Origin of the sequence: Pseudomonas putida NBRC 14164 (genome assembly GCF_000412675.1) — a bacterium.
GTDB classification, from domain to species: Bacteria; Pseudomonadota; Gammaproteobacteria; order Pseudomonadales; family Pseudomonadaceae; genus Aquipseudomonas; species Aquipseudomonas putida.
In genome coordinates this window covers 1466352-1522567 of sequence record NC_021505.1, presented here as the reverse complement: position 1 = coordinate 1522567, position 56216 = coordinate 1466352, and the positions used below count along the sequence as shown (strand labels likewise).

At 62.4% G+C, this 56216-nt stretch carries 54 protein-coding genes (1 of these 54 only partly in view); 23 read left to right on the top strand and 31 right to left on the bottom strand.

The window, feature by feature from the left end:
* From PP4_RS06650 to PP4_RS06640, 3 genes are all read left to right on the top strand, one after another.
* Positions 1-570, top strand: the 3' portion of a protein-coding gene (locus PP4_RS06650; RefSeq protein WP_010955200.1) for a YecA/YgfB family protein. It extends 18 nt beyond the left edge of the window; only the last 570 of its 588 coding nucleotides appear in the window; its start codon lies beyond the left edge, outside the window; the stop codon is at positions 568-570.
* Positions 530-943: a YbaN family protein gene (locus tag PP4_RS06645; protein WP_218178463.1), complete on the top strand. Its 414-nt coding sequence runs from the start codon at positions 530-532 to the stop codon at positions 941-943. Before PP4_RS06650 ends, PP4_RS06645 begins: the two co-directional genes overlap by 41 nt.
* Before the next feature lie 311 nt (positions 944-1254).
* The gene (locus tag PP4_RS06640; RefSeq protein ID WP_016498456.1) at positions 1255-2613 is read left to right on the top strand and encodes a TolC family outer membrane protein; all 1359 of its coding nucleotides are present in this window, start codon (positions 1255-1257) and stop codon (positions 2611-2613) included.
* A 169-nt stretch (positions 2614-2782) separates the two neighbouring features.
* On the opposite strand, the gene PP4_RS06635 is transcribed toward PP4_RS06640, so the two are convergent.
* From PP4_RS06635 to PP4_RS06625, 3 genes are all read right to left on the bottom strand, one after another.
* Positions 2783-3382: a tRNA-uridine aminocarboxypropyltransferase gene (locus PP4_RS06635; protein ID WP_016498455.1), complete on the bottom strand. Its 600-nt coding sequence runs from the start codon at positions 3380-3382 to the stop codon at positions 2783-2785.
* Positions 3383-3532: 150 nt separating this feature from the next.
* Positions 3533-5098, bottom strand: a complete 1566-nt coding sequence (locus PP4_RS06630; protein WP_016498454.1) for a methyl-accepting chemotaxis protein — start codon at positions 5096-5098, stop codon at positions 3533-3535.
* Positions 5099-5234: 136 nt separating this feature from the next.
* Positions 5235-6128 (bottom strand): LysR family transcriptional regulator, encoded by an 894-nt coding sequence (locus PP4_RS06625; protein ID WP_016498453.1) that lies wholly within the window; start codon positions 6126-6128, stop codon positions 5235-5237.
* Between the two features lie 225 nt (positions 6129-6353).
* On the opposite strand from PP4_RS06625, the gene speB reads away from it, so the two are divergent.
* Together speB and PP4_RS06615 are read left to right on the top strand one after the other, a co-directional pair.
* On the top strand, positions 6354-7304 hold the full coding sequence (gene speB, locus PP4_RS06620) for an agmatinase (RefSeq protein WP_016498452.1): 951 nt from the start codon (positions 6354-6356) through the stop codon (positions 7302-7304).
* 132 nt (positions 7305-7436) lie between these two features.
* Positions 7437-8816, top strand: a complete 1380-nt coding sequence (locus tag PP4_RS06615; protein ID WP_016498451.1) for a sodium:solute symporter — start codon at positions 7437-7439, stop codon at positions 8814-8816.
* A 185-nt stretch (positions 8817-9001) separates the two neighbouring features.
* Here PP4_RS06615 and PP4_RS29670 read toward each other — a convergent pair whose 3' ends face one another.
* Together PP4_RS29670 and ptrR are read right to left on the bottom strand one after the other, a co-directional pair.
* Positions 9002-9130, bottom strand: coding sequence for a PA1414 family protein (locus PP4_RS29670; RefSeq protein WP_009683677.1), 129 nt, complete (start codon positions 9128-9130; stop codon positions 9002-9004).
* A 124-nt stretch (positions 9131-9254) separates the two neighbouring features.
* Positions 9255-10148, bottom strand: a complete 894-nt coding sequence (gene ptrR, locus PP4_RS06610) for a putrescine utilization regulator PtrR (RefSeq protein ID WP_016498450.1) — start codon at positions 10146-10148, stop codon at positions 9255-9257.
* 106 nt (positions 10149-10254) lie between these two features.
* Between ptrR and PP4_RS06605 the strand changes: the two genes are divergently transcribed.
* Positions 10255-11424, top strand: coding sequence for an MFS transporter (locus PP4_RS06605; protein ID WP_016498449.1), 1170 nt, complete (start codon positions 10255-10257; stop codon positions 11422-11424).
* Between the two features lie 129 nt (positions 11425-11553).
* Here PP4_RS06605 and PP4_RS06600 read toward each other — a convergent pair whose 3' ends face one another.
* The gene (locus tag PP4_RS06600; protein WP_016498448.1) at positions 11554-12480 is read right to left on the bottom strand and encodes a DMT family transporter; all 927 of its coding nucleotides are present in this window, start codon (positions 12478-12480) and stop codon (positions 11554-11556) included.
* Positions 12481-12586: 106 nt separating this feature from the next.
* Positions 12587-12982, bottom strand: coding sequence for a hypothetical protein (locus PP4_RS06595; RefSeq protein WP_016498447.1), 396 nt, complete (start codon positions 12980-12982; stop codon positions 12587-12589).
* Positions 12983-13157: 175 nt separating this feature from the next.
* On the opposite strand from PP4_RS06595, the gene PP4_RS06590 reads away from it, so the two are divergent.
* The 3 genes from PP4_RS06590 (at position 13158) to PP4_RS06580 (ending at position 14108) form a co-directional block, all read left to right on the top strand.
* The gene (locus tag PP4_RS06590; RefSeq protein WP_016488542.1) at positions 13158-13460 is read left to right on the top strand and encodes a type II toxin-antitoxin system RelE/ParE family toxin; all 303 of its coding nucleotides are present in this window, start codon (positions 13158-13160) and stop codon (positions 13458-13460) included.
* Positions 13453-13749, top strand: a complete 297-nt coding sequence (locus PP4_RS06585; RefSeq protein ID WP_016498445.1) for an addiction module antidote protein — start codon at positions 13453-13455, stop codon at positions 13747-13749. Before PP4_RS06590 ends, PP4_RS06585 begins: the two co-directional genes overlap by 8 nt.
* Positions 13750-13835: 86 nt before the next feature.
* Complete coding sequence (locus PP4_RS06580; protein ID WP_016498444.1) at positions 13836-14108, top strand: hypothetical protein; 273 nt, start codon at positions 13836-13838, stop codon at positions 14106-14108.
* Positions 14109-14225: 117 nt separating this feature from the next.
* Here the strand turns inward: PP4_RS06580 and PP4_RS06575 are convergent, their stop codons facing one another.
* Entirely contained in the window at positions 14226-15587 is a 1362-nt protein-coding gene (locus tag PP4_RS06575; protein WP_016498443.1) for a DEAD/DEAH box helicase, read from the bottom strand.
* A gap of 103 nt (positions 15588-15690) precedes the next feature.
* Between PP4_RS06575 and PP4_RS06570 the strand changes: the two genes are divergently transcribed.
* A complete protein-coding gene (locus PP4_RS06570) occupies positions 15691-16992 on the top strand; it encodes a mechanosensitive ion channel family protein (RefSeq protein WP_016498442.1) in 1302 nt (433 codons plus the stop codon).
* Between the two features lie 116 nt (positions 16993-17108).
* On the opposite strand, the gene PP4_RS06565 is transcribed toward PP4_RS06570, so the two are convergent.
* The 4 genes from PP4_RS06565 to PP4_RS06550 form a co-directional block, all read right to left on the bottom strand.
* Entirely contained in the window at positions 17109-18044 is a 936-nt protein-coding gene (locus PP4_RS06565; RefSeq protein WP_016498441.1) for an AEC family transporter, read from the bottom strand.
* 1 nt (position 18045) lies between these two features.
* On the bottom strand, positions 18046-18921 hold the full coding sequence (locus PP4_RS06560) for a carboxylate/amino acid/amine transporter (RefSeq protein ID WP_016498440.1): 876 nt from the start codon (positions 18919-18921) through the stop codon (positions 18046-18048).
* Positions 18922-19204: 283 nt separating this feature from the next.
* Complete coding sequence (locus PP4_RS06555; RefSeq protein WP_016498439.1) at positions 19205-19804, bottom strand: FMN-dependent NADH-azoreductase; 600 nt, start codon at positions 19802-19804, stop codon at positions 19205-19207.
* Between the two features lie 109 nt (positions 19805-19913).
* Positions 19914-20228 (bottom strand): hypothetical protein, encoded by a 315-nt coding sequence (locus tag PP4_RS06550; RefSeq protein ID WP_012051530.1) that lies wholly within the window; start codon positions 20226-20228, stop codon positions 19914-19916.
* A gap of 48 nt (positions 20229-20276) precedes the next feature.
* Here PP4_RS06550 and PP4_RS06545 point away from each other — a divergent pair, with 48 nt between their 5' ends.
* The 4 genes from PP4_RS06545 to PP4_RS06530 all read left to right on the top strand — a co-directional run bounded on the left by PP4_RS06545 (position 20277) and on the right by PP4_RS06530 (position 24473).
* Entirely contained in the window at positions 20277-21200 is a 924-nt protein-coding gene (locus tag PP4_RS06545) for a LysR family transcriptional regulator (RefSeq protein WP_016498438.1), read from the top strand.
* A gap of 13 nt (positions 21201-21213) precedes the next feature.
* A complete protein-coding gene (locus PP4_RS06540) occupies positions 21214-22026 on the top strand; it encodes an alpha/beta fold hydrolase (RefSeq protein WP_016498437.1) in 813 nt (270 codons plus the stop codon).
* Positions 22020-22577: a peptidylprolyl isomerase A gene (locus PP4_RS06535; protein WP_016498436.1), complete on the top strand. Its 558-nt coding sequence runs from the start codon at positions 22020-22022 to the stop codon at positions 22575-22577. Before PP4_RS06540 ends, PP4_RS06535 begins: the two co-directional genes overlap by 7 nt.
* 63 nt (positions 22578-22640) lie before the next feature.
* Positions 22641-24473 (top strand): ABC transporter ATP-binding protein, encoded by a 1833-nt coding sequence (locus PP4_RS06530; RefSeq protein WP_016498435.1) that lies wholly within the window; start codon positions 22641-22643, stop codon positions 24471-24473.
* A gap of 125 nt (positions 24474-24598) precedes the next feature.
* On the opposite strand, the gene PP4_RS06525 is transcribed toward PP4_RS06530, so the two are convergent.
* Positions 24599-25726: a GNAT family N-acetyltransferase gene (locus tag PP4_RS06525; RefSeq protein ID WP_041167970.1), complete on the bottom strand. Its 1128-nt coding sequence runs from the start codon at positions 25724-25726 to the stop codon at positions 24599-24601.
* 263 nt (positions 25727-25989) lie between these two features.
* On the opposite strand from PP4_RS06525, the gene PP4_RS06520 reads away from it, so the two are divergent.
* Positions 25990-27234 (top strand): putative porin, encoded by a 1245-nt coding sequence (locus PP4_RS06520; protein WP_016488555.1) that lies wholly within the window; start codon positions 25990-25992, stop codon positions 27232-27234.
* A 199-nt stretch (positions 27235-27433) separates the two neighbouring features.
* Here PP4_RS06520 and PP4_RS06515 read toward each other — a convergent pair whose 3' ends face one another.
* Both PP4_RS06515 and hrpA read right to left on the bottom strand, forming a co-directional pair.
* The gene (locus PP4_RS06515; RefSeq protein WP_016498433.1) at positions 27434-28555 is read right to left on the bottom strand and encodes a beta-ketoacyl-ACP synthase III; all 1122 of its coding nucleotides are present in this window, start codon (positions 28553-28555) and stop codon (positions 27434-27436) included.
* Positions 28556-28731: 176 nt separating this feature from the next.
* Positions 28732-32637 carry an ATP-dependent RNA helicase HrpA gene (gene hrpA / locus PP4_RS06510; RefSeq protein WP_016498432.1) on the bottom strand — a complete coding sequence of 1302 codons (3906 nt, stop codon included), beginning with the start codon at positions 32635-32637 and terminating at the stop codon, positions 28732-28734.
* A 570-nt stretch (positions 32638-33207) separates the two neighbouring features.
* Here hrpA and PP4_RS06500 point away from each other — a divergent pair.
* Positions 33208-34572, top strand: a complete 1365-nt coding sequence (locus tag PP4_RS06500) for a glutamine synthetase family protein (RefSeq protein WP_016498430.1) — start codon at positions 33208-33210, stop codon at positions 34570-34572.
* 24 nt (positions 34573-34596) lie between these two features.
* Complete coding sequence (locus tag PP4_RS06495) at positions 34597-35904, top strand: NAD(P)/FAD-dependent oxidoreductase (protein ID WP_016498429.1); 1308 nt, start codon at positions 34597-34599, stop codon at positions 35902-35904.
* Positions 35905-36062: 158 nt separating this feature from the next.
* On the opposite strand, the gene fadD1 is transcribed toward PP4_RS06495, so the two are convergent.
* Positions 36063-37760, bottom strand: a complete 1698-nt coding sequence (gene fadD1, locus PP4_RS06490; protein WP_016498428.1) for a long-chain-fatty-acid--CoA ligase FadD1 — start codon at positions 37758-37760, stop codon at positions 36063-36065.
* Positions 37761-38119: 359 nt separating this feature from the next.
* On the bottom strand, positions 38120-39808 hold the full coding sequence (gene fadD2, locus PP4_RS06485; RefSeq protein ID WP_016498427.1) for a long-chain-fatty-acid--CoA ligase FadD2: 1689 nt from the start codon (positions 39806-39808) through the stop codon (positions 38120-38122).
* Between the two features lie 218 nt (positions 39809-40026).
* Here fadD2 and PP4_RS06480 point away from each other — a divergent pair, with 218 nt between their 5' ends.
* Together PP4_RS06480 and PP4_RS06475 are read left to right on the top strand one after the other, a co-directional pair.
* On the top strand, positions 40027-40971 hold the full coding sequence (locus PP4_RS06480; RefSeq protein ID WP_016498426.1) for an alpha/beta hydrolase: 945 nt from the start codon (positions 40027-40029) through the stop codon (positions 40969-40971).
* Positions 40972-41005: 34 nt separating this feature from the next.
* Positions 41006-41476: a MaoC family dehydratase gene (locus PP4_RS06475; RefSeq protein ID WP_016488563.1), complete on the top strand. Its 471-nt coding sequence runs from the start codon at positions 41006-41008 to the stop codon at positions 41474-41476.
* Between the two features lie 126 nt (positions 41477-41602).
* Here PP4_RS06475 and PP4_RS06470 read toward each other — a convergent pair whose 3' ends face one another.
* The 7 genes from PP4_RS06470 to PP4_RS06445 all read right to left on the bottom strand — a co-directional run bounded on the left by PP4_RS06470 (position 41603) and on the right by PP4_RS06445 (position 45295).
* On the bottom strand, positions 41603-42841 hold the full coding sequence (locus tag PP4_RS06470; RefSeq protein ID WP_016498425.1) for an RNA polymerase sigma factor: 1239 nt from the start codon (positions 42839-42841) through the stop codon (positions 41603-41605).
* Positions 42841-43326 (bottom strand): SRPBCC family protein, encoded by a 486-nt coding sequence (locus tag PP4_RS06465; RefSeq protein WP_016498424.1) that lies wholly within the window; start codon positions 43324-43326, stop codon positions 42841-42843. The genes PP4_RS06470 and PP4_RS06465 overlap by 1 nt, the downstream gene beginning before the upstream one ends.
* Before the next feature lie 21 nt (positions 43327-43347).
* Positions 43348-43692, bottom strand: coding sequence for a YciI family protein (locus tag PP4_RS06460; RefSeq protein ID WP_016498423.1), 345 nt, complete (start codon positions 43690-43692; stop codon positions 43348-43350).
* Positions 43693-43736: 44 nt separating this feature from the next.
* Positions 43737-44162, bottom strand: a complete 426-nt coding sequence (locus tag PP4_RS06455; RefSeq protein WP_016498422.1) for a YybH family protein — start codon at positions 44160-44162, stop codon at positions 43737-43739.
* Between the two features lie 155 nt (positions 44163-44317).
* Entirely contained in the window at positions 44318-44650 is a 333-nt protein-coding gene (locus PP4_RS06450) for a type II toxin-antitoxin system HicB family antitoxin (protein ID WP_016498421.1), read from the bottom strand.
* Positions 44647-44901 (bottom strand): type II toxin-antitoxin system HicA family toxin, encoded by a 255-nt coding sequence (locus PP4_RS27775; protein WP_080642764.1) that lies wholly within the window; start codon positions 44899-44901, stop codon positions 44647-44649. Before PP4_RS27775 ends, PP4_RS06450 begins: the two co-directional genes overlap by 4 nt.
* Before the next feature lie 136 nt (positions 44902-45037).
* Positions 45038-45295, bottom strand: a complete 258-nt coding sequence (locus PP4_RS06445; protein ID WP_041167635.1) for a DUF2790 domain-containing protein — start codon at positions 45293-45295, stop codon at positions 45038-45040.
* Between the two features lie 357 nt (positions 45296-45652).
* On the opposite strand from PP4_RS06445, the gene PP4_RS06440 reads away from it, so the two are divergent.
* Entirely contained in the window at positions 45653-46021 is a 369-nt protein-coding gene (locus PP4_RS06440; RefSeq protein WP_016498419.1) for a GNAT family N-acetyltransferase, read from the top strand.
* On the opposite strand, the gene def is transcribed toward PP4_RS06440, so the two are convergent.
* The 3 genes from def to PP4_RS06425 all read right to left on the bottom strand — a co-directional run bounded on the left by def (position 45976) and on the right by PP4_RS06425 (position 47841).
* Positions 45976-46512 (bottom strand): peptide deformylase, encoded by a 537-nt coding sequence (gene def / locus PP4_RS06435; protein WP_016498418.1) that lies wholly within the window; start codon positions 46510-46512, stop codon positions 45976-45978. The genes PP4_RS06440 and def overlap by 46 nt on opposite strands.
* A complete protein-coding gene (locus tag PP4_RS06430; protein WP_016498417.1) occupies positions 46509-47468 on the bottom strand; it encodes a YihY/virulence factor BrkB family protein in 960 nt (319 codons plus the stop codon). The genes def and PP4_RS06430 overlap by 4 nt, the downstream gene beginning before the upstream one ends.
* Before the next feature lie 193 nt (positions 47469-47661).
* Positions 47662-47841, bottom strand: a complete 180-nt coding sequence (locus tag PP4_RS06425) for a CsbD family protein (protein ID WP_016498416.1) — start codon at positions 47839-47841, stop codon at positions 47662-47664.
* 243 nt (positions 47842-48084) lie between these two features.
* Between PP4_RS06425 and PP4_RS06420 the strand changes: the two genes are divergently transcribed.
* Together PP4_RS06420 and PP4_RS06415 are read left to right on the top strand one after the other, a co-directional pair.
* Entirely contained in the window at positions 48085-49557 is a 1473-nt protein-coding gene (locus tag PP4_RS06420; protein WP_016498415.1) for a right-handed parallel beta-helix repeat-containing protein, read from the top strand.
* A gap of 190 nt (positions 49558-49747) precedes the next feature.
* Positions 49748-50128, top strand: coding sequence for a hypothetical protein (locus PP4_RS06415; RefSeq protein WP_016498414.1), 381 nt, complete (start codon positions 49748-49750; stop codon positions 50126-50128).
* 5 nt (positions 50129-50133) lie between these two features.
* Here PP4_RS06415 and PP4_RS06410 read toward each other — a convergent pair whose 3' ends face one another.
* The 4 genes from PP4_RS06410 to PP4_RS06395 all read right to left on the bottom strand — a co-directional run bounded on the left by PP4_RS06410 (position 50134) and on the right by PP4_RS06395 (position 55193).
* Positions 50134-50970, bottom strand: coding sequence for a CvfB family protein (locus PP4_RS06410; RefSeq protein ID WP_016498413.1), 837 nt, complete (start codon positions 50968-50970; stop codon positions 50134-50136).
* A 91-nt stretch (positions 50971-51061) separates the two neighbouring features.
* Positions 51062-53509 carry a TonB-dependent siderophore receptor gene (locus PP4_RS06405; protein ID WP_016498412.1) on the bottom strand — a complete coding sequence of 816 codons (2448 nt, stop codon included), beginning with the start codon at positions 53507-53509 and terminating at the stop codon, positions 51062-51064.
* A gap of 227 nt (positions 53510-53736) precedes the next feature.
* Positions 53737-54678 (bottom strand): FecR domain-containing protein, encoded by a 942-nt coding sequence (locus tag PP4_RS06400; RefSeq protein WP_016498411.1) that lies wholly within the window; start codon positions 54676-54678, stop codon positions 53737-53739.
* A complete protein-coding gene (locus PP4_RS06395; RefSeq protein WP_016498410.1) occupies positions 54675-55193 on the bottom strand; it encodes a sigma-70 family RNA polymerase sigma factor in 519 nt (172 codons plus the stop codon). Before PP4_RS06395 ends, PP4_RS06400 begins: the two co-directional genes overlap by 4 nt.
* 147 nt (positions 55194-55340) lie before the next feature.
* Here PP4_RS06395 and PP4_RS06390 point away from each other — a divergent pair, with 147 nt between their 5' ends.
* On the top strand, positions 55341-56201 hold the full coding sequence (locus tag PP4_RS06390) for a DUF6279 family lipoprotein (RefSeq protein WP_016498409.1): 861 nt from the start codon (positions 55341-55343) through the stop codon (positions 56199-56201).
* Positions 56202-56216: the final 15 nt, after the last annotated feature.

Here is a 56216-nt window from a genome sequence, read left to right as displayed (position 1 = left end):
CTGACCCGCCTGCAAGCCTTCCTCGACGCCGACGAGCTGCACGAAGAGGCGCTGGACTACGTCGCCGCCCACGGCTACCTCACCGCCCTGTCGATCAACGCCGAGGACGTGCCCGAGCGCGAATGGATCGATGCCCTGTTCGCCGAAGAGCCGCACTACGCCAGCGAGGCCCAGCGCACCGAAATCGAAGCCACCCTGGTGGCGTTGAAAGCGCACATTGCCCGCCAGCTGGCCAGCGACGAAGAATTCGACCTGCCATGCGACCTGGACCTGACCGACGAGCCGGACGATTCCGACCTGCGCGGCTGGTGCATCGGCTTCATGGAAGGCGTGTTCCTGCGTGAAGAGGCCTGGTTCGAGAACGCCGAAGAAGAAGTCAGCGAGATGCTGCTGCCGATCATGGTTGGCTCGGGCCTGTTCGACGAACAGCCAGAGTTCGCTGACATCGCCAGCAATGCCAACCTGCAGGACGACATGATCGTACAGATCCCCGAGGCGCTGAGCGCACTGTTCCTGCTGCTGCACGCTCCTGACGAAAAACCGGCGCTGCTCAAGCCACGCCACCACTAAGTCGGCTGTGCGCTACCTGCTGCTGGCCATCGGCTGGCTCAGCGTTGCGCTGGGGGTGTTGGGGATTTTCCTTCCGGTATTGCCCACCACCCCGTTCCTGCTATTGGCGGCGGCCTGCTTTGCCCGCAGCTCGCCGCGCTTTCACCACTGGCTGGTCCATCACCCGAAGCTCGGGCCGTGGATCCGCGACTACCTTAGTGGTGAAGGCATCCCCCTCAAGGGCAAGGTCTACGCCATCGGCCTGATGTGGGCCAGCATCGGCCTGTCGTGCTATCTGGTGCCCCTGTTCTGGGCGCGCGCCTTCATGTTGACCAGCGCCGTGCTGGTAAGCCTGTATATCGTCAGACAGAAAACCCTGCACACGCGAAAGTGACATTTTTTTGTCGCCAAATATCACTTTCGCCTAACTGACGTTTTCTTTATCCGAAATGGTTCTGGAACCGCCTAAAAGCCTTGTAAATACTGGGTTTAGCGGCTTATTGCTCGTTTGCCCTCGACATGTTTTGTCGTCATTGTTAGACAATATATGTCTTATATGGCAATTTGATATGAATAAATCTTCTTATCTATCGCGTTGAATGTACTTAGCTGTGTTGTTAAAAACCTGCAACACTATACGCGATAATTTTTCGTCATTTTTTTGGCGAGCAGCAGGATCAATTCCAGGATCAGGGAGATGTACCCATGCGCGTTTTGAACCCCATCACCAGTGCATTACTGTTGGCCCTGGCGAGTGCCAACGTACAGGCGATGTCGATCACCGAGGCCGTCCAGAGCGCCGTGGACTACCACCCGCAGGTCAGCTCCAATCGCAACAGCAAGCTGTCGGCCGATGAAGACGTCAAGTTTGCGCGTGGTGGCTACTACCCTTCCGTGGATTTGGTTGCTGGCTATGGCCGCCAGCGTTCGGACAACGCTACCACCCGTGCCGAGGGTAACCACAACAAGGAAACCCTCAACTACACCCAGTCCGAGCTGCGCCTGCGGCAGATGATTTTCGACGGTTTCAACACCGCGAACGAAGTGGGCCGCACCGAAGCGGTGTCCACCTCCCGCGCCTACTACACCCAGGCCGTTGCCCAGGATGTTGCCCTGCGTGCGACCGAGGTGTACCTGGAAGTGCTCAAGCGCCGCGAGCTGGTGACCCTGGCCAAGAACAACCTGCAAGCCCACCTGCGCGTCAACGACCAGATCGGCCTGCGTAACGAGCGCGGCGTCGGCAGCACCGCCGACCTTGACCAGTCCCGCGCACGTCGCGCCCTGGCGGAAAACAACCTGGACACCGCCGAAGTCGACCTGGCCGATGCCGAGGCCAACTTCTTCAGCGTGGTCGGCCGTGCCCCGGACGAGCTGGAAAGCCCGGCGACCATCAAGGGCGAGGTGCCTGAGACCCTCGACGGCGCGCGCGACAGCATGCGCCAGAACAACCCTTACATCAAATCCGCCCAGGCTGACGTCAACGCCGCCGAGCAGCAATACGAAGTCGGCAAGTCGACCTTCTACCCGCGCTTCGACGCCATTCTGGCAACCGGTGCCAATAACAACACCGGCGGCGAAAAAGGCCACAACAACAACGACTGGCAGGCCGGTGTAGAGATGAACTACAACCTGTTCCGCGGCGGCAGCGACAAGGCCCGCCTGCAGTCTGACGCGCACAAGATCAACCAGGCCCTGGACATCCGCAACAACGCCCTGCGTGAGCTGACCGAAAACCTGAGCCTGGCGTGGAACGCCATGAACAACGCCAGCAAGCAGCTGCCGACCGCGCGTGAATACGCCGAGACCACCAAGCGCGTGCGTGCCGCCTACCAGGACCAGTTCGGTCTGGGCCAGCGTACCCTGCTGGACGTACTGGACAGTGAGAACGAGCTGTACAACGCCGACCGTCGCTACACCGAAGTACGCTACACCGAGGAGTTCTCGCGCTACCGCGTGCTGGCGACCATGGGTGAGCTGCTGAGCAAACAGCGTATTTCGCTGCCGCCAGAGGCGCTGGCTACCACCGAGGTGCGTACCGAGGCGCGTTTGCCTGAGATGCGTTGATCGGCTTTAGATTTTGGGGCCGCTTTGCGGCCCTTTCGCCGGCAAGCCAGCTCCCACAGTTACTGCATAGGCTTCAAACTTTGTGCAGTTGCCTGTGGGAATAAAAGCATGAGCCTGACACTGTAACTGTGGGAGCTGGCTTGCCGGCGATAGGGCCCTCACGGCCACCTCAACCCTCACCATGGTTACGCTGGAACGTCTCCACCCCCATGGCCTTGATCTGCCCCTCGATCAACGCTTCGAACGGCGCCAGCAGTGCATCGAAGCAGGCCGGTTGCTCCAGCGCATTCAAAGCCCCCACCACCGCCTCGATAGTCGACAGCGCCCCCGCCTCCGGCGCCTTGCGCAGCCGATAACGCGAAGGTGCGACTGCCCCCAGCGTCACCCGTGGCAACCCCTCCAGTAGCGGGTTCATGTACAGCAGCTTGCGCGCCTTGCGCCAGGTGCCGTCGGGCACGATCAGCAGCAACGGTGTGTCATCGTTCTTGCCATAGACCGTCAGCACCTGAGCGTCATCGCCCGGGAACAGCAGGGCCGGCCGATAGCCAGGCATTGCCAGCCATTCAGCCAGGTCATCGAAAACCTCGCCTACCCGTAGCTCGGCATTGTTCAGCCCAAGGGCAGCAAGGCGCGCAGTGTTCAGGGCATGGGCGGTTTCACTGGGGTGCTGCAGCAGGATGACGCGGGTGCGGCTGTCGAGCGCGGGGATCAGTGGGCAGAGGCAATGGTCGAGCGGGCGCTGGCAGCGCTCGCAGCGGGGTCTGGGCATGGGGTTCTCCTTGGCGGGAACAGTTTGCCACAGAACCGCGGCCCGCTTTGCGGGCCATTCGCAGCACAAGGCTGCTCCTACAGGAGATCGCGCTGGCTTTGTAGGAGCAGCCTTGTGCTGCGAATGGGCCGCAAAGCGACCCCAGCGATCTCAGCGGTTGAAGCGCTCCGCCAAGCTATGCAGGTACTCGGCCATGCGCTCCAGGTCCTGGCTGATTTCTGCCCCCTGCCTGGCCTGCCCGGCACTCTGGTCACACAGCTGGGCAATCCTCACGATCTGCTGGTTGATGTCCTCGGCCACATGGCTCTGCTGCTCCGACGCCGTCGCCATCTGCTGGCTCATGCCGGTGATGCGGCTGACCGCCTGGGCAATCCCGCTCAAGGCCGCCTGCACCGCCTCGACGCTGTGCACGCTGTCCCGCGAGATCTGTTCACCCCGGTTGGCGGTGCTCACCGCCCGCTCTGCTCCTGCGCGCAACGAGGCAATGATGTGGTGAATCTCATCGGTGGATGCGCGGGTCCGCTGGGCCAGCGAACGCACTTCATCGGCCACCACGGCAAACCCCCGCCCCTGCTCACCTGCGCGTGCCGCCTCGATGGCAGCGTTGAGCGCCAGCAGGTTGGTCTGCTCGGCAATCGAGGTAATCACATCGACCACGCTGCCGATGGACTGGGTCTGCTCGGCCAGCGCATTGACCGCCTGATCGATGTCGTTGACGGCATCACTCATGCTGCCCATGGCTTTAAGGCTTCGCAGCGCCAGCTCGCTGCCCTGCTGCGCCAGCTGGTCGGCATCGCCGGCTGCATGCGCCGTGCTTTGCACGTTGTGGGTGACCTGCTGGATGGTCGCCGCCATCTGCGCAATGGCCGTGGCCGACTGGTCGGTCTCGCTGCGCTGGCGGTCGAGCATCTGCGCCTGGGCATCGGACAGATCGGACGACTGCGCGGCCCGCGACTTCACCCCGACCCCGGCGTCCACCAGGCGGGTCAGGGCCGTTTGCAGGCGCGCTTCCTCGCTGATGATGGCCAGGTCCAGCTGGCCCAGCAGGCCCGGGTTGTCGCTGTAGGTCAGCGCCACCAACGGGCTGGTGAAGGCTTTCGGGTGCTCGGCCAACGTGCGGCGGATAGCCTGGTTCTGCCGGTGCTCGACCAGGTACCAGGCCAGCAGCAGGCTCGCCATCAGGATCCCAAGCGCTGCATAGGGCGGCAGCCACAGGTAACCGGCCGCCGACAGCAGGCCCGCGCCGATCAGCGGCCAGCCATGGCCCAACCCATGCCCCAGCCGCGCGACCCACGGCACGGCTGCACGGTCGGCCCGCAGGCGCGCATACAGCGCCTCGGCGCGGCGGATCTGCTCGCGCGTGGGTACCGAGCGCACCGACTCGTAACCACTGATGCGGCCCTGCTCGTAGATTGCCGTGACGTAGGCGCTGACCCAGTAGTAGTCGCCGTTCTTCGCCCGGTTCTTGACCACCCCCATCCACGGTTTGCCCTGCTTGATCGTCTCCCACATATGCCCGAACACCGATGGCGGCATATCCGGGTGGCGCACCAGGTTGTGGGGTTGGCCGACCAGCTCGTCATAGGTAAACCCGCTGATCGCCACGAAGGCTTCGTTGCAGTAAGTGATGCGGCTGTTGAGGTCAGTCGTGGAAATCAGGCGTTGATCGCTGGAGAAGGTTCTTTCGTGCTCAGTGACGGGCAAATTCATGCGCATCTGGGCGATCCTTGCAGGATGAAATAAGGGAAAAATCATCAGCGCAAGTTGATATGTAGCAGAGCGCTATCAGGTTAGCGGTCAGCTTTTGCCGGAATTTAACACCGCCCGACGGAATGCATGAATGTGTCGCGCCTCAGCCCACGTTCAACTGGCTTTTGAGCAGGTCGCGGAAGGTCTGGATCAAGGGTTCACGGCTACGCCCACGGCGAATGATCAGCGAAAACGGGGCCTGGTAGCCGAAGGTCGACGGCGACAGCACGCGCAAGTCGCCCTTGTCGACCCAGGCCTGGGCGTAGTGCTCGGGCAGGTAGCCGATATAGGCCCCGGAAAGGATCAGGATCAACTGCGCTTCCATACTCTCCACCGTCGCCGCGCTGTGCTTGAAGCCATGCCGGGCCAGCTCGGCCTGGCTCCAGTAACCACGCCCGACCATGCGCTGCTGGGTCACCACCTGCTCGGGGATGCGACGCTCGTTATACAACGGGTGGCGGCTGCTGCAGTACAGCCAGTGCTGTTCACGGTACAACGGCTGGTAGAGCAGGCCGCTCATGCGCGAGGAGAACGCACCAATGGCCAGGTCCAGGCGGTTGTCCTGCACCCCCAGTTGCAGCTCGTAAGGGCTGGACACCGACAGGTGCAGGTGCACCGCCGGGTGCTCCTGGCTGTAGGCGCCGATGGCTTCGGCCAGCGGCAAGGCCCGGTCGCCGACCGTGGAGTCGATAACCCCGAGGTTGAGGGTGCCACGCAACTCGCCCTTGAGGGCAGCGGCATACTGCTCGAAGCCATCCAGTTCGGCCAGAAGCCGCAGGGTTTCCTGGTGGAACAGCTCGCCCTTGCTGGTCAGGCTGAAACCGCCACGGCCGCGGTGGCACAGCACGATGCCCAGCGCGCCTTCCAACTGGCTCATGTAGGTGCTGATGGCCGAGGTCGACAGGTTCAGCTCGCGCTGCGCGTTGGCGAAGCCCTGGTGGCGCGCCACGCTGATGAAGATGCGCAGCAGTTTCAGGTCGGGCAATGTCGAGGCCATGGTGCAACGGTTCCGCAAGGGTATTTGCGCGCAGTCTAACCGCTCTGCCGGCCTTTAGTTCAGAAATTCCTGAACTAAGTATTTGTCGGTAGCGATTCTTCCGCGGCACTACCTTGAGCAGACTTGGCCGAAATGTCCCTGCCCGCCGGCAAAACCACACTTGAAAGGCGCGCGGCGGCACAGGTTCGAACAAACAAAACAATCGACCGACTGATGAGGCCCACCGTGGACAAGACTCTCCACCAACCACTGGGCGGCAACGAAATGCCGCGTTTCGGCGGCATCGCCACCATGCTCCGTCTCCCCCACCTGCAAAGTGCCCAAGGCCTGGATGCTGCCTTCATCGGCGTGCCCCTGGACATCGGTACCTCGCTGCGCTCTGGCACCCGCTTCGGCCCACGGCAGATCCGCGCCGAATCGGTGATGATCCGCCCGTACAACATGGCCACCGGTGCCGCCCCGTTCGACTCGCTGTCGGTGGCCGACATCGGTGACGTGGCGATCAACACCTTCAACCTGCTGGACGCCGTGCGCATCATCGAAGAAGCGTATGACGAGATCGTCGAGCACAACGTCATCCCGATGACCCTGGGCGGTGACCACACCATCACCCTGCCGATCCTGCGTGCGCTGCACAAGAAGCACGGCAAGATCGGCCTGGTGCACATCGATGCCCACGCCGACGTCAACGACCACATGTTCGGCGAAAAGATCGCCCACGGCACCACCTTCCGCCGCGCCGTGGAAGAAGGCCTGCTTGATTGCGACCGCGTGGTACAGATCGGCCTGCGCGCCCAGGGCTACACCGCCGATGACTTCAACTGGAGCCGCCGCCAGGGCTTCCGCGTGGTTCAGGCCGAAGAGTGCTGGCACAAATCGCTGGAGCCACTGATGGCCGAAGTCCGGGAAAAGGTCGGCGGCGGCCCGGTTTACCTGTCGTTCGACATCGACGGCATCGACCCGGCCTGGGCGCCCGGTACCGGCACTCCGGAAATCGGCGGCTTGACCACCATCCAGGCGATGGAGATCATTCGCGGCTGCCACGGCCTGGACCTGATCGGCTGTGACCTCGTCGAAGTCTCCCCGCCTTACGACACCACCGGCAACACCTCGCTGCTCGGCGCCAACCTGCTGTTCGAGATGCTCTGCGTGCTACCAGGCGTCGTGCGTCGTTAATACCGCTACACCCCGGCAGGAGCCATGAGGGAGGGCCACAGAGGCCCGCCAACAACACGACAAGACCGCCGGGCGCCGCAAGCCGCCCGCGTGGTCGATCTCGCCATAATAAAGATAATCGGGAGACCCCCAATGGCCTTGGACATCATTGTTGTAATGATCTATACCGCCGGCATGCTCGGGCTTGGCTGGTATGGCATGCGGCGCGCAAAAACCCATGAAGACTACCTGGTAGCCGGGCGCAACCTGGGCCCTGTGCTGTACATGGGCACCATGGCCACCACCGTGCTCGGTGGCGCTTCCACCGTCGGCACCGTGCGCCTGGGCTACGTCCATGGCATTTCCGGCTTCTGGCTGTGCGCAGCCCTGGGCCTGGGCATCATTGCCATCAACCTGTTCCTGGCCAAACCGTTGCTGCGCCTGCGCATCTTCACCGTGACCCAGGTGCTTGAGCAACGCTACAACCCCACCGCACGCCAGGCCAGCGCCGTGATCATGCTGGCTTACGCACTGATGATCGGCGTCACCTCGACCCTGGCCATGGCCACCGTATTGCAGGTGCTGCTGGACTTGCCGTTCTGGGCTTCGCTGCTGCTCGGCGGCGGTGTGGTGGTGCTGTACTCCACCATTGGCGGCATGTGGTCGCTGACCCTGACCGACATCGTCCAGTTCGTGATCAAGACCGTCGGCCTGATGTTCATCCTGCTGCCGGTGTGCCTGTACAAGGCCGGTGGCTGGGACACCCTGGTGGCCAAACTGCCAGCGGCCAGCTTCCAGCTGACCACCATTGGCTGGGACACCATCATCACCTACTTCCTGATCTACTTCTTCGGCATCCTCATCGGCCAGGATATCTGGCAGCGGGTGTTCACCGCGCGTGACGAAAAGGTCTGCCAGCGTGCCGGTACCGTTGCCGGTGTGTACTGTGTGGTGTACGGCCTGGCCTGCGCCGCCATCGGCATGGCCGCGCATGTGCTGATGCCCGACCTGGCCAACCCGAACAACGCCTTTGCCGAGATGATCAAAAGCACCCTGCCCGATGGCATCCGTGGCCTGCTGATGGCCGCAGCCCTGGCAGCCATGATGTCCACCGCCAGTGCCGGCCTGCTGGCCGCCTCGACCACCGTGACCGAAGACCTGCTGCCCAAGCTGCGTGGCGGCAAGCAGTCGAGCCTGGGCATGAGCCGTCTGTTCACCCTGCTCACCGGCCTGGTGGTGCTGGGCATCGCGCTGATGGTGAACGATGTGATCAATGCACTGACCCTGGCCTACAACCTGTTGGTCGGTGGCATGCTGATCCCGCTGATCGGGGCGATCTTCTGGAAGCGTGCGACCACCGCCGGCGCGATTGCCAGCATGTCGCTGGGCTTTGCCACCGCGCTGCTGTTCATGTTCAAGGACGGGCTGGAAGCCAACACGCCGATCTACTACAGCCTGGCGATCGGCTTGGTGAGCTTCGTAGCGGTTAGCCTGATGTCGCGCAAACCAGTCGGTGCGGTGAATCTGGCCTGACCATTAGCCTGAAGCGGCTCTATCGCCGGCAAGCCAGCTCCCACAAAAAATGCACAGGGCCTGAGGCTTGCGCAGTAACTGTGGGAGCTGGCTTGCCGGCGATAGGGCCAGAAGAGATAACAGTAAACTCCAAGACACAAAAAAGGCCGCAGCACCCACCCAGGGGCTGCGGCCTTTGTCTTTTATCAGCGACGACGCGGTTGGCGTTTGCGCTGCTCTTCGTCAGTCGGGATCGGCACCGGCTGCAAGGGTGGTGGAATCAGCCCCAGGGCGACCGCCAGGTCGTGGAGCCAGTTGGACAGTGGTTTATTCATAATGCCCCCTTGACGGGTCAGCCTCACGGCGAATCAATCCTGGGATGTTTCATACAGATCATAGCCTGATGTCCTGTATTACGCATGCCTATGCTCTTACAGATAAGGGCCATTTTGACGCGGATCAAGCCGTAGCGGCGCATTCCGACGACTGGTTAATCGTTTCGCTTTGTTGCAGGTCGATCCACGCCTGCAAATTCGCCCCACGCATACCCTGACGCCACATCAGCCAGGTGACCGCCTGATCGAACGGCGCCTGCAGCGGGTGCACCCTTACCTGGGTGCGCCCAGGCAGGCTGTCGAGCATCGACTGGGCCATCATCGCCACGCCTGCACCGGCGATCACGCAGGCCAGCATGCTCTGATACGACTCGATCTCCATCACCCGGCCCATCGGCGTGTGGGCATGGGCATACCACGCTTCCAGGCGCATGCGGTACGAACAGCCCTGGCGGAAGGTGAACACCGCCTTGCCCGCCACATCCTTGGCAGTGTGCACCGCTGGGTGCTCGGGGCTGGTGATCAGCACCAGCTGCTCTTCGCACAGCGGCACGCCATCCAGCCCTGCCAGGCTCGGCGGGCCATCTACCAAGGCAGCGTCCAGTGTGTGGCCAAGCAGGCCTTCAAGCAACTCGCCGCTAGGCGCTGCGCGCACCTGCAGGTTCACCGTGGGGTAGGCCTGGTGATAACGCGCCAGCAACGCCGGCAGGTGAGTCGCCGCCGTGCTGTACATGGTCCCCAGTACGAAATCCCCGGCTGGCTGGCCGCCGCGCACAGCGGCCAGCGCCTCGTCGCGCAGCGCCGACAGGCGGTTGGCGTACTCCAACAGCACCTTGCCGGCCGGCGACAGCTGCAGGCGCTGGCGCTCACGCAGGAACAACTCGACACCCAGTTGCTCCTCAAGCTGGCGCAAACGCGTCGACAGGTTCGATGGCACACGGTGCAAGCGTCCGGCGGCACGGGTGACCGAGCCTTCCTCGGCCACAGCCTGGAAGATACGCAGCTGGCTGAATTCCACAGCATTCTCCAAAACAGAACAACTTGATCATCATTATTCAATTTTATTGAAAATGAAAGCGCCCTAACCTGCCAGTCATCGCTTACATCCGTGCAGGAGACCTGTCATGTCGCCCCTCATTCAACTGCTGGCCAGCGCCGTGGCGCTGATGATGGCCATGGGCATCGGCCGTTTTGCCCTCACCCCGCAACTGCCGCAACTGATCGCCGAAGGCCAGTTCGACCTGACGGTCGCCGGGCTGGTCGCGGCCGCCAACTACCTGGGCTATTTCATTGGCGCGGTGGACGCCATGTTCGCCCGCTCACCCGGCCAGGTGCGCCTGCGCCTGCATGGGGGGCTGTGGCTGTGCGTGCTGCTGACCCTGGCCTCATGGGCCGCCGACGGATTCTGGAGCCACCTGCTGCTGCGCTTTGGCACCGGCGTGGCCAGTGCCTGGGTGCTGGTGATGATCACCAGCCTCAGCCAACAGGTGGCCAACGCGCACAACCACCAACGGCTGGGTGCCCTGGTGTTTGCAGGGCCCGGCCTGGGCATCGCCGTGACCGGCCTGTTGGCACTGGTGGCGCACCTGGCTGGGCTGGGCTCGGCAGCACTGTGGCTGATATATGCCGTGGCCGCGCTGGTGATGCTGCTGGCCGTGCGGCCTTGGTTGCCACGCGTTATACAAGCTGCGCCAACCTCATCGCCCTCGCAGCCGGGCCCGACCCGCAGCGTCGGCATTGGCCGCCTGGCGCTGGTATACGCGCTGTACGGCGTGGGTTACATCCTGCCAGCCACCTTCCTCTCACAGATGGCCAACCAGCAGTTTCGCGGGCAGTGGATGGCCGATCTGTTCTGGCCGGCGTTTGGCCTGTCGGCAGCGCTGGGGGTGATGCTGGTGAGCCTGCGCCGTGGTGGCCGCACCTCGACCTGGCTCACCGCCACCTTGTGGTTGCAAGGGCTTGGCGTGCTGGCCTGCCTGATGGGCGGGGGTATCGGGTTGGCGCTGGGAGTGGTGCTGTGTGGCGGGCCGTTCCTGGCCTGCATGCAACTGGTGATGCAAGGCTCGCGGGAGCTGGCACCGCATGCCACACAGCGCAATGCCGGGCTGCTGACCGCGTGCTTTGCCCTGGGGCAGTTGAGCGGGCCGTTGTTGGCTGCGGTCAGTAGCCATTACAGCGGCGGCCTGCAGCCGGCGTTAATGCTGGCGGCGGTGGGGCTGGGGCTGGCGGGCGTGCTGGTCATGACCAGTGGGCAGAGCACTCAAGGTTGCCAGGCAGTAGCCCGTACAGCCTGAGCAGCTGATTTTGCCTGCACGGGCCCTATCGCCGGCAAGCCAGCTCCCACAGGTATACGTACCACTTCAAGGCCTGATGTACTCCTGTGGGAGCTGGCTTGGCGGCGATGGGGCCAGCACAGGCAACCTTCAACCCACCAGCTTGCGCAGTTGTTGCTTCACCCAAGGCTCGGCACTCACCAGAACCACGCCCAGCAACACCAACAGCGCGCCGATCACGAAATTGACGCTCAACGGCTCATCCAGCAGCAGCACCCCAAAGGTAACCCCGAACAGCGGGGTAATGAACGAAAACACCGCCAGGTTGGACGCCAGGTATTTGCGCAGCAACCAGAACCAGGTCAGGTAACTGATGAACGACACCACAACCCCCTGGAACAGCACACTGCCCATCGCCAAGGGTGTCAGCGATACAGCGCCGATCTGCCCGCTAAGCAAGGCAATCAGCAACAGGCCTGCAAAACCTACCGCCAGCTGATAGAACAAGGTCAAGGTAGCCGGTGCTTCCGACAGCCGCGAGCAGCGCACCACGACTGTAGTAGCGCCCCAGGCCAGCCCGGCGATCACGCCAAAGGCATCACCCAGCAGCATGCGCCCATCCATTTCCTCGAACGACATGCCGCCAGCAAACGCCATGGCTATGCCGCCAAATGCCAACAAAATCCCCAGCCACTGCAAAAACCGCAGCTGCTCGCTGGGTAGCCGGAAGTGCAGGCCCAACGCGGTGAACACCGGTGCGGTATAGAGAAACACCGACATGTGCGCCGCCGACGTCAGCTTCAGGCCTTCGGCGATGAACAGGAATTCCACACCGAACAGCCCGCCCGCGAGCAAACCCGCGCGCCATGTGCTGCCGACCTGATCCCAGCCACCGCGCCAGCACAGCATCAGCGCCACCAGCACAGCTGCGATGCCATTGCGCAGCGCGGCCTGCATCACCGGCGCGATGTCGACGGCGGCGGTCTTGATCAGCACCTGCTGGCAACCCCAGATCAGGCACAGCCCCAGCATCACCTGAAAGGCAAAGGCGTCAGGGTTCTTGCGGACCGCGCTCATAGGCGGGCCTGTGGGGTGATAGAAAGCATGGGCAAAGGCTCGGCAGTATTCAGAAGCTACCGATTATCGGGTTTCCCTACCCGCTCTTGCCAGCCTCAAAACGACCTCAAGCGATCTGCGCCTTCGAAGACACCTGTTCGAAGGTTGCCTCATCCAGCGCATCCGCCTGTTCGTCCAGCACCTGGCGCGGGTGTTCGAAGCCCGGGATGCTGCTGTCGATCAGGCTCAACAAGCGTAACCCGCGCTCGGTCAGCACGAAGTTTTCGCCATTGCCGCCCTCTTCTTCCGGGCGGCTTTCGATGAAGCCACGCTCGAACAGCAACTTTTCATACTCGCAAGCATGGGTTTTAAGGTGGTCCAGGTCCCCCACCGGCTCACCTTTGGCGGCCTGCGCCGCGGCGTGCTGTTCGGCATAGGGGCGTGGCGTAAAGCTGTGACCGGCGCCGTTCTGCACTTCGTGCAGCAGACGTTCGATCAGGTCCCAATCGTAGGCGATGCTCATGGCTACGGGCTCCTGCTGTGGACGGAAGGGGTACACAGGTTGGGACCTGCCGGCGCAAGCGGTGTTCCGAAAGATGAAGGCTGGATGGATGCTACAGTCTGAAGCCGCGTAGGCAGCAATAGACAGAAACCATTTGCTGCCTCGCCTGGTGTAGTTTATAAACTACATTCACTCGATGAAGAAAATCGAATCCAGCAGTTTCAGACATTGGGTGACCGGACTACGGGACTTAAGCGCCAGAGCCCGAATCATTTCTCGGATCAACCGGTTGATGGAGGGTCTGCCTGGCGACGTATCTCCGGTAGGCCATGGCGTGAGTGAGCTCAAAATTCACTATGGTCCTGGCTACCGGGTGTACTTCCATCAGACGGGCAGCACCTTCGTCATTCTGCTCTGTGGCGGCGACAAAAGCAGTCAAAAGCGAGACATCAAGGTTGCCCACCAGATTCTGCGTTCGTGGAGGATGCAAAATGACTGAAACCTTCTCTGAATTCGATCCTGCCGCGTACCTCACGACACCTGAAGCAATCGCGCAGTTCATGACCGATGCACTTGAAACCGGCGATGCCAGCTATGTCGCTAAAGCTGTCGGCGTGGTTGCACGCGCCAAGGGCATGAGCGAACTGGCGAAAGAGACTGGGCTGTCCCGAGAGCAGCTTTACAGGTCATTCAGCGAGCATGGCAATCCTACGCTGAAGTCGTTTCTGATCGTGATGAAGGCGTTGGAAATAGACATGACGGCGCGGCCTCACCTCGCCAGGGGATAACGCTTCTGCGCCATCGGTCGCCAAGGCTGAACTTGCTTGCCGCCGCAATGTTCCACCGCGCATAGCCACCGCTAGAGGTAAAAAGGATGAAACCGCTGCTGCCGATTACCTGCGTCATTGCCCTGTCCTGCGCCCTGCCCGTCTGGGCCTGCACGCCGGAAGAAGCCACGCAGAAACGTGAAGAGCTGGCCGGGTTGGTTACCCAGTTGACCGAGCAGAACCCGCAGAAGGCGAAGGAGATCAACGACGAGCTTCAAGGGATGGATCTAGGGACGGCGAGCAAGGACTTGCCCGACAAGTGCCAGCTGATAGACCAGCGGATCAAGGAACTGAAAACGGCGGAGAAGAAGGCTGATTGACCGGTTGCCTTCGATGGCTCCATCGCCGGCAAGCCAGCCCCACAAGTCCCGCTGAATTCAGCGTCTATGGTTTCCCTGTGGGAGCTGGCTTGCCGTCGATAGGGCCTTGATAGCTACTTATTCAGCAGAAGGCTTGCGCTTTTTCAGCGGCGCCAGGCCGTCAGCGCTGGCCAGAGGTGCATTGGCCCGCGGTTTGGCGGTTGGCTTGCGCTTGGCGGCAGCTTTCTTGTCGCCGGTTTTCTTGTCAACTTTCTTCTTCTTGGCGCCAACAGCCTTGCCCGAGGCCTTGACCTTCTTCGGCCCGCTGTAGGTGCCTTTCACTTCCTTGATCACACGGCGCTCGAACTGCTGCTTGAGGTAGCGTTCGATGCTCGACATCAGGTTCCAGTCGTTGTGGGTGATCAGCGAGATCGCCAGGCCTTCGCCACCGGCACGGCCGGTACGGCCCACGCGGTGTACGTACTCGTCACCGCTGCGAGGCATGTCGAAGTTGATCACCAGGTCCAGGCCGTCGATATCCAGGCCGCGAGCCGCCACGTCGGTAGCCACCAGCACCTTGGAGCTGCCCTGCTTGAAGCGCTCGATGGCCAGTTTGCGGTCTTTCTGGTCCTTCTCGCCGTGCAACACGAAAGCCTTCACGTCCTTGGCCACCAGGTGACCGTAGATGCGGTCGGCCATGGCGCGGGTGTTGGTGAAGATGATCGCCTTGTCGAAGGTTTCGTTGGCCAGCAGCCACTGCGCAATGTGCTCTTTGTGCTGGTCGTGGTCGGCGGTGATGATCTGCTGGCGGGTGCCTTCGGCCAGCTGCGAGACGCTGTTGAGCATCAGGTGCTCAGGGTCTTTCAGCACCTTGCCGATGATGTCGCGCAGGGCAGCGCCACCGGTGGTGGCGGAGAACAGCAGGGTCTGCTCGCGGTTCTCGCACTCCTTGCACAGGCGCTCCATGTCTTCGGCAAAGCCCATGTCCAGCATGCGGTCAGCTTCGTCGAGGATAAGTACCTGCACGTGGGACAGGTCGAGGTTGCCGGCGTTGAGCTGCTCAAGCAGGCGGCCCGGGGTGCCGATCAGCACGTCCGGCACCTTGCGTAGCATGGCGGCCTGCTCCTTGAAGTCTTCGCCGCCGGTCACCAGGCCCGCCTTGATATAGGTGAACTGCGAGAACAGCTCCACCTGCTTCAAGGTTTGCTGGGCCAGCTCGCGGGTCGGCAGCAGGATCAGCGCACGGATCTCGACGCGCCCACCTTTCAGGTCGACCAGGCGGTTGAGCAGCGGCAGTACGAAGGCCGCCGTCTTGCCACTGCCGGTCTGCGCAGTCACACGCAGGTCGCGCCCTTGCAGGGCCAGGGGGATGGCCGCGGCCTGCACCGGGGTCGGCTCGACAAATTTAAGCTCGGCCACGGCTTTAAGCAGGCGTTCATGCAGGGCGAATTGGGAGAACACGGAGGTAACCTCAGGCAAGTGCGGGAAATTCAGTTGCATAGGGTAACGTTTTCTGCCGCCTTAGCCGAATTTCTTTTGGCAACTTTGTCGCCATCCGCGCTCTAATGGCACCTCGTTTCACAACAAGACTGTACCCAAGCCCATGGATATACAACGAATCTGGCGTGACTCCCTCGACCTGTGGGGCACCCTCGACCAACATCCCATGCTGCACGCGGCCATCGGCCTGGCGGTGCTGCTGCTGATTTCCCTGGTGGTCGGCCGCCTGGCGCGCTTCCTGATGCTGCATGGCGCCCGTCTGCTGGCCCGCCAGCCTGCCCTGAAGTGGCTGGACGACCTGCGCCATAACAAGGTGTTCCACCGCCTGGCGCAAACCACGCCCTCGCTGGTGCTGCAGTTTGGCCTGAAGCTGGTGCCGGAGCTGTCCGACACTGCCCAGCACTTCCTGGGCAATGTCGCCCTGGCCTTTACCCTGCTGTTCATGACCATGGCGCTGTCGTGCCTGCTGGATGCCCTGCTCGACATCTACGCCCGCACCGAGCACGCCCGCACCCGCTCGATCAAGGGCTATGTGCAACTGGCCAAGATGATGCTGTGGATCTTCGCCTCGATCGTCATCGTCGCCACCCTGATCGACCGCTCACCGTTACTGCTGCTGTCGGGCCTGGGTGCCATGTCGGCGGTGCTGCTGTTGGTGTACAAGGACACCCTGCTGTCGTTCGTCGCCAGCGTGCAACTCACCAGCAACGACATGCTGCACGTGGGTGACTGGATCGAAATGCCGCAAGTAGGTGCTGATGGCGACGTGGTGGACATCACCCTGCACACGGTGAAGGTGCAGAACTTCGACAAGACGATTGTTTCCATCCCCACCTGGCGCCTGATGAGCGAGTCGTTCCGCAACTACCGCGGCATGCAGCAGTCCGGCGGCCGGCGGATCAAGCGCAGCCTGTTCATCGATGCGGCCGGGGTGCGTTTCCTCACCCGCGAAGAGGAGCAGCGCCTGAGCCAGGTACAGTTGCTGGGCGACTACCTGGCCGGCAAGCGCCAGGAGCTGCAGAACTGGAACGAAGCCCTGGGGCCTGTCGCCGAGCTGTCGGCCAACCGCCGCAAGCTGACCAACCTCGGCACCTTCCGCGCGTTTGCCCTGGCCTACCTGAAAAACCACCCCAACGTGCACCCGAACATGACCTGCATGGTGCGGCAGATGCAGACCACGGCCGAAGGCGTGCCGCTGGAGATCTACTGCTTCACCACTACCACGGTGTGGGCGGACTATGAGCGGATTCAGGGGGATATCTTCGACTATTTGCTGGCGGTGTTGCCGGAGTTTGGCTTGAGCCTGTATCAGCAGCCCAGTGGCAATGACATGCGGGTGGGGTTGGCCGGGCGTACGGCGGCGGAGCCGGTGCCGCGTCGCCTTGAGGAGATGAGCGAGGCTTGAGATAGCCGGGGCTGCCTTGCAGCCCATCGCCGGCAAGCCAGCTCCCACAGGAGCTCATAGCATTCAGCCGTGATGCCATCCTGTGGGAGCTGGCTTGCCGGCGATGGGGCCTGCTGCTACCCCGCATATCCCAGCAGGTACAACAGCCCGGTCAAGGTCACCAGCGATGCCACGGTCGACAACAGGATCGTCCGCGAAATCAGCCCCGCCTCGCGGTTGTAATACTCCGCCAGCATGAACGGCCCCGTACCGGTCGGCAGGGCCGCCAGCAGCACCGCCGAAGCCGCCCACATGCTCGGCAGGCTGAACACCTTGTACGCCAGCACCCAGGTCAACGCCGGCTGCCCCACCAGCTTCAAGCCTACCAATGGCCAAGGGCTGGCTTGCGCACCCGCGCGCTTTTCTGCCAGGAATGCACCCAGCGATATCAAGGCGCACGGCGTGGTGGCCAGCGCCAGCATGTCGAGAAAATGCATCACCGGCTCGGCCAGACCCAACCCGCTCATGGCCCACCCCGCCCCCACCAGCGGCGAAATCACCAGCGGGTTCTTCGCCAGCGCCTTGCCAACTACCACCACGGCGCGACCGATATGCCGCTCCTCCTGTAGCCCGACCTCGATCAGCGTCAGCGAAATGGCGAACACCAGGCACACCACGATCAACGACGAGATCAGCGCCGGCTGCAAGCCCGCCTGGTCGAACAGCAGCAGGCACAGCGGGATGCCGATGTAGCCGGTGTTGGCATACCCCGCACTGAGCCCGTCGATGCTCGCCGCCACCAGGCCATGGCCGCTGTACAGCCGCCACGCCAGCGTGATCACGAACATGGCCAGGGCGCCCGCGCCGAAGGCCACGATGAAGCCGGGGTGCCAGATCTCGCTCCAGGTGGCAGTTGCAGTCACCTTGAACAGCAACGCCGGCAGGCACAGCCAGACCACCATCTTGTTGATTTCGGCGGCAGCCTTGTCGCCCAGCTTGTTGGTCTTGCGGCACAGATAACCGACCAGGATCAGCGCGAAGATCGGCGCAACAATGACGAAGATGGTGTGCATGTCAGGCCTTGTTGGCCAGCGGTGCCTGCGCGCGTGCGCCCAACCGGCTCAGCCACACCGACGCCAGGATGATCCCGCCGCCAATGAACAGCCGCCCCAGCGGCTCGTGCTGGTTCCAGATCAGCAGGTTCAACAGCAACCCCACCGGCACATGCAGGTTGTTCATGACCGCCAGCGTGCCGCCAGAAACCATGCACGCGCCCTTGTTCCACCAGTAAAGGCCCAGCGCCGTCGGGCACAGGCCCAGGAACAGCAGCACCAGCCATTGCACATCGGTACTCGGCAGGTGCTGGGCATTGCCGAACAGCAGGAAGGCCGGCAGCACCACCAGCAAGGCGCCCAGGTAGAAGTAGCCAAAGCGGGTGTAGTGCGGCAGGTCACTGGGGTGGCGTGCCACCAGGTGGCGATACAGCACCTGGCCGGCGGCATAGGTGAAGTTGGCCAGTTGCAGCAGCAAAAAGCCGATGAAGAACTCGCCGCTGATGCTGTCGAAGCGGATCACCGCGGCACCGGCTACGGCCACCAGGGCAGCCAGCAGCGCCCACGGGTTGAAGCGCCGGTTCATGGCGTCTTCGATCAGCGTCACGTGCAACGGCGTGAGGATGGTGAACAGTAGCACCTCTGGCACCGTGAGTACGCGGAAGCTCAGGTACAGGCAGACGTAGGTAATGCCGTACTGCAGGGCGCCGATCAGCAGCATCGAGCGCATGAAGCGCGGTTCGACCTGGCGCCAGCGGGTCAGCGGCAAGAATACCAGGCCGGCCAGCAGCACCCTTGCGAGCACGGCAAAGTAGCTGTCGACGTGCCCGGCCAGGTACTCGCCGATCAGGCTGAAGGAAAACGCCTGGATCAGCGCGACGATTATCAGGTAGCCCATGGTTGCCTCTCATGTATCAAGGCCGCGACCTTAGCGGGTTGCGGCGAATGAGTTCAACCATGAGGAATGTAGGGGCTGTACCTGCCTCTTCGCGGGCACGCCCGCTCCCACAGGTACACCACAGGTCTCAGGTGCTGCGATATCCCTGTGGGAGCGGGCGTGTCCGCGAAGGGGCAGGCTCAGGTCCCCTCATGGCTCCATGCATAAAAAAGCCCGGCCATTGGCCGGGCAGGTACACCCAAAGGAGCAAAAACAGGTGTCAGGGTTGGGAATTCAGTAAACCTCAGGCCACCGCCGCCAGTTTGGCCTTGGCCTGGTTGACACCCTTCTCGTGGAACTCGCCGCTCATGTTCAGGCCTTCGGCATGGATGAAGTCGACATCGTGAATGCCGATGAAAGCCATCACCTGGCGCAGGTACGGTTCCTGATGGTCGCTGGTAGCGCCGGCATGGATACCGCCGCGGGCAGTCAGGACGATGGCGCGCTTGCCGGTCAGCAGGCCCTGCGGGCCAGTGGGGGTGTACTTGAAGGTGATGCCGGCACGCAGCACGTGGTCCAGCCAGGCCTTGAGGGTGCTGGGGATGGTGAAGTTGTACATGGGTGCTGCCATCACCAGCACGTCGGCAGCGAGCAATTCATCCGTCAATTGGTTGGAACGGGCCAGCGCATCCAGTTCGGCGGCGCTGCGCTGTTCTTCGGGCTTCATCCAGCCACCCAGCAGGTTGGCGTCCAGGTGCGGCACCGGGTCTACGGCCAGGTCACGCACAGTAATCTGATCAGCCGGGTGAGCGGCCTGCCATTGCTGGATGAAATCACGGGTCAGCTGACGGGAAACGGAATCCTGCTGGCGGGCGCTGCTTTCGATGATCAGTACGCGGGACATGGGGTGCCTCCATCGGCAAAAAGGGTGCGATTCGATGGAGGTGAGATTAAGGCTTGACCTATCGATAAAAAAGCGTAAAAAGTGGGTTCAATCAATCGATTAATCAGTTTTATTCCGCGCTGCAGTTCAAGGCGATCCGCAGTTTGATGATCTGCCGATTGAATTTGGCGGTGACATCGACGCTTTTGCCGGCCGGAACGTTCACCCGGCGTACCCGCGGTGCTTCCGGGCCGTTGCGGAAGGTGACCTTGCACGCCGCCGGTACTTGCCCATAGTTGTTCAGGGTAATCGCGCCAATGTCGTAGGCCGTGTCATAGGCGGTGTAGTCGAGCTTGACCCCGGTCAGTTCCTTCTCCACATCGATCGGATACGCCATGGCCCCGAGGGGCAGGCACATCAGTATTGCCGCACAACATTTCTTCATGGGCCGCTCTCCTTGAAAGAGCGCAGCTTAGGACAACAGGAGCGAAAGATGAAAGCGCCGCGCGTAACCCTTGACCAGTGGCGGACCCTGCAAGCAGTGGTCGATCACGGTGGGTTTGCCCAGGCCGCCGAGGCACTGCACCGTTCGCAGTCCTCGGTCAGCTACACGGTGGCCCGCATGCAGGAACAACTGGGCGTGCCATTGCTGCGCATCGACGGCCGCAAGGCGGTACTTACCGAGGCGGGCAACGTGCTGCTGCGCCGCTCACGCCACCTGGTCAAGCAGGCCAGCCAGCTCGAAGACCTTGCCCACCACATGGAACAAGGCTGGGAAGCCGAGGTGCGGCTGGTGGTCGATGCCGCCTACCCCAGTGCGCGGCTGGTACGTGCCCTGGCCGCGTTCATGCCGCAAAGCCGCGGCTGCCGGGTGCGCCTGCGTGAAGAAGTATTGTCGGGCGTAGAAGAAGTGATGCACGAAGGTATCGCCGACCTCGCCATCAGCAGCTACAGCATTGGCGGCTACCTGGGCGCCGAGCTGAGCGCGGTGGAGTTCGTCGCCGTCGCCCACCCCGAACACAGCCTGCACCGCCTGGGCCGGGAACTCACCTTCCAGGACCTGGAAAGCCAGCTGCAGGTAGTTATCCGCGACTCCGGCCGCGCACAACCACGCGACGTCGGCTGGCTGGGTGCCGAGCAGCGCTGGACCGTGGGCAGCCTGGGCACTGCCGCCACCTTTGTCAGCAGTGGCCTTGGCTTTGCCTGGCTGCCCCGGCACATGATCGAGCGCGAGCTGACTGAAGGCGTGCTCAAACCGCTGCAACTGGATCAGGGTGGCAGCCGTCACCCACTGTTCTACCTTTATTCGAGCAAAGAGAAGACCCTGGGCCCGGCCACGCAGATTCTCATCGACCTGCTGCGCAACTTCGACACCGCGCCACTGGACGTGCCCTTCGCAGCCCCCCCGCAAGCCTGAGAGGACCGCGCCCATGGCCTATTTCGAACACGAAGGATGCGCACTGCATTACGAGGAATATGGCCAGGGCGAACCCTTGGTGTTGCTGCACGGCCTGGGCTCCAGCTGCCAGGACTGGGAGTTGCAGGTGCCGGTGCTCAGCCGTCATTACCGGGTGATCCTCATGGACATCCGCGGCCACGGTCGCTCCGACAAGCCCCGCGACGGCTACCAGATCGCCACCTTCAGTGCCGACCTGCTGGCCCTGCTCGAACACCTGCACACAGGCCCGGTGCACTTCGTTGGCCTGTCCATGGGCGGCATGGTGGGTTTTCAGTTCGCTGTAGACCACCCTCAATGGTTGCGCAGCCTGTGCATCGTCAACAGCGCCCCCGAGGTCAAGCGCCGCACCCGTAGTGACTGGGCCTGGTGGCTCAAGCGCTGGGGCCTGGCGCGCCTGCTCAGTGTCGAAACCGTCGGCAAGGGCCTGGCCGAGCGCCTGTTCCCCAAGCCCCATCAAGCAGACCTGCGGCAGAAGATGGCCCAGCGTTGGGCGCGCAATGACAAACGGGCCTACCTCAAGAGCTTCGACGCCATCGTCGACTGGGGCGTGCAGGAACGCATCGGGCAGATCCACTGTCCTACCCTGGTGATCGCCGCCGACCACGATTACACCCCGATACAACTGAAAGAGCGTTACGTGGCCCTGATGCCGAACGCCAGGCTGGTCGTTGTCGACGATTCCCGGCACGCTACGCCCCTCGATCAACCCGAGGTCTTCAACCAGACCCTGCTGCAGTTCCTTGCAGCCGCTTCCACCTCTCAAGGATCTTTGAGCCCATGCTGAAAAAACTCCTGCTCACCGCCTGCTCGGTCGCCTTCGCCACCAGCGTCATGGCTTCCGACAAGACCCCGCACGTCATGCTCGACACCAGTTTCGGCCAGGTCGAAATCGAGCTGAACGCCGAGAAGGCGCCGATCAGTACCAAGAACTTCCTCGAGTACGTCGACAGCGGCTTCTACAACAACACCATTTTCCACCGCGTGATCCCCGGCTTCATGGTCCAGGGCGGCGGCTTTACTGACCAGATGGTACAGAAGAACACCAACGACCCGATCAAGAACGAGGCCAGCAATGGCCTGCTGAACACCCGCGGCACCCTGTCGATGGCGCGCACCTCCAACCCGAACTCCGCCACCAGCCAGTTCTTCATCAACGTAGCCGACAACGATTTCCTCAACCCGGGGCGCGACGCCGGGTACGCCGTGTTCGGCAAGGTGACCAAGGGTATGGACGTGGTCGACCAGATCGTCAACTCGCAAACCACCACCAAAAAAGGCATGCGTGATGTACCGGCCGACCCGGTCTACATCAAGTCGGCCAAACGCATCGACTGACCGCAGGCTGCACAGGGACGTGCAACCGCCTGAGGGCCGGATGGAACAGGAGTGTCGTTAACCATGCTGTACCGTCGTTTTGAACAGCTGATCGATATCTTTCGCGAAGCACCCAGTGAATCGCCCCCCACCACCGTGTGGCCGTTCTACCTGTATTACCTGCGCCAGGTCTGGCCCAGCTTCCTCGCCTTGCTGGTGGTCGGCCTGTTCGCCTCGCTGATCGAGGTGGCGATGTTCAGCTACCTCAGCCGCATCATCGACCTGGCCCAGGGCACGCCGAATGCCAGCTTCTTCAGCGAGCACAGCGGTGAACTGATCTGGATGCTGGTGGTGATCCTGCTGCTGCGGCCATTATTTTTTGGCCTGCACGACCTGCTGGTACACCAGACCATCAACCCCGGCATGACCAGCCTGATCCGCTGGCAAAACCACACCTATGTGCTCAAGCAGAGCCTGAATTTCTTCCAGAGCGACTTCGCCGGGCGCATTGCCCAGCGCATCATGCAGACCGGCAACTCGCTGCGTGATTCTGCCGTGCAGGCGGTGGACGCGTTGTGGCATGTGCTGATCTATGCGATCACCTCGCTGGTGCTGTTTGCAGAAGCCGACTGGCGCCTGATGCTGCCGCTGCTGGTCTGGATCGCCGGCTACATCGCCGCGCTGTTCTACTTCGTGCCACGGGTCAAGGAGCGCTCGGTGATCTCGTCCGACGCCCGCTCCAAGCTCATGGGGCGTATCGTCGACGGCTACACCAACATCGCGACGCTGAAGCTGTTCGCCCACACCGACTACGAGCAGCAGTACGCCCGTGAGGCGATCCGCGAGCAAACCGAGAAAACCCAGCTGGCCTCGCGGGTAATTACCAGCATGGACGTGGTCATCACCACCCTCAATGGCCTGCTGGTGGTCGCCACCACCGGCCTTGCCCTGTGGCTGTGGAGCCAATCGCTGATCACCGTGGGTGCCATCGCCCTGGCCACTGGCCTGGTGATCCGCATCGTCAACATGTCGGGCTGGATCATGTGGGTGGTCAACGGCATCTTCGAGAACATCGGCATGGTCCAGGACGGCCTGCAGACCATCGCCCAGCCGGTTACCGTCACCGACCCGCCCAACGCGCCGGCGCTCAAGGTCAGCCGCGGCGCGGTGCATTTCGATGATGTCGACTTCCACTATGGCAAGGGTGCCAACGTGATCGAAGGGCTCGACCTGAACATTCGCCCGGGCGAAAAAATCGGCCTGATCGGCCCGTCGGGCGCGGGCAAGTCGACGTTGGTCAACCTGCTGTTGCGCCTCTATGACGTGCAGGGCGGGCGCATCCTCATCGATGGCCAGAATATTGCCGAAGTCAGCCAGGCCAGCCTGCGCGCGCAGATCGGCATGATCACCCAGGACACCTCGTTGCTGCACCGCTCGATCCGCGACAACCTGCTGTATGGCCGCCCCGGCGCCAGCGAGGCGGAGTTGCACGAAGCGGTTCGCCGCGCCCGCGCCGACGAGTTCATCCCGCAACTGTCGGACGCCCAAGGGCGCACCGGCTTCGATGCACATGTGGGTGAGCGCGGGGTCAAGTTGTCGGGCGGCCAACGCCAGCGCATCGCCATTGCCCGGGTGCTGTTGAAGAACGCGCCGATCCTGATCATGGACGAAGCCACTTCAGCGCTGGATTCGGAGGTGGAGGCGGCCATCCAGGAAAGCCTGGAGACGCTCATGCAAGGCAAGACGGTGATCGCCATCGCCCACCGGCTGTCGACCATTGCCCGGATGGACCGCCTGGTGGTGCTGGACAAGGGCCGGATTGTCGAAAGTGGCAGCCATGCGCAGTTGCTGGAGCAACAAGGGTTGTATGCCCGGTTGTGGCACCACCAGACCGGGGGCTTTGTCGGGGTCGATTGAGTACCGCACCGGCCCTATCGCCGGCAAGCCAGCTCCCACAATTACTCCACATATTTCAAGGCCTGTGGTAGTCCTGTGGGAGCTGGCTTGCCGGCGATAGGGCCATTACAAGCAATACAAAACCCTCAGTCCCGGCGGTAGGGCAACATCCCCCTCGCCTCCTCGGCATACCCCTTGACCCCTTCCCGCTCTTGCAGCAGAAAATCCTCCACCGCCCGCCGCAACCCCGGGTGCAGCAGGTAATGCCAGGACCGCGTCAGCACAGGCTCAAACCCGCGTATCAGCTTGTGCTCGCCCTGCGCCCCGGCATCGAAACGCTGGTAACCCTCGGCAATGGCAAAATCCATGCCCTGGTAGAAACACGTTTCGAAATGCAGCCGGTCGAACTCATCCAGGCACCCCCAGTAGCGGCCAAACAGGCTGTCACCCCCCACCAGGCTCAAGGCCATCGCTACATCGCGCCCACCCTGACGGGCCATCACCACACGCAATGCCTCGGGCATGCGTTCGGCCAGCAGGCTGAAAAACTCGCGGGTCAGGTAAGGCGCGCGTCGGCGCACCGCATAGGTGTTGGCATAACACTGAAAGACGAAATCCCACTGTGCCTCGTCCAGTTCATCACCGCGATACCAACGGAATTCGATGCCCTGGCCCGCCACCTGCTCACGCTCCTTGCGCATCTGCTTGCGCTTGCGCGAGCTCAGGCTGTCGAGAAAATCCTGGAAGTCGCGGTAGCCCCGGTTTTGCCAGTGGAACTGACAGCCCAGGCGCTCCAACCATCCTGGCAGGCCCGCCAACTGCGCGTCCAGCGCCGGGTCGGTGAAGTTGATGTGCGCACTGGAAAGTCCGCCCTTGCCCAGATACTCCGGCAGGGCCTGCAGCATCAGCAAACCGTCAGCCGGGTCGGCCGTCAGCAGGCGTGGGCCGCTGACCGGGCTGAACGGCACAGCGCCGAGCAGCTTGGGGTAGTAGGCAATACCGGCCCGTTCACAAGCATCGGCCCAGCCGTGATCGAACACATACTCGCCAAACGAGTGCCACTTGCGGTACGCCGGCAGCAGCGCCCGTACCTGCCCGTCACGCTCCAGCACCAGGTGCTCGGCGGCCCAGCCGGTGTTGCGCTGCACACTGCCGCTGTCTTCCATCGCGCTGAGGAAGGCATGGCGCAGGAACGGTTGGCCCGCCGGCACCAGGGCATCCCAGGTGGCCGCCGGAAGATCACGCAAATGGGCAAGGCTATACAGGCTGGTCACGGTTTCGGCTCGCTGTCTGAAGGCGTTCAGTATCCCCAAGGAACGCTCCGCACTCAAATGACGAAAGCCGGGCTGATCCTTTTACTCTCAATTACTTAACAACAGTGCCACTAATTAGACATTAATCTGTCATTGGCCCCCGCAATACTTGCGCCTGTTTTCCGGAACCCCAGAACCTGTCTATTCAGGCCCTTTCCGAAGACATGCCAACGCAGGGGCAGGCGCTTGAGCCTCCCCCATTTTTTTTCAGTAGGGAGAACCTTATGCGTCTTGTTTCTACACTTACCGGAGTGAGCCTCACCGGCATGATGCTGGCTCTGAGCGCCCCGGCCAGTGCTGCTGTCGACGCCAAGCTGCTCGAAATGCTCCGCGCCAACGGCTCGATCAACCAGGCGCAGTACAACGAACTGCAGGGCGACCTGGCAAAAGAAACCAAGGAAAAGGCCGACCAGAAAGCTCAGTCCGAACGTATGAGCTCCTTTGAACAAAAAGTGGCATGGGCCGCCAAGACCCAGATCAAGGGTGACGTGCGCCTGCGTTACGAAGACGTCAACGTCGACAACCCGATCTCCCGCAGTGGCAACCAGGACCGTGAGCGCGTGCGTGCCCGTGTCGGTTTCTACAGCGAGATCAACCCACAGGTCGACGCCGGCGTGCGTGTGGCCACCGGCAGCAGCGCCGATGCCCGCTCGACCAACCAGAGCCTGGACAACTACTTCGAGAAGAAATCGCTGTGGGTCGACCTGGCCTACCTCGACTGGCACCCGACTGCCGTGCCAAACCTGCACCTCATCGGCGGCAAGATGATGCAGCCATGGGTGAGCATGGGCGACATCATCTGGGACAGCGACATCAACCCGGAAGGCGTAGCGGCCACCTACAAGACCAACCTCGGCCCGGCCGAAGTGTTCGGCAGCATCGGCCACTACAACCTGAAGGACAACGTAGACGGCGACGGCGTGCAGTACAAGCACGACGCACAGCTGTATGCGGCCCAGTTGGGCACCAAGTTCAACGCGGCTGACACCGTCAAGGTTACCGTGGGCGGCAGCATCTATGGCTACGACAACGACAAGGCCTCGGCTGCCCTGGCTTCGCTGGGCAACACCACCAACGAGTTCCAGCTGGTGGAAGGTTTCGGCCAGGTCGACTTCACCGGCTTCGCCATCCCACTGTCGGCTTACGGCCAGTTCGTCAAGAACACCGAAAGCACCGATGGCAAGGACAAGGCCTGGCTGGCTGGCCTGAAGAGCAAGATCGGCGCCTGGAGCCTGGACTACAACTACCGCGACGTGCAGCGTAACGGTGTAGTGAGCCTGTTCACCGACTCCGACTTCGGTAACGGCTTCACCGGTTCCCGTGGCCACAAGTTCAAAGTGGGTTACGAAATCGACAAGAACTTCGCCCTGGGCGCGGCCTACATGATGGCCAAGACCGACTACTCCAACCTGCCGAACAGCGATGCTGACGTAGACACCCTGCAGGTAGACCTGGAAGCCAAGTTCTAAGCGTCACCCTCTCTGCTTAAAGCTGAAGCGGGAAACGCCGACCCCATCCGGCGTTTCCCGCTTTTTTTGCCTGTGTGAAATGCGCCGGCCCCTTCGCGGGCTTGCCCGCTCCCACAGGATCACCACAGGCCTTGAGAACTGAGCTGTACCTGTGGGAGCGGGCAAGCCCGCGAAAGGGCCGTAACAAGCGCCTCACAAATCAGCGCTTGCGCAAGATCACACTACCAATCGAATACCCCGCACCAAACGAGCTCAACACGCCCAGCGAGCCCTTGGCCAGGTCATCCTGATAAAGGTGGAAGGCAATCACCGACCCCGCCGAACTGGTGTTGGCATAACGGTCGAGAATCACCGGTGCATCCTCCTCGGCCACTTCACGCCCCAGCAGCTTCTTGACGATCAGGTGGTTCATGCTGAGGTTCGCCTGGTGCAGCCAGAAGCGCTTCACATCGCTCGGTTGCAGGCCGTTTTCCTGCAGGTGCTCACCGATCAGCTCGGCCACTTTCGGGCACACCTCGCGGAACACCTTGCGGCCTTCCTGGATGAACAGTTTGTCTGCCGCACCCTCACCCTCTTCCGCCGCACGGTTGAGGAAGCCGAAGTTGTTGCGGATGTTGTTGGAAAACTCGGTCCACAACTTGCTGCTGACGATGTCGAACTGATGCGCCGAGGTGGCCTGGTCGGCACGCTCGATCAGCACCGCCGTGGCGGCATCACCGAAAATGAAGTGGCTGTCACGGTCACGGAAGTTCAGGTGGCCAGTGCACACCTCCGGGTTGACCATCAGTACCGCGCGCGCCTGGCCCAGGGCCACGCTGTTGGCGGCGGTCTGGATGCCGAAGGTGGCCGACGAGCAGGCCACGTTCATGTCGAAGGCAAAGCCCTGGATGCCCAGCGCCTGTTGTACTTCGATAGCAATGGCCGGGTATGGGCGCTGCAAGTTGGAGCAGGCGACGATCACCCCGTCGACATCGGCAGCCGTGCGGCCGGCGCGCTCCAGGGCCTGGCGAGCGGCGGCCACGGCCATTTCGCAGAGCACCGACGGTTCGTCGTTGGAACGCTCTGGCAGGCGTGGTTTCATGCGCTGCGGGTCGAGTATGCCGGCCTTGTCCATGACGAAGCGGCTCTTGATGCCCGAGGCCTTTTCGATGAATGCCGCGTCGGACACCGGCGCCGCTTCGACTTCACCGCGCTCGATGGCGGCGGCGTTGTCCTGGTTGAACTGCTGCGACCAGGCGTTGAAAGAGGCCACCAGTTCTTCGTTGGAAATGCTCTGGGCCGGGGTGTACAGGCCGGTGCCGCTGATCACGACGTTATGCACGGTCGTTCCTCTGGTCAAAGGCCATCGCCACGGGGCGCTGGCTGGAAATATGGCAGGTTAATGGCACTTTAGTGCCAATTTAGGGGCGTAGGCTTGTCTCCTGTGGGAGCGGGCGTGCCCGCGAAGGGCCGCAAAGCGGCCCCAAATTGCACCAATATTGCCACAACTGTAGAAGTTTAGCCTTCCACCTGACTCCACTGTTTGCTCAGTCGCTTGTCAGAAATCGGCACCTTGGTCCCCAACTGCTGGGCAAACAACGACACCCGATATTCCTCCAGCCACCAACGGTACAAAGCCAGTTGCTCATCACGCTTGCCCTCTTGGGCGTGCTTGTCGGCACGGGCCTTGTACTGCGCCCACAGGTTGGCCAGCTCGCCGGACCAGACCCGGTCCTTCTGCACTTGCGAACCCAGCTTTTCCAGGCGCAGTTCCACCGCCTTGAGGTAGCGTGGCAGCTCCTTGAACCACGCCGCGGGCGTTTCGCGCACAAAGCCCGGGTATACCAGGTTGCTTAGCTGCTGCTTGATGTCGTTCAGCGCCACCGCCTGGCTCAGGTCGATCTTGCCCTTGAAGCGCTTCTGCAGGCCATGCCAGAGCTTCAGCACCTCCAACGTCAGCCGCGCCAGGCGCTCGGCATGCTCGGCCCAGCTGCCGCGCTTGCGTTCAGCCAGCCCGGCCAGGGCCGCGCCATCACGAGGCAGTGGTTGTTCTCCCTCGAGAATGCAGCTGTCCAGGCTGGCCAGCAGAATGTCTTCGACCAGCGCCTCGACCCGGCCCATGTCACGGTACAGCAGGCCCAGTTCGGTCAGCCCCGGCAGCTTGCCGCGCAGGAACTTGGCCGGCTCGGCCAGTTGCTGCAGCAACAGCCGTTGCAACGCGCGACGGTGCTGGAACTCGGCTTCGGCCTGGGTCGAGAAGCGCCCTTCGCGCACGGTGCCGTTGTCTTCGACCAGCGCCGGGTACACGGTCATCGACAGGCCGGCAATCTTCTGCTGGGCGGTCTGTTTCACCTCGCTGAAGGCTTTGGCCTGTACCGGCTGTTCGCTTTTGGCATCACGCGGCACAGCCAGCGCTGCCTGGCTGGCAGCGGCAAAGCGTGCGGTCAGCTCGGCCAGGTCGCGGCCTTCGCCAAGGAACTTGCCTTGGCCATCGACCACTTCGATGTTCATCCGCAGGTGGCCTTCGACCAGTTTGACCGATTCTTCCCAGGCCTCATCGGACACCCGCGCACCGGTCATGCGTAACAGCTCCTGGCCCAGGGCCTGCGGCAGCGCCCCTTGGCCGAACGTCATGCGCGCCAGCGAGGCCTTGACGAAGTCCGGCACCGGCACGAAGTTCTTGCGCAGGGCCTTTGGCAAGTTGCGCACCAGCGCCACGCACTTGGCTTCAAGCAGGCCCGGCACCAGCCATTCCAGGCGTTCACCGGGCAGGCTTGGCAACAGCGGTGCCGGCACCCGCACAGTCACGCCGTCACGCGGGTGGCCGGGCTCGAAATGGTAGCTCAGCGGCAGGCGCAGCTCACCCACTTGCATGCTGTCGGGGTACTGCGCTGCGGTCACCTCGCTGGCCTCGCGGGCCAGCACGTCCTCCTCGCGCATGATCAGCAGGTTGGCGTCCTTCTGGCTGCCCATGCGGTACCAGCTGTCGAAGGTCGCGGTCTGGTGTATTTCCGCCGGCAGGCGCGCTTCGTAGAAGGCGTACAGCGTTTCTTCGTCGGCCAGGATGTCGCGCCGGCGGGCCTTGGCCTCCAGCTCGTCAAGCTCCTCAAGCAGGCGTTTGTTGGCAGTCAGGCACTTGGCTCGCGACTGGATTTCGCCCCCCACCAGGCCTTCCCGGATAAACAGCTCGCGTGAAGTAACCGGGTCGATCGGGCCGTAGTGCACCGGGCGGCGGCCAACCAGAATCAGCCCGTACAAGGTGATCTGCTCATAGGCCACCACCTGCCCGCGCTTTTTCTCCCAGTGCGGTTCGAAGTGGTTCTTCTTGACCAGGTGGCCGGCCAGCGGCTCGATCCAGTCCGGCTCGATCTTGGCCACCATGCGCGCATACAGCTTGGTGGTCTCGACCAGTTCGGCGGCCATTACCCACTGCGGGCGCTTGCGCCCCAGGCCCGACGACGGGTGTACCCAGAACCGCCGTTGGCGAGCACCCTGGTAGTCGCCCTCTTCGGTCTTCTGGCCGATCTGGCTCAGCAGGCCACTGAGGATGGCCTTGTGCATCTTCAGGTAGTCGGACGGTTCCTTGTTCACCGTCAACTGCAGCTCACGGCAGATCAGTGCCAGCTGGCGGTGGGCATCGCGCCATTCACGCAGGCGCAGGTAATTCAGGAAGTTCTTGCGGCACCAGTTGCGCAGCGGGTTGGCCGTCAGCGCCTGGCGCTGCTCTTCAAAACCACGCCACAGGTTGACCAGCGCGGCGAAGTCGGAGTCCACGTCCTTCCACTGTGCGTGGGCCTGGTCGGCGGCCTGCTGGCGCTCCGGCGGGCGTTCGCGCGGGTCCTGGACCGACAGCGCACTGGTGACGATCAGCACTTCCTGCAAGCTGCCCAGGCGTGCACCTTCTAGCAGCATGCGGCCCAGCCGTGGGTCCACCGGCAGGCGCGCCAGCTGGCGGCCGATCGGGGTCAGCTGGTTCTCGCGGTTGACCGCCGACAGCTCTTGCAGCAGGTTGAAGCCATCGCTGATGGCCTTGCCATCCGGCGGCTCGATGAACGGGAAGGCATCGATCGCGCCCAGGCGCAGGTGCAGCATCTGCAGGATCACCGCCGCCAGGTTGGTGCGCAGGATCTCAGGGTCGGTGAACGCGGGCCGGCTGTTGAAATCTTCTTCGCTGTACAGGCGTACGCAGATGCCGGGCTCGACCCGGCCGCAGCGGCCTTTACGCTGGTTGGCACTGGCTTGGGACACCGCCTCGATGGGCAGGCGCTGTACCTTGGCGCGGTAGCTGTAGCGGCTGATGCGCGCGGTACCGGTGTCGATCACGTAGCGGATGCCAGGCACGGTCAGCGAGGTTTCGGCAACGTTGGTGGCCAGCACCACGCGGCGCCCGGTGTGCGGTTGGAAGATGCGCTGCTGCTCGGCCGGCGACAGGCGCGCGTACAACGGCAAAATCTCGGTGTGGCGCAGCTGCGCCTTGCGCAGGATCTCGGCGGCATCGCGGATTTCCCGCTCGCCCGGCAAAAAGATCAGCACATCGCCCGGGCCCTTGCCCTCACTGCGCTCATGGTGCGCCAGCTCATCCAGGGTGGCGAGGATAGCCTGGTCGACGGTGAGGTCGTCTTCGATCTGGTTGCCTTCCTCGTCCTGCTCGCTGGTCAGCGGGCGGTACCAGGTTTCTACCGGGAAGGTGCGCCCGGACACCTCGATGATTGGCGCGTTATCGAAGTGCCTGGAGAAGCGCTCCAGGTCGATGGTCGCCGAGGTGATGATCAGCTTCAGGTCCGGCCGACGATGCAGCAGGGTCTTCAGGTAGCCGAGCAGGAAGTCGATGTTCAGGCTGCGCTCGTGGGCTTCGTCGACAATGATTGTGTCGTAGCGCTCCAGCAGGCGGTCGTGCTGGGTTTCGGCCAGCAGGATGCCGTCGGTCATCAGCTTGACCAGGGTGTTGGAATCGCTCTGGTCTTCGAACCGCACCTGGTAGCCGACCAGCCCGCCCAGAGGCGTGCCCAGCTCTTCGGCGACCCGCGCCGCCACGCTGCGCGCGGCGATCCGGCGCGGCTGGGTGTGGGCGATCAGGCCATGGCTGCCACGGCCCAGCTCCAGGCAGATTTTCGGCAGCTGGGTGGTCTTGCCCGACCCGGTTTCGCCGGCGATCACCAGCACCTGGTTTTCGGCCAGGGCCTTCTTGATTTCATCACGCTTGGCGGCGATCGGCAGGTTGTCGTCGTAGCGCACGGTCGGCACGCTCTGCTGGCGCGCGGTGACCTGGGCGCAAGACGCCTGGACCTTTTCCACCCACTGCGCCAGCTTCGCCTCGTCGGGGCGCTTGCGCAGTTCGTGCAGTTGCCGGCGCAGACGATGGCGGTCGGCGATCATGGCGTGGTCGAGGTTTTGCAGCAGTTTGTCGATGGCGTGGTCAGTCATGGGGCTTTTTAGTGATGCAGGTGAGCCTGCTTTTTCATGATCGGCATTCGAAGGATGCGCGATTGTCGCAGATTTGGGCCTACTTTGCTGTCCAGGCTGGCACGGTCCCTGTAGGAGCGGCCTTGTGCCGCGATGGGCTGCGGCAGCAGCCCCAGGATTTGCGCCCCAGCACACATTGCCGGGGCCGCTTTGCGGCCCATTCGCGGCACAAGGCCGCTCCTACAGGGATCGCGTAGCGGCTGAAAGTTTAGCAAGGGCATATGTAAAGGTTGCCATTCACTGCTTTAATCAACCTTACGCCGCATGTGAGTATCAAAGGCATGACTCCCGTCCAGCCCATCGCCCCACCGTCGTCCCGCCCTTCGCTACCGAAGGCCCGGAGCCGTGCCGGGGAAAATCCGCTGGTTCACATCATCCTCGCCTTCTGGGCTTTGTGGCACTGCCGCCACGCGCGCCCACCGGACACCTCGCTCACGCCATTGTGACCAAACCCGGCCTCCTTCTGGCCGTTTGACTCAACTGGGCCGCCTGCTTGTGCGGTGGCCCTGTGCGCCCGTGAGCGAATCAATCATGCACTTTGCACCTGTAGAGCAGGCTTCCCGTTTCCTGGCCGAAAACCCCGATATCGAGCTGTTCGAGCTCTTTATCCTCGACGCCAACGGCGTACCGCGCGGCAAGCTGTTGCACCGCGACGAACTGCTGGCCGTTTACCAGACCGGCCGGCCGCTGCCCAGCACCATCCTCGGCCTGACCCTGAACGGTGACGACGTAGAAAACTCGGGCCTGGTGTGGGATGTGGGCGACATCGACTGCCGCGCCTACCCGCTTGAAGGCAGCCTGGTGCGCTTGCCCTGGCGCCGGGTGCCAACCGCTGCCGTGCAGGTCAGCATGCACCCGCGCGAAGGCCTGCCGGCCAGCATCGCCGACCCGCGTCATGTGCTGCTGCGCACCATCGAAGCGCTGAAAGCCGACGGCTACCACCCGGTAATGGCCTGCGAGCTGGAATTCTTCCTGCTCGACCAGCACCGCGATGCCCAAGGCCGCCCGCAACCGGCGCTGGACAACGACGGTGGCCGCCCGCGCGCCACTCAGGTCTATGGCCTGCGTGAACTGGAGCAGATCGAACCGTTTCTCGCCGACCTGTACGCCGCCTGCAAGGCCCAAGGCATTCCGGCGCGTACCGCCATTTCGGAATACGCCCCAGGCCAGGTGGAAATCACCCTGGAGCACGGCGATGCGCTGCAGGCGATGGACCAGGCCGTGCGCTACAAGCGCCTGGTGAAAGGCGTGGCCCATGCCCACGGCATGCAGGCCTGCTTCATGGCCAAGCCGTTTGCCAACCTCGCCGGTACCGGCATGCACATGCACCTGAGCCTGGCCGACAGTGCGGGCAACAACCTGTTCGCCAGTGAAGACAAAGCCGGCACCCCGCTGCTGCGCCAGGCTGTGGCCGGCATGCTGCGCCACCTGCGCGACTCGCTGCTGCTGTTCTGCCCCAACGCCAACTCGTTCCGCCGCTTCCAGGCCAACAGCTATGCGCCGCTGGCGCCGACCTGGGGCGTGGACAACCGCACCGTGAGCCTGCGTGTGCCAGGCGGCCCGGCCAACAGCCGGCATGTGGAACACCGCATTTGCGGCGCCGATGCCAACCCCTACCTGGCCGCAGCGGCCATTCTCGCCGCCAGCCACCGGGGCATCCGCGAACAGCTGGACCCGGGCGCACCGGTGGAAGGCAACGGCTATGCCCAGGCCACCGAACACCTGCCCACCGACTGGCTGACTGCCCTCGATGCCCTGCAACATTCCCATTGGGCCCGCGAAGCATTGGGCGAAGACTTCCTTGGCGTGTACCTGAAGGTCAAACGCGCCGAGTACCGCCAGTTCATGGCCGAAGTCAGCGAGCAGGACTGGCGCTGGTACCTGCACCAGGCCTGAGCCCCTACTTAACAAGGAACACCCATGAACGCAGCATTGAACAAAGGCCCGGCGCAACGTGCGCCGTCCTACTACAGCGCCACCCTCAACGACCACACCGAGTACCCGCAACTCAAGGGCACGGTGCAGGTGGACGTGGCCATCATCGGTGGCGGCTTCACCGGCGTCGCCACGGCGGTGGAGCTGGCCGAGCGTGGTCTGAAGGTGGCCATCGTCGAAACCAACCGTATCGGCTGGGGCGCCAGCGGGCGCAATGGCGGCCAGGTCACCGGCAGCCTGTCGGGCGACGAGGCCATGCGCACGCAGATGCGTAGCCACCTTGGCGCCGAAGTCGACGATTTCATCTGGCACCTGCGCTGGCGCAGGCACCAGGTGATCGAACAGCGCGTGGCGCGCTATGGCATCGACTGCGACCTCAAGCACGGCCACCTGCATGCGGCGATGAAGCCCTCGCACATGAACGAGCTGCGCGCATTCGAGGCCGAGGCCCAGCGCCGGGGCATGGGCGAGCAGGTGCAATTGCTCGACCGCGCTGCAGTGGCCGAGCACCTGCAGAGCCCGCTGTACCTGGGCGCGTTGAAGAACCTGCGCAACCTGCACCTGCACCCGCTCAACCTGTGCCTGGGTGAGGCCCGCGCTGCCCACAGCCTGGGTGCATTGATCTTCGAGAACTCCGAGGTGCTGGACATCGTCCACGGCCCACGCCCGGCGGTGGTTACCGCCCATGGCCGGGTCGAGGCACGCCAGGTGATGCTGGCCGGCGATGTGTACCACAAACTGGAAAAGCGCCAGCTCAAGGGCAAGATATTCCCGGCCATGGGCGGCATCGTCACCACCGCGCCGCTGGGTGAGCTGGCCGAGCAGATCAACCCGCAGGACCTGGCGGTGTACGACTGCCGCTTCGTGCTCGACTATTACCGCCTGACCGCCGACAAGCGCCTGCTGTTCGGGGGCGGCGCCAACTACTCGGGGAAGGATTCACGCGACATCGAAGGCGAACTGCGCCCGTGCATCGAACGCACCTTCCCGGCCCTCAAAGGCGTGCCCATCGAGTTCCAGTGGAGCTGCGCCATGGGGATCGTGGTCAACCGGATCCCGCAGCTGGGCAAGCTGTCGGACAACGTATGGTACTGCCAGGGTTATTCGGGGCACGGCATTGCCACCAGCCACATCATGGGCGAGATCATGGCCGAAGCGTTGACCGGGACACTGGAGAAGTTCGACACCTTTGCCCAGTGCAAGCATGTGCGGGTGCCGATGGGGGATTTGCTGGGCAACCCGCTGCTGGCGGCGGGGATGTGGTACTACCAGATGCTGGAAAAACTGCGCTGAGCCCGAAAGCGGTGCAACCTCTGTAGGAGCGGCCTTGTGCCGCGAAAGGGCCGCAAAGCGGCCCCACGTTCTCAGCCGGAATGCTGAAATTGCTGGGGCCGCTTCGCGGCCCTTTCGCAGCACAAGGCTGCTCCTACAGGGACCGCGCTGGCGGGGCGTCAGGCGATCTTCTTCAAGCCTTGCTTCTTGAGCTCTTCATCGCGCAGCTCGCGGCGCAGGATCTTGCCCACGTTGGTGGTCGGCAGCGAATCGCGGAACTCGATCAGGCGCGGTACCTTGTAGCCGGTAACGTTGGCACGCATGTGCTCCATCACTTGCTCCTTGGTCACGGTCATGCCCGGCTTGACCACGATGAACACCTTGATCACTTCACCCGACTTCTCGTCGGGCACACCAATGGCTGCGCACTGCAGCACACCCGGCAAGGCCGCCAACACGTCTTCCAGCTCATTGGGGTACACGTTGAAGCCCGAGACCAGGATCATGTCCTTCTTGCGGTCTACGATGCGCATGTAACCATCGGCCTGGATCAGGGCGATATCGCCGGTCTTCAACCAGCCTTCGCTGTCGAGGATCTCGGCGGTGGCGTCTTCGCGCTGCCAGTAGCCCTTCATCACCTGCGGGCCCTTGACGCACAACTCGCCCACCTCGCCCAGCGGTAGCTCGTTGCCGGCGTCGTCGATGATCTTGCACAAGGTCGATGGCACCGGAATGCCAATGGTACCCACCTGGTTCGCTTCTGCCGGGTTCACCGCTGCCACCGGGCTGGTTTCGGTCATACCGTACCCTTCGCATATGGCGCAGCCGGTAACGGCCTTCCAGCGCTCGGCCACGCTCAATTGCAGGGCCATGCCGCCCGACAGGGTGATTTTCAACGACGAGAAGTCCAGCGCACGGAACGCCTCGTTGTTGCACAGGGCAACGAACAGGGTGTTGAGGCCGACAAAGCCGCTGAACTTCCACTTGCCCAGCTCCTTGACCATGGCCGGCAGGTCACGCGGGTTGCTGATAAGCACGTTGTGATTGCCGATCAGCATCATGGCCATGCAATGGAAGGTGAAGGCGTAGATGTGGTACAGCGGCAGCGGGGTGATGAGGATCTCGCAGCCTTCATGCAGGTTCGAGCCCATCAGTGCACGGCACTGCAGCATGTTGGCCACCAGGTTGCGGTGGGTCAGCATGGCGCCCTTGGCCACGCCGGTGGTGCCACCAGTGTACTGCAGCACGGCCACGTCGTTGGCCTGCGGGTTGGCCTCGGTCACCGGCTGGCCCTTGCCCAGGGCCAGGGCGTCGTTGAAGCGCACGGCCTGCGGCAGGCTGTAGGCCGGCACCATCTTCTTCACGTACTTGATCACGCTATTGATCAGCAGGCGTTTGAGCGGCGGCAGCAGGTCGGCCACTTCGGTGACGATGACGTGCCTGACCTGTGTCTTGGGTACCACCTTCTCGGCCAGGTGCGCCATGTTCGCCAGGCACACCAAGGCCTTGGCGCCGGAGTCGTTGAACTGGTGTTCCATCTCCCGCGCGGTATACAGCGGGTTGGTGTTCACCACGATCAACCCGGCACGCATGGCACCGAAGACCGCGACCGGGTATTGCATGACGTTGGGCAGTTGCACGGCAATGCGGTCACCGGGCTTGAGGTCGGTATGCTGCTGCAGCCAGGCGGCAAACGCCCCCGACAGCGCATACAGCTCGCCATAAGTGATAGTCTTGCCCAGGTTGCTAAAGGCCGGTTTGTCGGCAAAGCGTTGGCAGGATTGCTTGAGTACTGCCTGGATATTGGGGAATTCGTCAGGATTGATTTCCGCCGTAATCCCGGCTGGGTACTTATCCTTCCAAAAATTTTCGATCATGGAAGCCCACTCCTTCAGCAACAGCGAAGTTCGATTGGCGCGTCGATGCGCTTATTATTGATATGAGACGGCGGTTCGTTGCAAACCGGATCGTCTGAAAGCGGGCCGAGAGTAACAGCTTTGCCTGGGGTCGCCTAGAGGCCAAAACAGGCCTTGAAGTCACAAAAATGACTCAATGAACAATACAGGTCATTTTTAGAGTTTTTAACCAAAATGTCGCAGATCAGGCTGAAACAGGCCTGTTAGACCACCTTCAAGGCATTCGCGGGTGAACCCGCTGCCACAGGGGACCGCACAAAGCTTGGAGGCTGTGCAGTACCTGTGGGAGCGGGTTCACCCGCGAAACAGCCAACATAGACTCAAGCTATGTCCCGCAACTCCCGCCGCAGGATCTTGCCAACCGGCGTCATCGGCAACGAATCACGCAGCACGATGTGCTTGGGTACCTTGTAGCCGGTGAAGTTGGCTTTGCAGTAGGCCTTGAGCTCATCCACGCTCACCCCGCCCTCGCGCGGCACCACAAACAGCTTCACCGCCTCGCCTGAGCGCTCGTCCGGCACGCCGATGGCTGCACAGTTGGCAACCTTGGGGTGGCCCATCACCACGTCCTCGATCTCGTTGGGGTACACGTTGAAGCCCGAGACGATAATCATGTCCTTCTTGCGGTCGACGATGCGGGTGAAACCGTCCGGGTCGATCACCGCGATATCCCCGGTCTTGAACCAGCCGTCCGCATCCAGCGCTTGAGCAGTGGCCTCAGGCTGCTGCCAGTAACCCTTCATCACCTGCGGGCCCTTGATGCACAACTCGCCCCGCTCGCCCAGCGGCAATTCGTTGCCGTCATCGTCGATAACCTTGAACGCGGTACCCGCCACCGGGATGCCCACGGTGCCCAGGCGCGCCAGCTGGCCATAGGGGTTGGTGCTGGCCACCGGCGAGGTTTCTGTCAGGCCGTAGCCTTCGACAATGCGGCACCCGGTAAGGGCCTCCCAGCGTTCGGCAGTGGCCTTGACCAGCGCCGTGCCGCCGGAGTTGGTGACCTTCAGCGCCGAGAAATCCAGCTGGCGGAAACCGGGGTGGTCCATCAGCGCGACAAACAGGGTGTTCAGCCCCAACAGCGCCGAGAAACGCCACTTGCCCAGCTCCTTGATGAAGCCGGGGATGTCACGTGGGTTGGTGATCAGGACATTGTGGTTGCCGGTGACCATCATGCACATGCAGTTCGCGGTGAAGGCATAGATGTGGTACAGCGGCAGCGGCGCGATCATCACCTCCTGGCCGTCCTTGAGCAGCTTCTGCCCGTCGGGGCCGTGCTGCGAGAAGCAGGCGAGCACCTGCAACATATTGGCCACCAGGTTGCCGTGGGTGAGCATGGCACCCTTGGCCAGGCCAGTGGTGCCGCCGGTGTACTGCAGCACGGCAATGTCGTCCAGGCTCAACGGCACCGGTTTGGGCGACTGCTCGCGGCCCTGGCGCAGCACCTGTTTGAACGATATCGCCTGGGGCAACTGGTAGGCTGGCACCATCTTCTTCAGCTTGTCGACCACCGTGTTGATCAGCCAGCCCTTGGCGGCGGGCAACAGGTCGCCCATCTTCGCCTCGATCAGGTACTCGATGCCAGTATCGGGCAGCACCTCCTGCACACGCTTGCCAAACATGTTCAGGTACACCAGCGCACGTGCGCCACTGTCCTTGAACTGGTGGCGCATTTCGCGCTCGGTGTACAGCGGGTTGGTGTTGACCACGATCAAGCCGGCGCGCATGGCACCAAAGACGGCGATCGGGTATTGCAGCACGTTGGGCATCTGCACCGCGATGCGGTCGCCCGGCTTGAGGTCGGTGTGCTGCTGCAACCAGGCAGAAAAGGCTGCCGAATGTCGCTCCAGCTCTGCGTAGGTCAGGGTCACGCCCAGGTTGCTGAACGCCGGGCGGTCGGCAAAGCGCTTGCAGGAGCGCTCGAACACCTCGACGACCGAGGTGTAGGCATTGATGTCGATGGTGGAAGGCACGCCCGCCGGGCGCTTGTCATTCCAGAAGTCGGCTTGCATTTATTATTGTTCCTCTGCCTGGACCTGCACTGCGTCCTTTAGTCCTTTACCTGATCGCCTGCAGGCGAAAAGGCGTTGATCCGACGTTAGCAGGTAAGCCCAAGGCGGCATATACGCCAAGTGCCGCCATTAACATTGTGAATCTTATTTGTGCCCTTCCTGCAATCCGGCCGGTTGTGCATACACTGTTCTGGTACCCGCGCGCACAAGGACCCGCCATGCCCCACGACGCCTTCTGGCTACCCGCCAGCGAGCACTGCAGCCTGCACGTGCACCAATGGCTGCCGGCCACACCGGTAAAGGCCGTGGTGCTGCTGGCCCATGGCATGGCCGAGCATGCCGGGCGCTACCTGCGCCTGGGCCATGCCCTGAGCGAGGCGGGCTTTGCCCTGTTCGCTGCCGACCAACGCGGCCACGGGCGCACCGCCGAGCTGGGCAGCCTCGGCCTGTTCGCCCGCCATCATGGCTGGAATGCCGTAGTCAACGACCTTGGGCTGCTGGCCCAGCACATCGGCCAGCAGTACCCGGGCACACCGTTGTTTCTGTTCGGCCACAGCATGGGCAGCTACATCGCCCAGGCTTACCTGCTGCACCACAGCGCCAGCCTTCACGGGGCGATTCTCAGTGGCTCCAACTACCAACCGGCGGCGCTGTATCGCGTGGCGCGGCTGATTGCCAGGCTGGAGGCCTGGCGCCAGGGGCCGCAGGGCAAGAGTGCGCTGATCGAATGGTTGTCGTTCGGTTCGTTCAACAAAGCGTTCAAGCCCAACCGCACGGCGTTCGACTGGCTTAGCCGCGACCCAGCCGAGGTCGACCTGTACGTCAGCGACCCGTTGTGCGGCTTTCGCTGCAGCAACCAGCTGTGGCTCGACCTGCTGCAAGGCTTGGCGCAAATCAGCCAGCCGGGTAACCTCGCGCAGATCGATCCGAACCTGCCCATGCTGGTAATCGGTGGTGAATGTGATCCGGTCAGTGCCGGCAAGCGTCTCACCCATCTGGCCGACGCTCTGCGCGCGACCGGCAATCGACATGTACAGCTGCGCGTCTATCCTGAGGCGCGGCACGAAGTACTCAACGAAACCAACCGTGACGAGGTCACCGCCGATATTCTCGGCTGGCTTGAACAGGCGCTGGCCCTTGGCCGCCCTGTGCGCAGTGAATGATAGCCGCCCTCGCCCAACGCTTAAGGAAGCACCGATGTCCCAGGTCACCAACACGCCTTACGAAGCCCTCGAAGTTGGCCAGACGGCCGAGTACAAGAAGTCCGTTGAAGAACGCGACATCCAGCTGTTTGCTGCGATGTCCGGTGACCACAACCCGGTTCACCTGGATGCCGAGTTTGCCGCCAAGAGCATGTTCCGCGAGCGTATTGCCCATGGCATGTTCAGCGGCGCGCTGATCAGTGCTGCAGTGGCCTGCACCCTGCCTGGCCCTGGCACCATCTACCTGGGCCAGCAGATGAGCTTCCAGAAGCCGGTGAAAATTGGCGACACCCTGACCGTGCGCCTGGAGATTCTCGAGAAGCTGCCCAAGTTCAAGGTGCGCATCGCCACCAATGTGTACAACCAGAACGATGAGCTGGTGGTGCAGGGTGAGGCCGAGATCCTGGCGCCGCGCAAGCAGCAGACAGTCGAGCTGGTGTCGCCGCCGAATTTCGTGGCTAGCTGAAAACCGAATTAGCCAGTTCCGGCCCTGTCGCCGGCAAGCCAGCTCCCACAGGATCACCACAGGCCTGAACATTGTGGTGATCCTGTGGGAGCTGACTTGCCGGCGATAGGGCCGGTACCGCCACCCTCATTCAAGCGCCTGTAACCGCTGTTCGATATGCCGCCGCTCCGGCGCCTGCCGGGTCAGCGCCAGCGCCTGCCGCCACGCCGCACGCGCCTCCTCCACCTGCCCCAGCTGATAATGCAGCTCGGCCCGCGCCGCATGCGCCAGGTGATAGTCCAGCAGCTCACCGCGCGCCAGAATCCCTTCGACCTCCCGCAAGCCAGCCGCCGGCCCATCCCGCTTCGCCAGCGCCACCGCCCGGTTCAGCTCCACCACCGCTGAAGGCCAATGCCGCTGCAACACGTCATACAGCCCGACGATTTCCACCCAGTCCGTCTCTTCTGCCGTTGCCGCTTCAGCGTGTACCGCGGCAATCGCCGCCTGCACCGTATAGGCCCCGAATGCCCGGCTTTGCAGGGCCTGGCGCACCAGCTCGCAGCCCTCGTCAATGCGTTGCCGGTCCCACAGGCTGCGGTCCTGCTGTTCCAGCACCACCAGGTTGCCGTGGGCATCGGTTCGCGCCTGCTGCCGGGACGCCTGCAGCAGCATCAAGGCCAGCAGGCCGATCGCCTCCGCATCAGGCAACAATTGCACCAGCAGCCGCGCCAGGCGAATGGCTTCATCGCTCAGTTCCTGCTGCAGCAGTGACTCGCCCGAGGACGCCGAATAGCCTTCGTTGAATACCAGGTAGATCACCCGCAACACGCTCTCCAGGCGCTCGGGCAGCTCGTTCAGCTCCGGCACCTGATACGGGATGCCAGCGTCGCGGATCTTGGCTTTGGCGCGGACGATGCGCTGGGCGATGGTGGCCGGGCTTTGCAGGAAGGCGCGGGCAATCTGCTCGGTGGTCAGGTCGCAGACTTCGCGCAGGGTCAGCGGCACCTGGGCATCGGCTGACAGCGCCGGGTGGCAGCAGGTGAAGATCAGCCGCAATCGGTCATCCGCCAACAACTCTTCTTCACTGGGGTCGTGTGCCTGGCCGTCGAGCAGCATGCTCAGGTCTGCCTGAGAGCGGTCGAAACGGGCCCGTCGGCGCAGCGCATCGATGGCCTTGAAACGCCCGGTGGAAACCAGCCAGGCCCGTGGGCTATCGGGGATACCATCGCGCTGCCAGCGCTCGACGGCGATGAAGAAGGCATCATGCATGGCCTCCTCTGCCAGGTCGAAATCACCCAGCAGGCGGATCAACGTCGCCAGGATGCGTCGCGAATCCCGCCGGTACACGGCCTCGACTTCGGCACGCACCTGCGCCAGTGCCGTCATCAGTCGGGCATCCGCTGGGTCACCACCTCCACCAGGCGGTCCAGGCTTTCTCCCCAGCCCTGGTAGAAGCCCATTTCCTCATGGGCCCGGCAGTCAGCGGCATTCCAGTGCCAGGCGCGGGCGGTATAGCGGGTTTTGCCCTGCTCCTCGTCAAAGCTGATGACGGCGGTCATGAAGGCCTTGTCCGACGGCACCCAACCGGGGCCAAAGGCATCGGTGAACACCAGCCGGCGCGGCGCGGCAATTTCCAAGAAAACGCCCTGGGTCGGGTATTCACTACCATCCGGCGCCCGCATCAGGGTGCGGAATCCCCCCCCAACCCACAACTGCATCTCGCACTCCGGGGTGGTCATGCCGTGCGGCCCCCACCACTGCATCAGCCACTGGGGTTCGGTCCAGGCGCGAAACACTTTGGCCGGTGGTGCGTCGATCAGCCGGCTGATGGACAACTCGTGGCGTGCTTGCGCGGGGTGTGCAAGGCTCATGCTGATGGTTCTCCGTAGCTGTCAGGGTTGCAGTTCGCGCACCGGTCGCACCTCGACACTGCCGACCCGTGCGGCCGGGATGCCCTTGGCGATGTTCAGCGCTTCGTTCAGGTCGCGGGCTTCCACCAGATAGAAGCCCGCGAGTTGCTCCTTGGTTTCGGCAAACGGGCCGTCGGTCAGGCTCATGTGCCCGTTACGCACCCGCACCGTGGTGGCGGTTTGCACAGGCTTGAGCGCCTCGGCCGCCAGCATTCGCCCCGAGCCATGCACGGCTTCGGCGTAGGCCATGCATTCGGCGTCTTCCGGGCTGTCGGGCAGGCTGTGCAACAGCCCCTCGTCACAATAGACCAGGCACAGGTATTTCATGGTCGCCTCCAGGGCATCGGCAAAGTGCGTTTGGCGATAACGGCTCAGGGCTTGAGATCGAACAGGGCTTTTTGCGTTTCCATGTCGAAAGGCGCCGACCAGTGTTCGTGGATGACCTGCCACTGGTCACCTTTCCGACGATAGCCCACGGTGGCGCGCATGAAGCCGCACTGGCTTTCGTCGTCGCCCGGGCCGCAGCGGTTCAGCCAGTGGGCCAGGGCCAGGTCGCCCGCGGCATGTACGGTGAGTTCGGCCAGTTCGAAGACCATGGGGCCGGTGCACATGCCCATGCACATTTCCCAGTGCGCCGTGTAGGCGGCTTTGCCTTTGAATTGCAGGGCCTGGATGGCATCGAAGGCAACGATGTCATCGGCATAGGGGGCGGTGATATTGGGGATGTCACGATCGCGCACGGCCTGCATCCAGCGTTCGATCAGTTGGCGGATCTCGGTTTCGGCTGCGGTGCTCATCGGGGTGTCTCCGACAGTACGTAGGGTTTTGACACGCAGTGCGGCGTGCCTTCACCTATGGTCGAACGGAGAGCGGAGGAATCGACAGGCCTTGGTAACAATTCTGTTCAGTGACGGCAGGATATTACCTATGCGCTGCGTTAGAGCAGCGTGGCTCAGGCCATCGCGGCTTGTTCAAATACCTCATCAGCCCACTGATTCAGGCTTTTACCGGCAGCACGGGCAGCGACACTCGCCGCAGCATGAACCTCAGGCCGAATTCTCAGCATGACCTTACCCGAAGCAGGCTTCTCCGGAGTAATGCCCTGCTCTGCACAATCGGCCAGGTAATCCTCCAGTGCATCTCGGAACGCTTCATGCAATTCGGGCACCGACCTTGCGTGAAAACTGATGATGTCTCGCATACCGAGCACACGGCCGACGAAAATGTCATCACGCTCGTCGTACTCGATACGAGCGGCGTAGCCTTTGTAGCGCATGCAACTCATGTCCTGCCCCCTGCCCGTAATAGAAATTCGCGAGCTTCTTCAATCTGATACCGCTTGGCTTCTTTACCTGGATGAGGCCGGTGACACCTCCAGCAGTGCTCACCAAGCAGCAGCTTGACCCTTGAGCCTTGCCGCTCCTGCACCTGGCCACCGAGATGGAGTATCAATGCCTCAATTTCGGAAAAAGCCAACGACGCCGTGGTCGGCGTTCGGAAAATTGCGTCGAGAATTTTGCGGTATCGAGTGTTCATCGAAAAATGCTATCAAATTAAGATAGCACTTTTTCCTCGATATTCATTCAGGATTTTACATTGCCGAGTTGTAAGACCGCTGATGGCCCTCTAGCTTGGGGAAGCAAGAGGGCCATCAATCTTTGACAAGGCCCGATCAACCCTGCTGACAACCCTCACCCATGGCCCGGTACTGGATGGTGTGCACCTGGCCCTGGTGGTCTTCGTAGGTCATGGTCGCAGGCACCACTTCGCAGACATTGGGGATGGTCGAGAGGTTGATCACCCGTTTGATGTCCAGGTTCATGGTGTAGTCGTACTGCTGGGCCACAGGCTGGCTGGAGACAGGTTGGGCCTCGTCGGCAAGGGCGAACGAGGACAGACCGACCAATGCAAGAATCAGTAATGGTTTCATGTGGGTTTGCCTTTTGAGCATTCAAGCTGATCGATTGACTTCTAATGCCGTCAATGGCGCGGAGAAGTTGCCATCTACGGTGAAGATGGCACGAAGTACCGATCCCGCTTCGTACTGCCAGGGGGGATGAGTAAAATTTTACTCCCGGTTCGCAATAGTTGAACCCTGAAGTCGGATATTCACCCTTGCCGTATTTGCAACAATCTGCGTCAAATTGGCCGCAAAATCTCACGCCAGAGCCCTTGGCGAGCTTTCAGGGCAGGACCCGCCATCTCATTAAAAAATATTCACTGCTCGAAACTCTCGGCCACAGAACGCCGGCTGCTGGACCACTTTTACCGCCAACACGGCTCGCGCATGCGTGCTGCGGGCGACGCTGAACTGTGGGTGGCAAGGGCCCCGGGCATCGTTGCAGGCTTGAGCCTGAGTGGGGTGGGTGAAGGCTTTTGGTTGACGGGACTGTTCGTAGACCCGCAGCAGCGTGGCCAAGGTGTGGCCGGGCAATTGATCGAGGCGGCGCTAGAACAGGAAAAGGGACCAACCTGGCTGTTCTGCCACCCGGACCTGGTGCCGTTTTATGCGCGCCTGGGTTTCCACATGGCCGTGCAACTGCCCGAAACCCTGGCCGGTCGCCTACAGCGCTACCAGCGTAGCAAACGCCTGATAGCGCTACAGCGGGGTCAGTCGTCGCTGAGCTCAAGCCCGGGGAACAGCACCTCGGTGTAGCCGAACTTGGCAAAGTCCTGAATACGCGACGGGTACAGCCGGCCGATCAGGTGGTCGCACTCATGCTGCACGACCCGCGCATGAAAGCCGTCGGCAAAGCGGTTGATCGGGCTGCCCTGGGGGTCGACCCCTTCGTAGCAGATATGCTTGAAGCGTGGCACCACACCACGCAGGCCCGGTACCGACAGGCAACCTTCCCAGCCGTCCTCCACTTCAGTGGACATCGGCGTGATGACCGGGTTGATCAAAATGGTCTGCGGCACCGCTTCGGCATCCGGGTAGCGCTCGCTGCGCTCGAAGCCGAAAATCACCAACTGCAGGTCGATACCAATCTGTGGCGCGGCCAGGCCTACGCCGCCCACATGGCGCATGGTTTCGAACATGTCGTCGATCAATTGCTGCAGTTCGGCAGTACCAAGCATGTGCTCGGGCACTGGCGGGGCGATGCGCAGCAGGCGTTCGTCGCCCATCTTTAAAATGTCACGGATCATCTGGGGTTCGGCTCGGAAGGTTGGTGCTGGCTCGGTTGCGGGTGTTCATGGCCCAGCACGGTGATGGTTTCCGGGGCCTTGTGCCCTTCGAAATCCTTCTCGCCAGGGTTCTTGCCCTCGCTCGACATGTGCTCGATCACCGCATTCATCTCCGCGCCCAGCAGCAACACGGCGGCGGAAATATAGAAATACAGCAACAGCACGATGATTGCACCAATGCTGCCGTACATGGCGTTGTAGTCGGCGAAGGTTTTCACGTAGTAGGCAAAGCCCAGTGACGCCACGATCCACACCACCACCGCCAGCACCGAGCCGGGGGTGATGAAGCGAAACTTCTGTTTTACGTCAGGCATCACGTAGTAGATCAGGGCCACCGCCACCATCAGCAATATGATGATCACCGGCCAGCGCAGAATGGTCCAAAGCGTGACAATGAACTCCTGCATGCCGATCTGGGCGGCGATCCATTCCATCACCTGCGGGCCCAGCACCATCAGCGCTGCGGCCGCCAACAGCATGCCAGCGAGGCCGATGGTGTAGAAAATGGAAAGCGGGATACGCTTCCACACCGGGCGGCCTTCGGGCACATCGTAAGCAGCGTTCATCGCGCTCATCATCAGGCGCACGCCAGCCGACGCGGTCCACAAGGCAATCACGATACCCACCGACAACAGCCCGCCCTTGGACTGCTGCAACTGGTCGATCACCGGGTTGACCTGTTCCAGTGCCTGAGGTGGCAGCACCAGTTCCGATTGCAGACGCAGCCACGAAAAGAAGTCCGGCAAATGCAGGAAACCAATCAGGGCAATGAGGAACAGCAAGAAAGGGAACAGCGAGAACAGCGCCTGGTAAGCCAGCGCGGAGGCGTAGGTGGACATCTCGTCATCAAGAAATTCCTTGACGGTACGAACCAGCACGCGGTGCAAGGGCAGGCCCTGCAGGGCGGAAAAAATCATAGCGTCTCCTTTCGCCGCTCGATCGATTCAACAGACAAGTCTAATAGACCATACCGCTGCTGTGCTGCTCCCGGCCAATGCATCAAAATTGTGTAAGCCTGTATCAGCCTCTTCGCGAGCACGCCCGCTCCCACAGCCAGGTACTTGTGGGAGCGGGCGTGCCCGCGAAGAGGCCGGTTCAGGTTGCCTCAAATCAAGGCTTCTTCACTGCATCCTTTACATCGCCCTTGACCTGCTGCGCCTCGCCTTTCAACTCCTGCGCCTTGCCTTCTGCGCGCAGCTTGTCGTTGTCGGTCACCTTGCCAACACCCTGTTTCACGTTGCCGATTGCTTCGTTGGCCAGACCTTTCGCTTTGTCTTTAGTACCGCTCATGGCAAAACTCCTGCAAATGGAGACACGTGAACCGTGTCGACAGAAGGTGGACCCACTACCCTCGCCGGGAGTTTCAACGGATTTTCCAGTCACAAGCCGAGCGGTAAAACTGCGGGCGAATACCGCACCAAATCCCCCCGGCGCACCTACGCAGCTGGCATCGCTGCCCTAAAATGCCCGCAAACGTCCGCCCAGAGCAGGCTGACACTCGATAAAAACAATGTTTTCCGGATACCCGCACCCATGCGTCTGATGCCTGCGCTGGTGGCCTTGCTGCCACTGCTCCCCCTGCCCGCCCTGGCCGCCGCACCGGCCAACCCCGAAACCCTGCGTGTCGAGCGCTACGCTGACGACGACCAGCTCGGCTCGCTGCGCTGGGCCATCGAAACCAGTAACCAGAACCCCGGCCACTACAGCATCGACATTGCCGCCGTCGGCCAGCCGCCCTACGTGATCCGCCCCAGCCGTGCGCTGCCGGAAATCAAGGGCCCGGTGCGCATCACCGGCCTGCCTTGGGCCCGCGATGGCCAATACATCGCCATCGACGGTTCGGCCTACATCAAGGACCAGGGCGTACGTACCTGCCCCGGCGCCCTGCCCGGCCAGTTCGGCACTAACGTGCGCACCACCACCAACCCCGGGCTGGTGCTGCGCGACACCCAGGGCGTGCACCTGAGCGGCCTGGAAGTGCGCAACTTCTGCATCGGCATCCTGGTCAACCGCGCCAGCGGCAACGTGATCGAAGACAACCGCATCGTCGCCAACAAAGGTGGCGCGGGCATCATGCTGACCGGTGACGACGGCGCGGGTAACCCCACCGCCACCACCACGAACAACAACAAGGTGCTGCGCAACCAACTGATCGACAATGGCGACGGCCTGGAGCTGACCCGCGGAGCGGCATTCAACCTGGTGGCCGACAATCTGTTCCGCTCCACGGCGGCCAACCCCGAACCCTCGCAGGGTATCGAGATTCTGCTGGGCAACGACAACAGCGTGGTGCGCAACCGCTTCGAGAACTACTCCGACGGCCTGCAGATCAACTGGGGCAAGCGCAACTACCTGGCGGCCAACACCTTCAGCGGCAACTCGATCGGCGTCAGCGTCACCGGCGAGGGCAACATCCTCGACGGCAACCTGATCCACGGCAACCGCATCGGCGTTGCACTGCGCCCGGAACCGGATGCTACCGCCACGCGCCTGAGCGGCAACCGCATCTGGGGTAACAGCCAGGATATCCGCCGCTGTGAAGCGGGCGGTTCGTGCGTGCCGGGCCAACGCACCGGCGCCATCGTGTTTGGCGTGCCTGCGCAGGCGCATGCGCTGTATGTAGGTTCGCGCGGGGTGGGCGCCGACTTGCCGAAGAAAGACCAGGCGATCATCTGCGATGCCAACGGCGAGCCCAAGCCTTGCCAGCCGCTGCCCAACCATAACCAGCAGGCGCCAAGGCTGATTGCGCTGGAAGGCAATGTGTTGCGCGGTGAAGTACAGGGGCCGGAATCGAGCCTGCTGCGGGTGGAGTTCTTTGGCAATGCCGAGGCGAATGGCACCGAGGCGGAGCAGTACCTCGGGGAGGTGCTGGTGAACAGTGACAGACAGGGGCAAGCGCGGTTTGCACAAGTGCTGGAGAACATCGGTGGGTTGCGCAGCTTTACCGCGACCGTAACCACTGCCGATGGGGCAACCTCCGAGTTGAGCCTGCCGGTTCGGCGGTAAGGCTTCCCGCCTCTTCGCGGGCTTGCCCGCTCCCACAGGGACCGCACGGTTTACAAACCCGTGGTAAACCTGTGGGAGCGGGCGAGTCCGCGAAGAGGCCGGCACAGGCACCGCAAGTTACAAACCTTGCCCCGCCCGTTGCCACCCCTCACAATGCAGGCCTTCATAGCGTCAACCCGCAGGAACCTGCATGAAACTCGACAAACCCGCCGCCATCGCCCGGCGCAACGAAGCATTGGCCAAGCCGGTGCTGAACAGCAGCAACACCCTGTTCGCCATCCTGGACAACAAACGCAACCTGTGGTGGTTCGAAGTGCCCGTGAAGCTGCTGGGCAAGGGCCAGGCCGACTGGGTCAACCTGCTGCTGCACACGCCAGAGAGCGATGAGCTGCAGCACCTGAAAGTGCCCACCAACTTCCTCAAGGCTCACCTGGAGCAGATGGAAGTGCGCAAGCCCGGCAAGCGCCGCTCCACCATCAGCCTGGCCCTCAGCGCCGACCGCGACTCGCTGCTGCGCGACACCCGTCCGGGTGGCGAGCAGCTGGACTTCCGCAACTTCGTACAGCCGTAAGGCCGTCAGGCCTTTTCGATGCGATCGTCATGGATGACGATCAGGCCCTGCTTGAACAACGCGCCGATGGCCTTCTTGAAGTTGCCCTTGCTGACGTTGAACAGCTTGCTGATCAGGGCCGGGTCGCTCTTGTCGCACACGCCCAACACCCCGCCTTCAGCCTCCAGGCGCGCCATGATCTGCTCTTGCAGGCTGTCGGCCAGGGCCGCACCTACCGGTTGCAGGCTCAGGGCGATCTTGCCGTCGTGGCGCACTTCCTTGATGAAGCCTTTCTCGTGCATGCCCGAACGCAGGAACTTGAACACCTCGTTCTTGTGGATCAGGCCCCAGTGACGGTTGTTGATGATGGCCTTGAAGCCCATCGGCGTTTCGCCGGCCACCAGCAACTCGACCGGTTGCCCGACTTTGTAGTCGGCCGGGGTGACGTCGAGGTAACGGTCCAGGCGTGACGTGGCGGTGATGCGGCGGGTGCGCTTGTCGAGGTAGACGTGCACCACGCAGTAATCGCCGATCTTCAGCTGCCGTGCCTCTTCCGAGTACGGCATCAGCAGGTCCTTGGGCAGGCCCCAGTCCAGGAAGATGCCGGCACCGTTGATGTCCTTGACCTTGAGGCTGGCGAACTCCCCCACCTGCACCTTGGGCTTTTCGGTGGTGGCGATCAGCTGATCTTCGCTGTCCAGGTAGATGAATACGTTCAGCCAGTCATCCACCTCGGTTTCGGCGTTTTTCGGGATGTAGCGCCCCGGCAGCAGGATCTCGCCATCGGCGCCGCCGTCCAGGTACAGGCCGAAGTCCACGTGCTTCACGATTTGCAAACTGTTGTAACGCCCAAGCAGAGCCATTTCCGATGATCCTCAAGACAAGGGGGCTATTTTCCAGACAGACACGGGGTGGTGTCAAAGCTTCCGGACGGTTGCCCCCTGATCCTGAGGATCAGAAGTCGTAACGCAGCGTCACCGTGGCGTTACGTGGGGCACCGTAGTGACCATAGCTGCCAGCCATGCCGGCGTAGTACTTCTTGTCGAAGAGGTTGTTTACGTTCAACGTGGCGGCAAGGTTATCGTTGATCTTGTAGCGTGCCATCAAGCTGGTGACGAAGTAGTCATCCTGGGTGACATGACTGTTGTAGCGCGCATATTGCAGCGTGGACTTGGAATTCCAGTTCACGCCACCTCCCACGGTCAGCCTCTCCCAGTCACCTGGCAGGCGATAGGTGTTCCAAAAGCGGAACGTGTCCATTGGCAACTGAGTGGTCAGCCTGTTGCCAGCAGCATCCTCGGTGCGGGAGTGACTGTAACCGGCGAATACATTCCAACCGGGCAGCACTTCACCCGAGAGCTCCAGGTCCACGCCTTTGGTTTCCGCACCATCAACCGCCTTGTACGCATTGCCGCCATTCGGCGCAGGTTCGGTGGTCTCCTCGGCGAAGTTGTCCCTTTGGACCAGGTAGACGGCAACGTTGGCGTTCAGGCGGCCATTCAGGAATTCGCCTTTCCAGCCCATTTCGTAGTTCTTGCCGACCTCCGGGTCAAGTGGCTTGCCGCTAGCGTCGATATTGCTCTGTGGCTTGAAGATGTCGGTATAGCTGACGTACACCGATTGCTCATCTGTCAGGTCGTAGACCAGGCCTGCATACGGCGTCACCACACCATGTTCTTTCATGTTGTAGGTGCTCGGCGCGTTGGGGCTATCGATGATGCCAAGGCTATAGTCGAAGCGATAGTTGGACGCCCGCGCGCCCAGAATCAGGTGCAGGTCATCGGTGAAATTGAACCGCCCCGCAACGTAGTAACCGCTTTGACGGTTGAAGATATCGTATTTGATGCTTGGCGAAAGCTCGTCTTTGCCTGGCTTGGGTGTCACGTTTTCCCAGGTGAAGTAGTTGATGTCCTGATCAGGCCCGGCGTATTCGCGGTGTTTGTTTTCATATTCCAGGTAGTTGTAACCAACGATGATCTCGTGGGCCTGTCCAAACAGCTGGAAAGGCCCTTGCAGGGAAATGTCTGCACCTTTCTGGTATTGATCTGCTGAAGCCACACCAGCGCTGATGGTCGTCGAGCCATCAGGTTGCAGGTACGAGGTGTTGGTTCTGGTCGAAACGTACGAAGAGAACGTGTTGCGATCAACGTCCATGTAAAGGGTCGATACTTTCAGCTGCCAGTCGTTGGCCAGTTGCTGCTCGAGCGTCATGGTGTAGTTGGTGGTTTCGTAGTCATCGTAACCCCAGCGAGCGTCAGAGCTGTTCGAACGGGAAAAGTGGGTGGGCTGGCCGTTGGTGAAAATTAGCGGAACACCCGACGCTCCGTTGACTTTGTATGTTTGCCGGTCAATGCCGAATCGAATCAGGGTTGTATCGGTCAGGTCAGCTTCCAGGGCGCCATACAGAATGCTGCGGTCCTGGGTGTACCAATCCATGAAGGTATGGTTGTTCTGCTGCGCGGCGACAAAACGTCCACGCACGTGGCCCTCTTCGGTCAGGGAGCCGGAAACATCGGCTTCGGCGCGATAGTAGTCCCAGGAGCCGGCGCCGCCCTGGATATAGGACTTGAACTCTCGCGTCGGGCGCTTGCGGATCAGGTTCACCACCGCACTGGGGTCACCGGCACCGCTCATCAGGCCCGTTGCACCGCGGACAATTTCCACTCGGTCATACAGGGCCACATCCAGCAAGGTGCTGGGCATGTTGCGAGTCTGGTTGTCCTGAAACGTGGTAACACCATCGAACTGGTAAGTGTTGATCGCACTGCCACGCGAATAGATGTTAAAGCGCTCGCCGCCATCCTGGGACATGGTGATGCCCGGAGTTTGATTGAGCACATCGGTCATGCTCGCCAAGTGCTGGTCGTCCATGCGCTGGCGCGTGATGACGGTAATCGTTTGTGGCGTCTCGCGGATCGACAGGTTCATCTTGGTCGCCGTGCTGGTCGATCCGGTCGTATAGGACCCGGTCCCCTCAGTTATAGCCCCCAGCCCCATGGCATTGATGCTTGTCGCGCCCAGTTCGAGCGCTCCATCCGTCGAGCGTGGCACCAGCACGTAATTGCCATTGCTCGCGGCCATCACCTGCAGGTCAGTGCCGGCCAGCAACCGGGCAAAACCTTGCTCGACGCTGTATGTCCCCTGCAAACCCGGGCTGCGCTTGCCCTGGGTCAGTTCGGCTTCAAACGACAACACCACCCCGGCATCGCTGGCAAAGCGGCTGAGCACCGCACCCAGTGGCCCTGCGGCGATGGCATAGCTGCGAGCGGCTTCGGCGGCACTGGCTTGCCCGGCGCTGGTCAGTGGATGAACTACCCCGGCCTGCAGCAGCAAGGCGGCGCTGAACATGGCGACAACGAGGGGTTTTCTGGGGTAGCTGTGGCGGGTAACACGGGGGTGCATGGGGGGCTCCTTCAAAGGCCAGTGGTGGCGGTTTGCAGGAGGGGTCGTGTGAAACCGGAAAACCGACAATGCAAACGAGAAATATTTTAAAAAACTGTTTCCTGCACTATGGGGTCGCTTTGAGACCCTTCGCGGGCATGCCCGCTCCCACATTTACTGCAACAGCCTTGCCCCCTGTGGGAGCGGGCGCGCCCGCGAAGGGCTGCGCAGCAGCCCCAATCCCAGGTTCAGGCTAAAGGCCGTACCCGCACCCAGAACCGCGTGCGGGTTTCGATCCGCACTGGCAGCGCCTGGGCGATGGCGTCCAGTGCGCGTGCCGTATCGTCCAGCGGGAAGGCCCCGGACAGGCGCAGGTGCGAAACCTCCTTCGAACACTCGATGAAGCCCGGGCGATAGCGCTGCAACTCATCCAGCACCCGACCCAGCGGCCAGTTGTCGATCACCAACCGCCCATTGATCCATTCGTCCCGGTTCGGGTCTAGCAACTGTGGCGCGGGCAGCTGCCCTGAGCCAAAGCGCAGGCTCATGCCCGCCTCCACCCGCAACGGTTCAGGCTCTGCCCGGTTGCGCACGGCAACGGCATGCTCAAGCACATCCAGTTCTGTCTGCCCGTCCAGCTGGCGCACGACAAAACGCGTACCCAACGCGCGCATCTCGCCCTGCTGGCTGCGCACGCTGAGTGGTCGTGCATCCTTGCCTGTGGTCACCATGATTTCCCCAGCACGCAGGATGATCAGGCGCTGCTGGTGGTCGTAGCGGATGTCCACGGCACTGGCCGTGTTCAGGGTGAGCTGGGTGCCATCTTCCAGCCGCAGCTGACGCCGCTCGCCCGTGGCCGTGCGCACATCGGCCAGCCACAGCGGCGTCTGCCGGTAGCCAGTCCAGGCCAGGCCCGACACGCCAAGGCCCAGCACCAGGCCCTTGAGCACGGTACGCCTGCCTGCCAGTGGTTGTTCCACCAACAACGTGCGCTGCGCCACGGTCGCCGGCACGCTGCACAGCTCGGCGTGAAAGGCCTCCAGCCGCTGCCAGGCCCACTGATGAACAGGGTCGCCCTGGTGCCACGCCTGCCAACGCTGATACAGCGCCGGGTAGTCCGGCCCGGCACTCAAGCGGGCATGCCACTGCGCCGCATCGCGCAGCGCCTGGCGTTGCTGCGCCGGGCTCACAGCTCGGCATCCAGCGCGAACAGCAGGCACCGTTCGGTGGCCTTGGCGATGTATTTGGTCACCGAACTTACAGACACCCCCAGGCGCTCGCCGATTTCGGCATAGCTCAAGCCTTCGAGGTGCGACAGAAACAGCGCCTGGCGCACCTTGTGGTTCAGGCCGTCCAGCATGGCATCGAGCTGCAACAAGGTTTCCAGCAGGATCACCCGTTGCTCGGCAGACACCTCCAGCAACTCCGGCTCCAGTGCCAACGCCTCCAGGTAGGCCTGCTCCAGCGAGCGCCTGCGCAAATGGTCGACCATCACCCGCTTGGCCACCGTCGCCAGAAAATTGCGTGGCTCACGCAACGGGTGGGCCACTGTGCTGGCGATCAGGCGCACGAAGGTGTCCTGGGTCAGGTCCGCCGCCCGCTCCCGGTCGCCCAGGCGCCGGCGCAGCCAGCCTTGCAGCCAGCCGCTGTGGTCGCGGTACAGGCAGTGCATGTCATCGTGCGGTGCAGGCGGGACCTTGTACACGCAATCATCCTTGTAACGATGCGGATAAGAATTAGTCGCAATAATAGTGAGATTGCCGATGGAAGGGAATCGCCATTGCTGCGATGCAATGGAACCCTGCGGCTACCCTTACCTCTACCGATTGGCCGCCACTGCAAGGAACAGCAAATGCCTGCACGCCTGTCCAAAGCCCTGCTTATCACCCTCGGCTTCGCCCTGGCCCTGGCCGCCTGCAGCCGCATCGACCTGGCCTACCGCAACCTGGACCGCCTGGTGCCATGGTCGCTGGGCGATTACCTGGACATGAACAGCGAGCAGAAGGCCTTGCTCGACGACCGCTTGCGCGAACACCTGGCCTGGCATTGCAAGACCCAGCTGCCCGGCTACATCGACTGGCTGGACCGGGTACGCGGCATGGTCGCCGATGGCCAGGTGACCGACCAGGCGCTGGAGCAACGTACCCGCGAGGCCCGTGAGGCGATTGGCCGGGTGGCAGAGGAGATCACCCCGTCGGCCACGGAACTGTTGCGCGGCATGAGCGACAGCCAGGTGGCGGAAATGCGCGAGGCGTTCCGCGAGGACATCAGCGAACGGCAGAAAAAGTACGTGGATACCCCGCTGCCCAAGCAGATCGCCCGGCGTAGCGAGCGCATGGAGAAACGCCTGACCCCGTGGTTTGGCGAGTTGACCGCAGCGCAGAAGCAGCGGGTGCAGGCCTGGTCCGCAGCGCTGGGCGACCAGAACCGCGAATGGATCGCCAACCGCGCCCACTGGCAGCAGCAATTGTTGCTGGCGATGAACCAGCGCAACGACGCCAGCTTCGAGCCACGCCTGGCGACACTGCTGCAACGCAAGGAGAGTTTATGGACGCCTGAATACCGCTCAGCGTTTCAAAATACCGAACAACAGGCGCGCAGTTTGCTGGTGGACCTGGTGCAGCAGAGTACCCCGCGACAGCGGCGGTTCTTGCAAGAAAAGCTGGGCAAGGTGCGGACTGATTTCAGTGAATTGAAGTGTTTGAAGGGTTGAAGTCACTGGTTGCCT

Coding starts and splice junctions, on each gene's coding strand:
- PP4_RS06480 (WP_016498426.1), top strand. CDS start 40,027: ATGCCCCACGACGCCTTCTGGCTACCCGCCAGCGAGCACTGCAGCCTG.
- PP4_RS06440 (WP_016498419.1), top strand. CDS start 45,653: ATGCGTGCTGCGGGCGACGCTGAACTGTGGGTGGCAAGGGCCCCGGGC.
- PP4_RS06410 (WP_016498413.1), bottom strand. CDS start 50,970: ATGGCTCTGCTTGGGCGTTACAACAGTTTGCAAATCGTGAAGCACGTG.
- PP4_RS06590 (WP_016488542.1), top strand. CDS start 13,158: ATGAAGAAAATCGAATCCAGCAGTTTCAGACATTGGGTGACCGGACTA.
- PP4_RS27775 (WP_080642764.1), bottom strand. CDS start 44,901: ATGAACACTCGATACCGCAAAATTCTCGACGCAATTTTCCGAACGCCG.
- fadD2 (WP_016498427.1), bottom strand. CDS start 39,808: ATGCAAGCCGACTTCTGGAATGACAAGCGCCCGGCGGGCGTGCCTTCC.
- PP4_RS06575 (WP_016498443.1), bottom strand. CDS start 15,587: ATGCAACTGAATTTCCCGCACTTGCCTGAGGTTACCTCCGTGTTCTCC.
- PP4_RS06605 (WP_016498449.1), top strand. CDS start 10,255: ATGTCGCCCCTCATTCAACTGCTGGCCAGCGCCGTGGCGCTGATGATG.
- hrpA (WP_016498432.1), bottom strand. CDS start 32,637: ATGACTGACCACGCCATCGACAAACTGCTGCAAAACCTCGACCACGCC.
- PP4_RS06630 (WP_016498454.1), bottom strand. CDS start 5,098: ATGCGCATGAATTTGCCCGTCACTGAGCACGAAAGAACCTTCTCCAGC.
- PP4_RS06570 (WP_016498442.1), top strand. CDS start 15,691: ATGGATATACAACGAATCTGGCGTGACTCCCTCGACCTGTGGGGCACC.
- PP4_RS06540 (WP_016498437.1), top strand. CDS start 21,214: ATGGCCTATTTCGAACACGAAGGATGCGCACTGCATTACGAGGAATAT.
- PP4_RS06470 (WP_016498425.1), bottom strand. CDS start 42,841: ATGACGGCACTGGCGCAGGTGCGTGCCGAAGTCGAGGCCGTGTACCGG.
- PP4_RS06390 (WP_016498409.1), top strand. CDS start 55,341: ATGCCTGCACGCCTGTCCAAAGCCCTGCTTATCACCCTCGGCTTCGCC.
- PP4_RS06430 (WP_016498417.1), bottom strand. CDS start 47,468: ATGATTTTTTCCGCCCTGCAGGGCCTGCCCTTGCACCGCGTGCTGGTT.
- PP4_RS06585 (WP_016498445.1), top strand. CDS start 13,453: ATGACTGAAACCTTCTCTGAATTCGATCCTGCCGCGTACCTCACGACA.
- PP4_RS06600 (WP_016498448.1), bottom strand. CDS start 12,480: ATGAGCGCGGTCCGCAAGAACCCTGACGCCTTTGCCTTTCAGGTGATG.
- PP4_RS06545 (WP_016498438.1), top strand. CDS start 20,277: ATGAAAGCGCCGCGCGTAACCCTTGACCAGTGGCGGACCCTGCAAGCA.
- PP4_RS06405 (WP_016498412.1), bottom strand. CDS start 53,509: ATGCACCCCCGTGTTACCCGCCACAGCTACCCCAGAAAACCCCTCGTT.
- PP4_RS06535 (WP_016498436.1), top strand. CDS start 22,020: ATGCTGAAAAAACTCCTGCTCACCGCCTGCTCGGTCGCCTTCGCCACC.
- PP4_RS06635 (WP_016498455.1), bottom strand. CDS start 3,382: ATGCCCAGACCCCGCTGCGAGCGCTGCCAGCGCCCGCTCGACCATTGC.
- PP4_RS06580 (WP_016498444.1), top strand. CDS start 13,836: ATGAAACCGCTGCTGCCGATTACCTGCGTCATTGCCCTGTCCTGCGCC.
- PP4_RS06640 (WP_016498456.1), top strand. CDS start 1,255: ATGCGCGTTTTGAACCCCATCACCAGTGCATTACTGTTGGCCCTGGCG.
- PP4_RS06495 (WP_016498429.1), top strand. CDS start 34,597: ATGAACGCAGCATTGAACAAAGGCCCGGCGCAACGTGCGCCGTCCTAC.
- PP4_RS06465 (WP_016498424.1), bottom strand. CDS start 43,326: ATGAGCCTTGCACACCCCGCGCAAGCACGCCACGAGTTGTCCATCAGC.
- PP4_RS06415 (WP_016498414.1), top strand. CDS start 49,748: ATGAAACTCGACAAACCCGCCGCCATCGCCCGGCGCAACGAAGCATTG.
- PP4_RS06460 (WP_016498423.1), bottom strand. CDS start 43,692: ATGAAATACCTGTGCCTGGTCTATTGTGACGAGGGGCTGTTGCACAGC.
- PP4_RS06615 (WP_016498451.1), top strand. CDS start 7,437: ATGGCCTTGGACATCATTGTTGTAATGATCTATACCGCCGGCATGCTC.
- PP4_RS06625 (WP_016498453.1), bottom strand. CDS start 6,128: ATGGCCTCGACATTGCCCGACCTGAAACTGCTGCGCATCTTCATCAGC.
- PP4_RS06500 (WP_016498430.1), top strand. CDS start 33,208: ATGCACTTTGCACCTGTAGAGCAGGCTTCCCGTTTCCTGGCCGAAAAC.
- PP4_RS06420 (WP_016498415.1), top strand. CDS start 48,085: ATGCGTCTGATGCCTGCGCTGGTGGCCTTGCTGCCACTGCTCCCCCTG.
- fadD1 (WP_016498428.1), bottom strand. CDS start 37,760: ATGATCGAAAATTTTTGGAAGGATAAGTACCCAGCCGGGATTACGGCG.
- PP4_RS06565 (WP_016498441.1), bottom strand. CDS start 18,044: ATGCACACCATCTTCGTCATTGTTGCGCCGATCTTCGCGCTGATCCTG.
- PP4_RS06455 (WP_016498422.1), bottom strand. CDS start 44,162: ATGAGCACCGCAGCCGAAACCGAGATCCGCCAACTGATCGAACGCTGG.
- PP4_RS06425 (WP_016498416.1), bottom strand. CDS start 47,841: ATGAGCGGTACTAAAGACAAAGCGAAAGGTCTGGCCAACGAAGCAATC.
- PP4_RS06550 (WP_012051530.1), bottom strand. CDS start 20,228: ATGAAGAAATGTTGTGCGGCAATACTGATGTGCCTGCCCCTCGGGGCC.
- PP4_RS06530 (WP_016498435.1), top strand. CDS start 22,641: ATGCTGTACCGTCGTTTTGAACAGCTGATCGATATCTTTCGCGAAGCA.
- def (WP_016498418.1), bottom strand. CDS start 46,512: ATGATCCGTGACATTTTAAAGATGGGCGACGAACGCCTGCTGCGCATC.
- PP4_RS29670 (WP_009683677.1), bottom strand. CDS start 9,130: ATGAATAAACCACTGTCCAACTGGCTCCACGACCTGGCGGTCGCCCTG.
- PP4_RS06595 (WP_016498447.1), bottom strand. CDS start 12,982: ATGAGCATCGCCTACGATTGGGACCTGATCGAACGTCTGCTGCACGAA.
- PP4_RS06560 (WP_016498440.1), bottom strand. CDS start 18,921: ATGGGCTACCTGATAATCGTCGCGCTGATCCAGGCGTTTTCCTTCAGC.
- PP4_RS06520 (WP_016488555.1), top strand. CDS start 25,990: ATGCGTCTTGTTTCTACACTTACCGGAGTGAGCCTCACCGGCATGATG.
- PP4_RS06445 (WP_041167635.1), bottom strand. CDS start 45,295: ATGAAACCATTACTGATTCTTGCATTGGTCGGTCTGTCCTCGTTCGCC.
- PP4_RS06475 (WP_016488563.1), top strand. CDS start 41,006: ATGTCCCAGGTCACCAACACGCCTTACGAAGCCCTCGAAGTTGGCCAG.
- PP4_RS06555 (WP_016498439.1), bottom strand. CDS start 19,804: ATGTCCCGCGTACTGATCATCGAAAGCAGCGCCCGCCAGCAGGATTCC.
- PP4_RS06450 (WP_016498421.1), bottom strand. CDS start 44,650: ATGAGTTGCATGCGCTACAAAGGCTACGCCGCTCGTATCGAGTACGAC.